Source organism: Bacillus sp. UNC41MFS5 (assembly GCF_000686805.1).
This window is the reverse complement of sequence record NZ_JMLP01000011.1, coordinates 1-57,671: the sequence shown is the minus strand read 5'-3', so window position 1 is coordinate 57,671 and position 57,671 is coordinate 1. Positions and strand designations below refer to the sequence as shown.

At 37.9% G+C, this 57,671-nt stretch carries 48 protein-coding genes, 1 rRNA gene, 1 pseudogene and 1 riboswitch (1 of these 51 running past the window's edge); of the genes and pseudogenes, 35 read left to right on the top strand and 15 right to left on the bottom strand.

Annotated elements, in window-relative coordinates:
• From BR30_RS32660 to BR30_RS0105145, 3 genes are all read right to left on the bottom strand, one after another.
• Window positions 1–507, bottom strand: partial view of a sensor domain-containing diguanylate cyclase gene (locus BR30_RS32660; RefSeq protein WP_051633462.1) — the start only. 987 nt of this gene lie to the left of the window's left edge; the window shows 507 of its 1,494 coding nt (coding positions 1–507); it begins with the start codon at window positions 505–507; the stop codon falls past the left edge of the window.
• A 193-nt stretch (window positions 508–700) separates the two neighbouring features.
• Window positions 701–1,915 (bottom strand): aminotransferase, encoded by a 1,215-nt coding sequence (locus BR30_RS0105150; protein WP_026564082.1) that lies wholly within the window; start codon window positions 1,913–1,915, stop codon window positions 701–703.
• Window positions 1,912–2,415, bottom strand: a complete 504-nt coding sequence (locus BR30_RS0105145) for an Lrp/AsnC family transcriptional regulator (RefSeq protein WP_026564081.1) — start codon at window positions 2,413–2,415, stop codon at window positions 1,912–1,914. Before BR30_RS0105145 ends, BR30_RS0105150 begins: the two co-directional genes overlap by 4 nt.
• A gap of 269 nt (window positions 2,416–2,684) precedes the next feature.
• On the opposite strand from BR30_RS0105145, the gene BR30_RS0105140 reads away from it, so the two are divergent.
• From BR30_RS0105140 to BR30_RS0105065, 16 genes are all read left to right on the top strand, one after another.
• Window positions 2,685–3,044 carry a P-II family nitrogen regulator gene (locus BR30_RS0105140; RefSeq protein WP_026564080.1) on the top strand — a complete coding sequence of 120 codons (360 nt, stop codon included), beginning with the start codon at window positions 2,685–2,687 and terminating at the stop codon, window positions 3,042–3,044.
• Window positions 3,045–3,047: 3 nt separating this feature from the next.
• On the top strand, window positions 3,048–4,355 hold the full coding sequence (locus tag BR30_RS0105135) for an ammonium transporter (RefSeq protein ID WP_026564079.1): 1,308 nt from the start codon (window positions 3,048–3,050) through the stop codon (window positions 4,353–4,355).
• A gap of 220 nt (window positions 4,356–4,575) precedes the next feature.
• A complete protein-coding gene (locus BR30_RS37265) occupies window positions 4,576–4,836 on the top strand; it encodes a hypothetical protein (RefSeq protein WP_035445078.1) in 261 nt (86 codons plus the stop codon).
• A gap of 245 nt (window positions 4,837–5,081) precedes the next feature.
• Window positions 5,082–6,011 carry a phosphate ABC transporter substrate-binding protein gene (locus tag BR30_RS0105125; protein ID WP_026564078.1) on the top strand — a complete coding sequence of 310 codons (930 nt, stop codon included), beginning with the start codon at window positions 5,082–5,084 and terminating at the stop codon, window positions 6,009–6,011.
• Window positions 6,012–6,285: 274 nt separating this feature from the next.
• Window positions 6,286–7,257 (top strand): efflux RND transporter periplasmic adaptor subunit, encoded by a 972-nt coding sequence (locus tag BR30_RS0105120; protein ID WP_231507640.1) that lies wholly within the window; start codon window positions 6,286–6,288, stop codon window positions 7,255–7,257.
• Complete coding sequence (locus BR30_RS0105115) at window positions 7,257–7,967, top strand: ABC transporter ATP-binding protein (protein ID WP_026564076.1); 711 nt, start codon at window positions 7,257–7,259, stop codon at window positions 7,965–7,967. The genes BR30_RS0105120 and BR30_RS0105115 overlap by 1 nt, the downstream gene beginning before the upstream one ends.
• Window positions 7,945–9,111: an ABC transporter permease gene (locus BR30_RS0105110; RefSeq protein ID WP_026564075.1), complete on the top strand. Its 1,167-nt coding sequence runs from the start codon at window positions 7,945–7,947 to the stop codon at window positions 9,109–9,111. Before BR30_RS0105115 ends, BR30_RS0105110 begins: the two co-directional genes overlap by 23 nt.
• A 194-nt stretch (window positions 9,112–9,305) precedes the next feature.
• Entirely contained in the window at window positions 9,306–9,869 is a 564-nt protein-coding gene (locus tag BR30_RS0105105) for a PepSY-associated TM helix domain-containing protein (protein ID WP_026564074.1), read from the top strand.
• Window positions 9,870–10,445: 576 nt separating this feature from the next.
• The gene (locus tag BR30_RS35110; protein WP_051633461.1) at window positions 10,446–12,596 is read left to right on the top strand and encodes a S8 family serine peptidase; all 2,151 of its coding nucleotides are present in this window, start codon (window positions 10,446–10,448) and stop codon (window positions 12,594–12,596) included.
• Between the two features lie 1,109 nt (window positions 12,597–13,705).
• Window positions 13,706–14,974, top strand: coding sequence for a glycosyltransferase family 4 protein (locus BR30_RS0105095; RefSeq protein ID WP_026564073.1), 1,269 nt, complete (start codon window positions 13,706–13,708; stop codon window positions 14,972–14,974).
• Complete coding sequence (locus tag BR30_RS0105090; protein WP_026564072.1) at window positions 14,928–16,220, top strand: glycosyltransferase; 1,293 nt, start codon at window positions 14,928–14,930, stop codon at window positions 16,218–16,220. Before BR30_RS0105095 ends, BR30_RS0105090 begins: the two co-directional genes overlap by 47 nt.
• A 103-nt stretch (window positions 16,221–16,323) precedes the next feature.
• Window positions 16,324–18,384, top strand: a complete 2,061-nt coding sequence (locus BR30_RS35105) for a methyltransferase domain-containing protein (RefSeq protein WP_026564071.1) — start codon at window positions 16,324–16,326, stop codon at window positions 18,382–18,384.
• A 4-nt stretch (window positions 18,385–18,388) separates the two neighbouring features.
• Window positions 18,389–20,602 carry a glycosyltransferase gene (locus BR30_RS0105080; RefSeq protein ID WP_026564070.1) on the top strand — a complete coding sequence of 738 codons (2,214 nt, stop codon included), beginning with the start codon at window positions 18,389–18,391 and terminating at the stop codon, window positions 20,600–20,602.
• Between the two features lie 43 nt (window positions 20,603–20,645).
• Window positions 20,646–21,923, top strand: a complete 1,278-nt coding sequence (locus tag BR30_RS0105075; RefSeq protein ID WP_026564069.1) for a nucleotide sugar dehydrogenase — start codon at window positions 20,646–20,648, stop codon at window positions 21,921–21,923.
• 17 nt (window positions 21,924–21,940) lie between these two features.
• Entirely contained in the window at window positions 21,941–22,723 is a 783-nt protein-coding gene (locus BR30_RS0105070) for an ABC transporter permease (RefSeq protein ID WP_231507627.1), read from the top strand.
• A gap of 16 nt (window positions 22,724–22,739) precedes the next feature.
• The gene (locus BR30_RS0105065) at window positions 22,740–24,389 is read left to right on the top strand and encodes an ATP-binding cassette domain-containing protein (protein ID WP_026564067.1); all 1,650 of its coding nucleotides are present in this window, start codon (window positions 22,740–22,742) and stop codon (window positions 24,387–24,389) included.
• A gap of 157 nt (window positions 24,390–24,546) precedes the next feature.
• Here the strand turns inward: BR30_RS0105065 and BR30_RS0105060 are convergent, their stop codons facing one another.
• Together BR30_RS0105060 and BR30_RS0105055 are read right to left on the bottom strand one after the other, a co-directional pair.
• A complete protein-coding gene (locus BR30_RS0105060) occupies window positions 24,547–25,938 on the bottom strand; it encodes a hypothetical protein (protein WP_026564066.1) in 1,392 nt (463 codons plus the stop codon).
• 147 nt (window positions 25,939–26,085) lie between these two features.
• Window positions 26,086–27,429: a right-handed parallel beta-helix repeat-containing protein gene (locus BR30_RS0105055; protein WP_026564065.1), complete on the bottom strand. Its 1,344-nt coding sequence runs from the start codon at window positions 27,427–27,429 to the stop codon at window positions 26,086–26,088.
• A gap of 188 nt (window positions 27,430–27,617) precedes the next feature.
• Between BR30_RS0105055 and wecB (BR30_RS0105050) the strand changes: the two genes are divergently transcribed.
• Together wecB (BR30_RS0105050) and BR30_RS0105045 are read left to right on the top strand one after the other, a co-directional pair.
• Window positions 27,618–28,769, top strand: a complete 1,152-nt coding sequence (wecB, locus tag BR30_RS0105050) for a non-hydrolyzing UDP-N-acetylglucosamine 2-epimerase (protein ID WP_026564064.1) — start codon at window positions 27,618–27,620, stop codon at window positions 28,767–28,769.
• A gap of 554 nt (window positions 28,770–29,323) precedes the next feature.
• Window positions 29,324–30,559 carry an accessory Sec system protein Asp2 gene (locus tag BR30_RS0105045; RefSeq protein WP_026564063.1) on the top strand — a complete coding sequence of 412 codons (1,236 nt, stop codon included), beginning with the start codon at window positions 29,324–29,326 and terminating at the stop codon, window positions 30,557–30,559.
• 137 nt (window positions 30,560–30,696) lie between these two features.
• Here the strand turns inward: BR30_RS0105045 and BR30_RS0105040 are convergent, their stop codons facing one another.
• Window positions 30,697–31,062: a triple tyrosine motif-containing protein gene (locus BR30_RS0105040; RefSeq protein WP_026564062.1), complete on the bottom strand. Its 366-nt coding sequence runs from the start codon at window positions 31,060–31,062 to the stop codon at window positions 30,697–30,699.
• A gap of 559 nt (window positions 31,063–31,621) precedes the next feature.
• On the opposite strand from BR30_RS0105040, the pseudogene BR30_RS38795 reads away from it, so the two are divergent.
• From BR30_RS38795 to BR30_RS0105030, 3 genes and pseudogenes are all read left to right on the top strand, one after another.
• Window positions 31,622–33,247, top strand: a pseudogene (locus BR30_RS38795) (M4 family metallopeptidase); the annotation flags it as partial.
• A gap of 402 nt (window positions 33,248–33,649) precedes the next feature.
• Window positions 33,650–35,443 carry a peptidase S8 gene (locus tag BR30_RS38790; RefSeq protein WP_442852958.1) on the top strand — a complete coding sequence of 598 codons (1,794 nt, stop codon included), beginning with the start codon at window positions 33,650–33,652 and terminating at the stop codon, window positions 35,441–35,443.
• A 108-nt stretch (window positions 35,444–35,551) separates the two neighbouring features.
• A complete protein-coding gene (locus tag BR30_RS0105030) occupies window positions 35,552–36,094 on the top strand; it encodes a BsuPI-related putative proteinase inhibitor (RefSeq protein ID WP_026564061.1) in 543 nt (180 codons plus the stop codon).
• Here the strand turns inward: BR30_RS0105030 and BR30_RS32635 are convergent.
• Window positions 36,081–36,455 (bottom strand): LCP family glycopolymer transferase, encoded by a 375-nt coding sequence (locus BR30_RS32635; RefSeq protein WP_051633460.1) that lies wholly within the window; start codon window positions 36,453–36,455, stop codon window positions 36,081–36,083. The genes BR30_RS0105030 and BR30_RS32635 overlap by 14 nt on opposite strands.
• Before the next feature lie 750 nt (window positions 36,456–37,205).
• On the opposite strand from BR30_RS32635, the gene galE reads away from it, so the two are divergent.
• The 3 genes from galE (at window position 37,206) to BR30_RS0105000 (ending at window position 39,653) form a co-directional block, all read left to right on the top strand.
• Window positions 37,206–38,177 (top strand): UDP-glucose 4-epimerase GalE, encoded by a 972-nt coding sequence (gene galE / locus BR30_RS0105015; protein WP_026564060.1) that lies wholly within the window; start codon window positions 37,206–37,208, stop codon window positions 38,175–38,177.
• A 149-nt stretch (window positions 38,178–38,326) separates the two neighbouring features.
• Window positions 38,327–38,590: a carboxypeptidase-like regulatory domain-containing protein gene (locus BR30_RS37675; RefSeq protein ID WP_231507626.1), complete on the top strand. Its 264-nt coding sequence runs from the start codon at window positions 38,327–38,329 to the stop codon at window positions 38,588–38,590.
• A 787-nt stretch (window positions 38,591–39,377) separates the two neighbouring features.
• On the top strand, window positions 39,378–39,653 hold the full coding sequence (locus tag BR30_RS0105000; protein WP_026564058.1) for a hypothetical protein: 276 nt from the start codon (window positions 39,378–39,380) through the stop codon (window positions 39,651–39,653).
• A gap of 97 nt (window positions 39,654–39,750) precedes the next feature.
• Here the strand turns inward: BR30_RS0105000 and BR30_RS0104995 are convergent, their stop codons facing one another.
• Entirely contained in the window at window positions 39,751–40,452 is a 702-nt protein-coding gene (locus tag BR30_RS0104995) for an SH3 domain-containing protein (RefSeq protein ID WP_026564057.1), read from the bottom strand.
• A 268-nt stretch (window positions 40,453–40,720) separates the two neighbouring features.
• Between BR30_RS0104995 and BR30_RS0104990 the strand changes: the two genes are divergently transcribed.
• Window positions 40,721–41,989 carry a dicarboxylate/amino acid:cation symporter gene (locus tag BR30_RS0104990; RefSeq protein ID WP_026564056.1) on the top strand — a complete coding sequence of 423 codons (1,269 nt, stop codon included), beginning with the start codon at window positions 40,721–40,723 and terminating at the stop codon, window positions 41,987–41,989.
• Between the two features lie 144 nt (window positions 41,990–42,133).
• Window positions 42,134–42,967, top strand: coding sequence for a YitT family protein (locus BR30_RS0104985; protein WP_026564055.1), 834 nt, complete (start codon window positions 42,134–42,136; stop codon window positions 42,965–42,967).
• A gap of 63 nt (window positions 42,968–43,030) precedes the next feature.
• Here BR30_RS0104985 and BR30_RS0104980 read toward each other — a convergent pair whose 3' ends face one another.
• Window positions 43,031–45,073: a molybdopterin-dependent oxidoreductase gene (locus BR30_RS0104980; protein ID WP_026564054.1), complete on the bottom strand. Its 2,043-nt coding sequence runs from the start codon at window positions 45,071–45,073 to the stop codon at window positions 43,031–43,033.
• Between the two features lie 385 nt (window positions 45,074–45,458).
• The gene (locus BR30_RS0104970; RefSeq protein ID WP_026564053.1) at window positions 45,459–45,905 is read right to left on the bottom strand and encodes a DUF6376 family protein; all 447 of its coding nucleotides are present in this window, start codon (window positions 45,903–45,905) and stop codon (window positions 45,459–45,461) included.
• Window positions 45,906–46,282: 377 nt separating this feature from the next.
• On the opposite strand from BR30_RS0104970, the gene BR30_RS0104965 reads away from it, so the two are divergent.
• A complete protein-coding gene (locus BR30_RS0104965; RefSeq protein ID WP_026564052.1) occupies window positions 46,283–46,726 on the top strand; it encodes a ferritin-like domain-containing protein in 444 nt (147 codons plus the stop codon).
• A gap of 79 nt (window positions 46,727–46,805) precedes the next feature.
• Here the strand turns inward: BR30_RS0104965 and BR30_RS0104960 are convergent, their stop codons facing one another.
• The gene (locus tag BR30_RS0104960; RefSeq protein ID WP_026564051.1) at window positions 46,806–47,099 is read right to left on the bottom strand and encodes a hypothetical protein; all 294 of its coding nucleotides are present in this window, start codon (window positions 47,097–47,099) and stop codon (window positions 46,806–46,808) included.
• A 385-nt stretch (window positions 47,100–47,484) separates the two neighbouring features.
• Entirely contained in the window at window positions 47,485–48,867 is a 1,383-nt protein-coding gene (locus BR30_RS32625) for a S1C family serine protease (RefSeq protein ID WP_035445074.1), read from the bottom strand.
• A gap of 211 nt (window positions 48,868–49,078) precedes the next feature.
• On the opposite strand from BR30_RS32625, the gene wecB (BR30_RS0104950) reads away from it, so the two are divergent.
• Complete coding sequence (wecB, locus tag BR30_RS0104950) at window positions 49,079–50,221, top strand: non-hydrolyzing UDP-N-acetylglucosamine 2-epimerase (RefSeq protein ID WP_026564050.1); 1,143 nt, start codon at window positions 49,079–49,081, stop codon at window positions 50,219–50,221.
• A gap of 37 nt (window positions 50,222–50,258) precedes the next feature.
• Window positions 50,259–50,645: an SMU1112c/YaeR family gloxylase I-like metalloprotein gene (gene gloA2 / locus BR30_RS0104945; protein ID WP_026564049.1), complete on the top strand. Its 387-nt coding sequence runs from the start codon at window positions 50,259–50,261 to the stop codon at window positions 50,643–50,645.
• 104 nt (window positions 50,646–50,749) lie between these two features.
• On the opposite strand, the gene BR30_RS35100 is transcribed toward gloA2, so the two are convergent.
• Window positions 50,750–51,337: a hypothetical protein gene (locus BR30_RS35100; RefSeq protein WP_051633459.1), complete on the bottom strand. Its 588-nt coding sequence runs from the start codon at window positions 51,335–51,337 to the stop codon at window positions 50,750–50,752.
• A 294-nt stretch (window positions 51,338–51,631) separates the two neighbouring features.
• Here BR30_RS35100 and BR30_RS0104935 point away from each other — a divergent pair, with 294 nt between their 5' ends.
• The gene (locus BR30_RS0104935) at window positions 51,632–52,288 is read left to right on the top strand and encodes a 5-bromo-4-chloroindolyl phosphate hydrolysis family protein (RefSeq protein ID WP_026564048.1); all 657 of its coding nucleotides are present in this window, start codon (window positions 51,632–51,634) and stop codon (window positions 52,286–52,288) included.
• Window positions 52,285–53,463 (top strand): toxic anion resistance protein, encoded by a 1,179-nt coding sequence (locus BR30_RS0104930; RefSeq protein WP_026564047.1) that lies wholly within the window; start codon window positions 52,285–52,287, stop codon window positions 53,461–53,463. Before BR30_RS0104935 ends, BR30_RS0104930 begins: the two co-directional genes overlap by 4 nt.
• A gap of 92 nt (window positions 53,464–53,555) precedes the next feature.
• On the opposite strand, the gene BR30_RS0104925 is transcribed toward BR30_RS0104930, so the two are convergent.
• Window positions 53,556–54,302: a M15 family metallopeptidase gene (locus BR30_RS0104925; protein WP_026564046.1), complete on the bottom strand. Its 747-nt coding sequence runs from the start codon at window positions 54,300–54,302 to the stop codon at window positions 53,556–53,558.
• 233 nt (window positions 54,303–54,535) lie between these two features.
• Window positions 54,536–54,621, top strand: a riboswitch (cyclic di-GMP riboswitch).
• A 49-nt stretch (window positions 54,622–54,670) separates the two neighbouring features.
• On the opposite strand from BR30_RS0104925, the gene BR30_RS36495 reads away from it, so the two are divergent.
• The 3 genes from BR30_RS36495 to BR30_RS37260 all read left to right on the top strand — a co-directional run bounded on the left by BR30_RS36495 (window position 54,671) and on the right by BR30_RS37260 (window position 55,927).
• Window positions 54,671–54,835, top strand: coding sequence for a hypothetical protein (locus BR30_RS36495; RefSeq protein WP_155928440.1), 165 nt, complete (start codon window positions 54,671–54,673; stop codon window positions 54,833–54,835).
• Window positions 54,836–54,964: 129 nt separating this feature from the next.
• A complete protein-coding gene (locus tag BR30_RS0104915) occupies window positions 54,965–55,396 on the top strand; it encodes an SRPBCC family protein (protein ID WP_026564045.1) in 432 nt (143 codons plus the stop codon).
• 393 nt (window positions 55,397–55,789) lie between these two features.
• Window positions 55,790–55,927 (top strand): hypothetical protein, encoded by a 138-nt coding sequence (locus BR30_RS37260; protein ID WP_197032292.1) that lies wholly within the window; start codon window positions 55,790–55,792, stop codon window positions 55,925–55,927.
• Window positions 55,928–56,386: 459 nt separating this feature from the next.
• On the opposite strand, the gene BR30_RS0104900 is transcribed toward BR30_RS37260, so the two are convergent.
• Window positions 56,387–57,004, bottom strand: a complete 618-nt coding sequence (locus BR30_RS0104900; RefSeq protein WP_026564044.1) for a LysE family translocator — start codon at window positions 57,002–57,004, stop codon at window positions 56,387–56,389.
• Between the two features lie 426 nt (window positions 57,005–57,430).
• Between BR30_RS0104900 and BR30_RS0104895 the strand changes: the two genes are divergently transcribed.
• A 16S ribosomal RNA gene (locus BR30_RS0104895) occupies window positions 57,431–57,671 on the top strand; the annotation flags it as partial.

Below are 57,671 nucleotides of genomic sequence, written 5' to 3'. Positions count from 1 at the left end.
AAATGCGAAGTGGTCTGGTTCAAAAAAATAAAGCCCTATGATAAAGAAAATATGTATAACCACAAATAAAATGAATAAGTTTCTTGGCTGAATTGGTAAAAATACGGCTACCCCTAATACGATAATGATATAGGCGTAGATATTCCCGGTAAATAATTGGCTATTAATAGAAGAAACTGCACCAATCAACAAATAAATAAGGATATAACTAGTGACGATGACTCCTTTAGGAGCATTTTTATTTATATGATAAATGAATAGAAATAGAAGGGAGACAACAAGCCCTGTGATGTGAATGGCAGAAAGATTGAATTTGAAAGTCGGGCTGCTCAATTTATTAAACAGGAAAAAGTCTACGATGAAAAAACAGGGATAGGTAAAGACTAACATATAAGAAATGAGTTTAATTCGCTCATATAATTCAACGTAGTTATGATGTATAAACTCTCGATTAGTAATAGAATTCATTATCCTTCTATTAAATAGATCGATTGCAAAGGCTCTCAATTTTGCCACCCCTTTTTTACCATTACCTCGAGTATTTTAGCATAATTTGGGATGACTGTCACAAAAAATGGGTGTCAGGCACTCTCAGAAGGTTGGTGTCAGGCACCAGTGAAAGACACCTCCAATGAAACATCGAAAGAGCCCATTTCTGGCTTATGGAACTGTCAGAATTGGGCTCTTTTTTGGCTAGTAACTAATGGTTTAATTTTACTTCTTCTGTTTGTTTTTCGCCGTAGATTCCTTTTGATTCAAGAAATTGCTGGATTCGTTTTAGGGCTTCTTGCAGCTGCGGCATCGAGGCTGCGTATGAGCAGCGGATGTAGCCTTCGCCGCTTTCACCAAACACATTGCCCGGCACGACGGCTACCCTTTCCTGCATTAGCAGGTCTTCGGCAAATTTTTCGGAGCTGAGGCCAGTTACCTTAATGGAAGGGAAGACATAGAATGCTCCTCCAGGTGTATGACAGTCCAACCCCATTTTATTTAAGGTTTGCACAACGTAGTTCCGTCTCATCCGGTAGCTTCGTTTCATTGCTTCCACTTCCTGGAAGGTATTTTTAAGTGCTTCGAGTGCACCGTATTGAAGCATGGTTGGTGCACACATGGTGGTGTATTGAAAAATTTTCAACATCACCTCGACAAATTCCTTCGGAGCAGCGAGCATCCCTAAGCGCCAGCCGGTCATCGCAAAGCCTTTTGAGAATCCATTGATTAAAATGGTTCGCTCGTACATGCCTTCAAGCGCTGCGAAACTGGTGTAGGTTTCTTCGTAGGTTAACTCTGCGTAAATCTCATCAGAGACGACGATTAAATCATGCTTTTCCACAATGGCGGCAATTTCCATTAGTTCTTCTCGATTTAAGGTGCTACCAGTTGGATTGTTTGGCGAACAAAATAAAATCGCCTTTGTTTTTTCCGTAATCGCCCCTTCGAGCTGTTCGGCTGTTAATTTAAACCCGTTGGCAGGTGAGGTGGAAATTGCGACAGGTGTCCCGCCGGCAATCGCTACCAATGGAGCGTAAGAAACGAACGCTGGTTCTACAATTAGCACTTCATCACCTTGGTTTAAAATGGCTCGAAAGGCGAGGTCAATCGCCTGGCTAGCTCCAACGGTGACGATGATTTGATTTTTGGGATCATAGTTGACAGCGAATCTTGTTCCAAGGTAATTAGAGATTTCCTGTCGTAATTCTAATAAACCTGGGTTTGCGGTATAGGCAGTATAGCCTTGTTCCATCGATAAAATGGCTGCCTCGCGAATGTTCCAAGGCGTTATAAAGTCTGGTTCACCCACGCCTAAGGAGATTACGTCTTTCATACTGGCTGCTAAATCGAAAAACTTCCTAATCCCAGATGGCTGTAATTCTTTAGCGGTGTTAGATATATAGTGGGAATAATCCTTTTTCATGGTGTAATCACCATTCTCCGGTCTTTATCATCACCACTGCCAAAAACCACTCCATCGTGTTTGTATTTCTTTAACATGAAATGCGTTGTGGTCGAGATGACATTTTCAATCGTCGAGAGTTTTTCCGAAACAAACGACGCGATTTGGTTCATCGTTTGGCCTTCAATGGTGATCGACAAATCGTACGCACCACTCATGAGGTAGAGTGAGGTTACTTCCGGAAAACGATAAATTCTTTCTGCGACCTCATCGAATCCTACGCCGCGCTTTGGTGTTACCTTTACATCGATCATCGCGACGATATTTTCCTGACCCTCAACTTTGCTCCAATCGATGAGCGCGGGATAACTGACGATCACTTTTTCTTCTTCTAATTTTTTAAGGGTTTTTCTGACGGATTCCTCGCTGCTCATCACCATTAAGGCAATTGTTTCTTCAGAGATTTTATGGTTTTCTTCGATGAGCTTTAATATTTCTAGTTCTTCATTCGTTAATTTCATAAGGTGCCTCCTGAATTAAATTTCATACTATTGATTTTATAGGAGGATGGCTTCTAACTCAAATGAAAGTGTTGGGATAATTCTCTCTTTTTTGACAGTTACAATAATTACACATGTAGATTCAAGGGTGTCAGGCACCACTTTAATGATTTGGATTATTACGAATTTACTGATTATAGGAAAAATATATTGACGGTGAATCAATTAATGTTATATAGTGTAACAATACAATGTTAGGTTATATAACATGATACGAGGAGCCGATTCTCTTGAAAAAAATAGAAGCAATTATTCGACCGGAACGACTCACAGAGACGATTAAAGGTTTAAAAAATATGGGAATATTAGGTTTTACGGTTTCTCAAGTGGTTGGCAGAGGAAAACAAAAGGATACACAGGGAGTTTATCGTGGTAAAAATTATCAGGTAACCCTGCACCCTAAAGTGAAGCTGGAGATTGTCCTCTCGGATTATTTGGTAGAATCCACGATTCGGACGATTATGGGTGCGGCCCAAACAGGTGAAGATGGGGACGGTAAAATATATGTTTACCCGATTTTGGAGGCCTATAACATTCGGACAGGGACAATAGATTATGATATCGAAGATTTAGCTAATAAGGGGGGATGACTTGTGGAATTAATGTATATAAATACCGTGTGGGTCGTCCTTGCCGCTGCGATGGTATTGTTCATGGAAGGTGGATTTAGTTTACTAGAGGCCGGGTTGGTACGAACGAAAAATGCCGTCAATGTGACAATGAAGATTTTTGTCGACTTGACGGTTGGTGCTTTAGCGTTTTGGCTCATCGGCTTTGGGATTATGTTTGGAAACGATGCGTTTGGATTCGTTGGGACCAATCTATTTGGAAGCCCTGAGAAAATTGCTCTTTCAATTGAACTGCCTAGTGTGGCTTTTGTGCTTTTTCAAATGGGATTTGCAGTGGCATCTGTCTCGATTATTTCAGGCGCTGTCGCAGAACGAATGAACTTTAAAGCCTATGTGGTTACAGCGGCACTCATTTGTATTATTATTTACCCCCTATCTGGTCATTGGATATGGAATAGCGATGGGTGGTTAGCCAAATTAGGAATGAAGGACTTTGCTGGATCTGCCGCGATTCATGCCGTCGGTGGATTCGCTGCTTTTGCAATGGCAAAACTATTGGGTCCGAGAAAAGGAAGATTTAATTCTGATGGAAGCTCCAATGTGTTTGCACCTAGTAACATTCCGTTAGCTTCTGCCGGTGCCTTTATCTTATGGTTCGGGTGGTTTGCGTTTAATGCGGGGAGTACATTGGATGCTTCCAGTTCCGCGTTAGCTCCGATTGCCATCAACACAATGCTGGCGGGAGCAAGCGGGGGAGCGGCGTCACTATTCATAACGATGAAAAAGTTTGGAAAAGCCGATCCAAGTATGACGATAAACGGGGTGTTGGCCGGATTAGTTGCAATCACAGCAGGCTGTGCCTTTGTTTCGGAGTGGAGCGCCGTTCTCATAGGCGCAATAAGCGGTACGCTTGTAATTTATACAACCCTTTTTGTCGATTATTTGAAAGTGGATGATCCGGTCGGTGCCGTTGCAGTTCATGGTTTCAGTGGGGTTTTCGGAACGATTGCGGTTGGATTATTTGATTCATCGCAAGGTTTATTGACCACGGGTCATGTCTCACTATTAGAAGTGCAGCTCTTAGGCGCTATTGTCGTGATCGTATGGGGGCTGATTGGCGGCACTTTTATGGCAAAAGTATGCGAAAAAACAGTCGGTTTCAGAGCATCAGAGCGGGAAGAAGAAGAAGGCTTGGATATGTCCTACCACGGCATTCCGGCTTACAATGAATTAGAGCGGTTTACCGACTTGCCGACTAGTTTGTTTAATTTTGAAGAAACCACAGGAATTACGGTTGCTTCTCCGCCAAGTCGTCAAGAAAAGGTAGTTTGAAGTAACTAGATATGAAGGGATTCTAACTTCATAATACAATAGTCGAAAATAGATTAGTTCTAATTTAGAACCTATCTATTTTCGGCTTTTTATTTTGGTTTCTTATCTAAATCAATGCACCCAAACGGCAAAAAAAGAAAGGACGAAATGGACTATTCAGTTTAAATGTTTCGCTAATAAATTGTGAAAATTGTAAATAATTAGTTAATGGTTGTAAAGAATGAGTGATTCTTCTTCTTTTTCTCGCGAATTTTTATATCATGGGATTGTACCAAATTTTGAAACAATCAAGGAGGAGAAAAAAATGAAGGATTTAAAAAAATGGATGTTAGTGTTAATGGCGTCTTTCATGTTGTTAGGAGTTGCCTCAGGTTGTAGCAATACAAAAACAGATGCGGATACAGAGCAAAATCAAGATAGTGGCAATACAGATTCCCCAGACAGCGGATCTGATCAGGGTACAGACGACTCTGGGGAATAATATAAAAATGTAATCAATTAGAATTGTTATTTAGCTTTATTACTAGAAAGCAAATATCACCGGCCAAAGAGGCTGGTGATATTTCAATAAATGGAGAAACATGATTGTTATAAAAGAATCAACAAAAATTTACAAACATTATCAAATCTTTACAAAACTATACATACGATTAACACGCAGTTAACAAATAAGGATTATTCTTATACCTGTAAAGAACATCAAAATGACTAGGGGGATTTAAAGAAATGAAAAGATTGAAAAACTTAAGCCTACTTACATTGCTAGCTGCGTTAATGGTTTTCATGGCTGCTTGTGGAGGCGCAGCATCTACTGAGAAGACAGAAGGAACTGCGAAGAAAGAAACGCCAAAGACTGAAGAAAAGAAAGAACTTTCCGGCTCATTAACTATTTCTGGCTCTTCTGCGATGCAGCCTCTTGTGGCAGCTGCAGCTGAAGAATTTATGGCTACTAACCCTAAAGTTGATATACAAGTAAACGCGGGTGGATCTGGTACAGGCTTATCACAAGTTGCTGAAGGATCTGTTCAAATTGGTAACTCTGATGTTTTTGCTGAAGAAAAAGAAGGAATTCCAGCTGATCAGATTGTTGACCATAAAGTTGCTGTAGTAGGGATGACTGCTGCCGTTAACCCTAAAGTAGGGATTAAAGATATTAAAAAAGCGGATTTAATTAAAGTTTTCACTGGAAAAATCACAAACTGGAAAGAACTTGGTGGAGCAGACCAAAAAATCGTTCTTGTAAACCGTCCTGATTCTTCTGGAACTCGTGCAATTTTTAATAAATTTGCCCTTGATGGAGCAACACCTGCTGAAGGAATCACAGAAGATTCTTCAAACACAGTTAAAAAGATTATTAATGAAACTGATGGTGCGATTGGTTACCTTGCTTTCTCTTATTTCACGGATGAAACAGTAACTCCTCTTGCCATTGATGGTGTTGAACCAACTGCAGAAAATGTACAATCAGGTAAATTCCCAGTTTGGGCTTACCAACACTCTTATACTAAGGGTGAGGCAACAGATCTTGCAAAAGCATTCCTTGATTATTTAATGTCAGATGATATCCAAAATACGTTATTACAAGAGCAAGGCTACCTTCCTGTAACAAAAATGCAAGTTGAACGTGATGCACAAGGCAATCAAAAAAATCTTTAAGATTAATAGTTAATTAACATGAAAAAGCCTTCATTCCTTAAGTACAGAGGAATGAAGGCTTTTTTGTGATTCTAAGATGTTTTCAATAGTTTCTTCTTGAAAAAATGCTCTATTTCAGAAGCAGGGAGTGGTTTACTGAATAAATATCCTTGCCTATTTTCTTAAGGATAACTTAAGGAACAGACAAGATAATAGGCTCATCAAATAAATCATTTCCCTGCTGGCTGAGGCGTAATGGCAGTGGGGAGTAAAGGAGTCGAGATTGTTGAAGAAAGTGATATGGATACTTGTAAGTGTTGTGGTCATCGGGTTTGTCGGGTTTCAATATTATAAATCGAAAACGGTGAGTACGGAGGCGGCAGCTCAAACTCGAACAGCTGTGGTTCAACAAGGAAAGCTCGAAGTGAAGATAAGCGGTTCAGGTACGGTTGCACCGGTCACTAGTGAGGATATTAAAGCAACAGATGATAATGATGAAATCGATGAAGTGCTAGTTTCAGCTGGTGACAAAGTAAGTGAGGGGGATGAATTAATTACCTTCACGGATGATAGTGATCCGATTACCGCTCTTGCTGACGGGACGATTACATCTGTTTCTGTGCTAGAAGGAGAACGGGTAACGAATGGTCTGGTGGTCGCCCATCTAACCGACTACAAGGATCTACAAACCGTTGTCGCAGTGGATGAGCTAGATATTACAAAAATTAAAAAGAAGCAGACGGTCAGCTTAACTGTAAGTGCGTATCCTGACACTACTTATACTGGAAAGGTAACGGCGATTGCTGCTGAGGGAACTTCTGCGAACGGAACTTCGACTTTTGATGTCACCATTCACATTGATAAACCTACAAATTTAAAAGTCGGGATGAGTACGGAAGCTAGTATTTTAACCCAAAGTAAGGAAAATGCCCTTTATGTTCCTGTCGATGGGGTTTATACAAATAATAATGAGAAATATGTGATTGTGACTGGGGCCACTACGGACACGAGTTCTAATGCATCAGCAGGCACAAGCCAGCAAAAGACGGTAAAAACAGGAATTTCAACGGATGAGTATGTTGAACTAACAGAAGGAGTATCCGCAGGTGAAACGATTCAATTGCCTGAACTTGCAACAAGCACCTCGTCTAACAGCCAGGGCGGTATGATGAGAGGCAACATGGGCGGCATGGGCGCAATGACTGGCGGAGGCATGCCACCGGGTGGAAATGGACAAGGAGCGCAAAGCGGAAAGGGTGGCAATTAATGAGTACACCAATTATTCAAATTAAAAATATGATGAAAACCTATAGGCTTGGCGGTGAAATGGTCCATGCCCTCAATGACGTGTCATTAGAAATCCAAAAGGGTGAATTTTTAGCCATCATTGGTCCATCAGGGTCTGGGAAATCCACCTTAATGAACATGCTAGGCTGCCTTGATCGGCCTAATAAAGGGACTTATCACCTTGATGGCAGAGATATTGGGAAAATGGATGACAACAGTTTAGCGACGATTCGTAATCGGAAGATTGGGTTTATTTTTCAAAACTTTAACTTATTAGGTAAGCTCACTGCACTCGAAAATGTGGAATTGCCCTTGTTATATGCCGGCGTACCAACTCGTGAAAGACGTGAGCGGGCATTAGACGGATTGGATAAGGTCGGCTTGAAGGATCGTGCCGGCCACCTGCCCACCCAGCTTTCCGGAGGGCAGCAGCAACGGGTGGCGATTGCGAGAGCCCTGGTTGGCCAGCCATCGATTCTCCTCGCCGATGAACCAACCGGTGCCCTTGATAGTAAAACAAGCAAAGAGATCCTCCTTTTAATGAAGGAATTGAATGAATTAGGACATACGATTATTTTAATCACACATGATTTGGAAATCGCAAAACAAGCAAAAAGAATGGTCAGTATTCAAGATGGCCAACTCTTTGAGAATGGAGGTGTCCTGCTTGGGAATGTTGCAATCCATTAAAATGGCGCTACGGAGTATCAGAAGCAATAAAATGAGGGCGGTTTTGACGATGCTCGGAATCATCATTGGGGTCTCGTCAGTCATCGTCTTAGTTTCGATTGCCCAAGGGTCAGCGAAAAACGTTACGAGTCAAATCAATCAATTGGGAACCAACCTTTTGACGGTAAATACCTATAGTACCGATATTGAACTAACGGAGGATAAAATTAGTGAGTTAAGTGAGATTGATGGTGTAAAAGCTGTTGCACCGGTTGTTTCGGGCCGGGTCTATGTGAAGAAGGAGCGGACGTCTTCTCAGATAACCCTAACAGGGACAAATGCCGCCTACTCAAGTGTACGTGATACAAAGGTCAGTCAAGGGCGCTTTATTACCGACTTAGATGTCGAGTACCGCCAAAAGATTGCCGTACTCGGATCAGAAACAGCTAGCACCTTTTTCGGCACAGAGAATCCGGTCGGTCAATACATTCAGGTGTCAGGCACCTCATTCAAAGTAGTCGGTGTTTTAGCATCAAAAGGGAGCTCACTCGGGCAGAGCGGGGATAATGTGGTCATTGTCCCGTTGAGCACGGGTCAGCGGTTAGTAGGCAGTACGACGATTAGTACCGTTTATTTGCAGGGCAAAAGTGAGGATCAGATGGATTTCGTGATGAATGAGGTTAAATTGGCACTCGCTAGTATGTATCCTGGGAAAAGCGATAATTATGGTGTAACAAACCAGCAGGATGTTATGGACACGATGAGTTCGGTGTCTGACACCATGACCATGATGCTAGGCGGAATTGCGAGTATCTCCTTACTAGTCGGCGGGATTGGCATCATGAATATCATGCTTGTGTCGGTCTCAGAACGAACGAAGGAAATCGGGATTAGAAAAGCAATTGGTGCCAAACGGCGTGATGTCCTCCTACAGTTTTTAATTGAGGCTGTGGTACTAAGCTCGATGGGTGGCTTGATTGGAATTCTGTTTGGATTAGGGTTAGGAAAAATGGTTTCCTCTCTGATGAGTTTAAGCATTGCCTTCTCACCGACTGTGATTCTATCATCGTTCCTATTCTCGCTCGCCGTCGGTGTGGTCTTCGGAGTATTCCCAGCCAGCAAGGCTTCCAAATTGAACCCGATTCAAGCTCTTCGGTATCAATAGGATTTTGCTTGCCGTTAAGACCGCGAAATTTTGATACGCCAATAAAATTGTTCAATGAGCAAATAAAATAGGAAAATTCGCAAATAAAAGCCAATTTTTTGAAAATAAACTTAATTTATTAATAAAAAAATGAACCATCGCGGCACTTTAACTGTGTTGATCTACCTAAATAAATGAAAATGAGGAGAATCTATATGAAAAAAACGAGAAAAGCCCACTTATGGATCGGTTTAATCTGTTCCATCTTTATCTTAATAGAGTCGGTGACGGGATTATTAATGAATGAGCCATGGTTAATCGGCCAAACACAAATGGAAGGAAATCGTGGAAATTTCCAGCCTGGTCAGTTTAATCCAGGAACAATGCAACAAGGAGCAACAACTGATTCAAACCAAGCGGCAGGGCAAACTCAAGGTCAGGCAGCATCTGGTGTTCAACCGCAAACCCAGACGAACGGTCAAACTCAAGGCCAAAGTGGAGCAAACGCAAACGGTCAAACTGGATCCAATGCAACTAGTCAATTCCCAGGTCGACCTGGAACTAGCGGCCCCGGCGGAGAAGGGGGAACTGGTTCAGTTACAAGTATCATCAGGGGACTTCACGAAGGTAAGATCGGTACAACGAATGTGAAATGGCTCGTTGACCTAGTTGCACTAGCAATGATCTTCTTAACTGGTTCAGGTATTTACTTATCCTTAAAAGTCCTCCGGGCTGATATGATGAGGAAAAAACGAAAAGAAGACGGGAAAGTGGCATAAATTTTTTGTCTAAAAAGAGCTGTTCACCATAAAGAAGATTGTGAATTCTGCCTAATTAGTGAAGATGGGGACGGTAAAATATATATTTACACGAAAAACAATCATAGTATGACAATTAATGGTATATTATCTGGCTTAGTTGCACCATGGTACAAAGGATAGGTGAGGGTTACCGAATGCTTACTATTTTAATTGGAAGAATTATCGGGAATTACAGTTGAAAATACTCCTCAAGAAAAAGCTATTAAGGTTGTTTGATAGAAAAATTTAAGCTGCTTATATACAAGTAACTATTTGATACTTGTATATAAGCAGCTAATTTATTGTGCGAAAATAATCAATTAACAAGTAAAGAAATATCAAAATTTGTTTAAGATATCTCTAAAACTATGGTGTTTTAATTTTGATGTAAGACTAATTAAACCTGCTTTGATTATAGTTTTTTAATAAATCTTATCTTGGTTTAGAGGACTTCCAAAAAATAATCCCTACGATATAGGCATAAGGGTCTAAGTCGCTAAATATATTTGACTCGTATGGTTGCTTAACTAGTTTTATAGTCGAAGGGAGAATGGTATGAGGAAGAAGATGACTGCTTTAATGGTGAGCGTGGGGTTGTTATTCGCTAGCATTCCTGCGCTTGCTACATCCAATGAATCTGGGAACGGTGGCACACAGAATTTCAAAAAGGCCACACAAAAGGTCAATCCCGTCATTCAGATTCAAGAACGGAAGTTACAGAGCGATAAAGCCATGGCTACATTTAAAAGCAGCAATGGTAAAAAATATAAAGAAGGGGAAGTAATCGTAAAGTATAAAAATACTTATAAAACTGAAAGTTTAGGAGTTTTACAGACGAAGTTCAGCTTGAAGACGAAAAAGAATTTAAATAATTCTAATACAAAACTCATCAGCTTCAATGCTAAAATTCCAATGCAGGAAGTACTGAAATCTCTTAATGCCTCTCCGCAAGTAGAGTACGCGGAGCCTAACTATATACTTAAGCCGGATGCTGTATCAGACCCTAAGTTTGGACAGTTATGGGGACTGAAAAATACGGGTCAGCCCATTTTCGGGATTCCTGGAAAAGCTGGAATCGATATTGGTGCGGAAGCCGCATGGGCGGTAACAAAGGGAAGTACGAGCGTTGTCATAGCGGTCATTGATACAGGGGTAGATATCAATCATCCCGATTTGAAGGCCCAGATTTGGAAAAACCCTGGAGAGGTTGCGGGAGACGGCATCGACAATGACAAAAACGGATATGTTGATGATGTAAACGGCTGGGATTTCTATAATATCGACAATACAGTTTTTGACGCGGCAGATGGGGATGAACACGGTACACACGTTTCTGGGACAATTGCAGGAACAGCCAATACATTAGGGGTTATTGGGGTAGCGCCAAATGTAAAGATTATGCCGCTGAAATTCCTCGGTCCTGATGGTGGCTACACGTCTGATGCTATTTTAGCAGTAAATTATGCGAAGGCAAAAGGGGTCAAGGTTACCAACAACTCGTGGGGTGGAGGAGGCTTCAGCCAAGCCTTGTACGATGCGATTCAAAATTCTAACTCCCTTTTTATAGCGGCAGCTGGAAATGATGGAACAGACAATGATGCTTCACCGCATTATCCATCTAACTATAATTTACCGAATGTTTTGTCGGTAGCTGCCATCGATAATACAGGAAACCTAGCATGGTTTTCCAATTTTGGAGCCACAACTGTTGATATCGCAGCGCCTGGCCAGGATATTTTAAGTACAGTACCGGCAACAACTCCTGGAAATTACACCAATGCTTACGATTATTTCAGCGGAACATCAATGGCTACTCCGCACGTCACTGGGACAGCAGCTTTGTTCTTGAGCAGGAATCCAGCCGCTGCTCCTTTAACAATGAAGGATGCTATTTTGAAAAATTCAACAGCTCTATCCTCCTTGAAAGGGGCTGTATTAACGGGAAGTATGTTAAGTGCAAACAAGACAGTCAATTTCCAACCGGATAACGATATTCCGGGCTTACCATTCCCAGGCACAAGTGTAACAAATACTGTAAGTTCAACAAGCGATCTAGATGATGTTTACGCCATCAATATGCTGAAAGGAGAAAAAGTCACGATTACCTTGTCCGGTGCAACTGGTACGGATTTTGACATATATCTATATAACAGTGGCGCTACAACTGTAAAAAGTAGCGCAGGTATTGTGGCTTATTCTGAAAAAACTGGGACATCGAGTGAGACATTTACGTACATTGCTCCAGCAGATGGCAAGTATTACTTAGATGTATACGCTTACAAAGGAACAGGAACCTATACAGCGACCGTGAAGGCTGGCGTAACAGTTGGAACGTATGAGAATACGGCTAAAGAAATTGGATATATCGGTAATTGGAGTACTTTCTCCAATGTTAATACATCCGGTGGATCGTTTGCTGGAACAAATACCATGGGATCAAAGGCACAGTTTGTTTTTAATGGTACAGGAGTTACTGTATCAGGGGTCAAATATGCAACGCAGGGAATTGTGAAGGTAACGGTGGACGGCGTAAGTACTTTTGTAACACTGTATTCCGCTACTTCGCTTTATAAGCAGTTGTATTATTCTAAAACAGGACTCACTGCTGGGCGGCACGTCCTAACCATTGAATGGACAGGAAAAGCTGCGACAGGTGTGAAAAAGAGCGCAACCGGGGTAAATCTCGATACGATTATTGTAAAGTAATTTAGCTATAAAATACGATTGAAGGGGCTGCCCATTTGGGCAGCCCCTTCAATCGTATATCGAAAGTAAGTTTCCTATAATGCTGATGATGATATACCTGGTGTAGCTTTAACAGGTTCGAATATATCTGAAAGCTTGGATCAAGTTAACGACCTTGATGACGTGTACGCAGTTATCTCTTACTACTAAAACCTATTCTAGTGTTAACAGAAGAAACTCGTAGTGTGGACTTAATTTTTAATGGTACAATAATTCAGTATAATGCACTCAAAAATAACCAATAAGAAATTGTTCATATAACTATAGATTTTGTATCTATTGGAGTTAAACTACTGGGACAGTTATTTCCAATTAATCATCATCTTGCTCAGGTTAAGGAAGGAAAAATAACCCTAACAGAAGTGGAAAGAATAGGAACTATTCTCTATCCACTTCTGTTATTTTTCTTTACAATCGTTTCTTCGATTTACATTATTCGACAAAATACTCCCTTTACCGTCATAAAAATTAGTGGTAAACTAATTTAGGCAGTTATTTTCACATTTTTGAATTAGATTTGCTGCTTTAAACATCATGATTACTCATAGTGTGTTATTCTATTTTGACAGTATTTTCAACGAGAATTCTAGTAGTTTAAACAGATAATTATATTTATATCGGAAAAGGATCTGTCCGTCTTCAAGGAAGTATTCAACATGGCTGTTAGAGAAAAACATTAATCCTTAGCCATATGTCGACATAACTATGTTGTGAGGAGGGAACGCCAATAATAAATTATTAATAAATATCTAATGAAAGGATAGGGAGAACAGACTCTTATTTTTCCATTAGATATTTATTTTTTATATATTACTTATTTGTAATAAAATCTTGAGATTTTAAAAAGAAAGTTAAGTCCATATTTTGATTTAAAGAGAGAGTTAGTATCGAACAACTAACGAATAAGTTTTTTGGCTTGGAATTTGAAAAAGTAAATTAATCATTAGTTGGTAATGAAATGTAAATTATATAGGACTGTTTTAACGCGAGTTTATAAGTGTAAAATTATATTGGAAATTAATTGACCCATTGATATAAGTAATGACGAGAAAGATAAAAGGGGAAATGGGATGAAGAGAGTTTTAATTATCACACAGCATTTTTATCCGGAAATCGGAAGTCATGCCAATCGTATCAAAAATCTATATATGTTGTTGCGTAATCATAATTTTGATACATCGGTTCTAACGACAGAACCCTCATATCCGAATAAGAATATGTATAATAATGATGCATTTTGGGATGAGGATTCCTTGAACCAGAATAATGATCACATTATTAGAATAGGAATTAAAAGCAGAAAATATTCCAAAAATATTTTAAATCGCTTGTTTTATTATTTAGAAATAGCTTTTAAGTTTATTTTGCTTATTCTTAAAGATAAACAAAGGTATGACTACATTTTTGTTACTTCACCGCCCATCTTTACTGGATTCGTTGGACTTTTTGCAAAATATAGATATAAAACAAAATTTATTTTAGATATAAGGGACCTATGGCCGGAATCTTTAAAAGGTGTAGGCGTATTTGATAATCCCTTTATCTTGAAATTGTTTGGAGAGTTAGAAAAGATATTGTATAAAAAGTCCGACAAGATTGTTATAAATAGTCTAGGCTTTAAAGAATACATTCAAACGAAAGCTGGCATACTAGACTCAAAAATTATTTTCATCCCAAACAGTGTTGTTAAGGAAGAATTGGCTTTAATTGACAACAAAATAAACAAGGATAAAAAAATTATTTATGCAGGAAACCTCGGACTTGCTCAAGATACAGAAATTATTTATAAACTGGTACCTCTTTTAGCAAAGCAGAACATAAAGCTAACTATCTTAGGATACGGAGTAAATAAACATAAGTTAATAGAATCAATTAAAAATTACCAGAATGTAACTATAATGAATCCAGTGACAAAAAAACAATGCTTTGATATTATTGCGAAGCATGATTTAGGTTTGGTTACATTGAAAGACAAAGAAGTCTTTAAAACAGTTCTTCCGGGTAAGATTATCGATTACCTGACTTGTGGAGTTCCAATTGTTGGTGTGATTGATGGGTATGCAAAAGATTTAATAAATAATGAAGGGGTAGGAATCGCCTTACATGATAATGACCCTGAGCAAATATTGTCACATATCTTAAAACTGTTAGATGACGATTTTGTTAGGGTTGAAATGTCTCAAAAGGGACAGAAGTTGATTCTTAATCAATTTGATTGGGAAACCAATATTACGACTTTAATAGATTATTTGAATGAATCGAATCTACTCCAACAAAGGAAGGATACTAAAGATGTCAAAGAAGGTTTGCATGTTCGTATGGAATCACTTCACAAATGATGCAAGGGTATTGCGTGAGTGCACTGCATTATCTGAAGCAGGTTATGAAGTAGATTTATTATGTATCCATGATCCAAAGGATGCATCATTACCAAAATACGAAGAAAGAAATGAGCATTTTAAAGTATACAGGCTTAAACGATATCCTGTTTTATTAGAATTAATGCAGAAAATTTACAGGTACTCCTTGCAAAATAAATTGTTTGGAGTTTTTTTCTTGCTTATATGGGCATTGTTAATTTATACGGCACCGAGTGTTTTTTCGATACTAACAGTATTAGCAATACTTTTATTGAAAACAAAGTTAAAGGTGGTATGGGTGAGAGGAAGTCTCGTTCTTGGAATGATCATTAAGGGATTTAAAAAGGATTACGATATCTATCATTCCAATGATCTAAATACTCTCCCGCAAGGTTATATTTGTTCAAAATGGCGATTAAAACGCAAAAAGTTAATATATGATTCACATGAGGTCCAAACGAGCCGTACAGGTTATCAAAGTCCTATTTATGGAAAGATGGAAGGATTCTTGATTAAGAGAATTGACGAAATGATGGTAGAGAATCATACACGTGCTGCTTATAACGAAGATTTGTATGGTTTTTATCCTTATGTTGTTCATAACTATCCTTTCAAACAAACCAGTAATAATGATGAAAAAATTGATTTACATGGAATTTTAGGCATTTCAAATGATGAAAAAATCCTGCTTTATCAAGGTGGGATACAAACCGGACGCGGGTTAGATAAATTAATTCAAGCCGCTCCGCTATTCACTGAAGGGGTATTAGTACTTATTGGTGATGGAAGAATTAAAAAGGAATTACAAGAAAAGGTTCAAAAGATGCAACTAGAAGATAAAGTTAGATTTCTTCCAAAGGTGCCTCTTGCTGAACTGCCGAAATATACAAAAAATGCTTATTTAGGATTCCAGGTGTTAAATAATGTGTGCTTCAATCATTACTCGGCTTCCTCAAATAAGTTATTCGAATACATGATGAGCGGAGTGCCTGTGATTGCATGTGATTTTCCTGAAATAAAAAAAGTAGTAGAAGAGGAAAAAACAGGGATTACAGTTGACTCCCATAACTATGAAGAAATAGCTAATGCAGTTAATAATCTACTAGAAAATCCTGCTTTAAGAGAAACCTACAGTCAAAATAGCATAGCTGCTAGGTTTAAATATAACTGGGAAGAAGAGAAACAAGAGTTCCTGACTGTTTATAATAATGTAAAGTATTCTTAATGTGTATTTTACCACCATTTAATAAGTACTTATATAATAAGTTGCTGAGGAATTTTAATAATCAACAATAAATTTTTCACAACAATTAGAGAGGAAATCGTACATGACGAAAAAGCCTTTAGATAGAATCTCAGAAGCTTATAAAGGGGATATGGGAGAGGACTTCAGTAAAAAGACTCGAAATCGGATAAATTGGATTGTTAACCATGTTAAAGGAGATAGGATTTTAGATATAGGCTGTTCGCAGGGAGTAGTACCCATTATTTTAGGTCGTGAAGGAAAAAATGTTGATGCAATTGATATTGCACAGGAATCCATAGACTATGCAAACATGGATTTAAAGAATGAGCACCCTACGGTTCAACAAAAGGTTAGTTTTAGAGTTTCTAACTTTATGACTGAAGAAGAACTAGCAGCATCCTATGAAACGATTTTATTAACAGAGGTTTTAGAACATATATCTGATCCATATAATTTCCTAAAAAAATTATTTGATCACTTAGAACTAAATGGACGATTAGTAGTAACTGTTCCTTTTGGAATCAATGATTACTTTGACCATAAACGCACTTATTACTTTTTAGATTTGTATGACCATTTATCAAAGTATTTTTCTATTGAGACAATTGAATATCTTGGTAGCTGGGTTGGTGTGGTGTGTAAGAAAAGTAATACTAAGGAAAATAATTCACAAGAGACTGTTTTTAACAGAGAAATTATTGAAAAGTTAGAAAAGGCTTTTTACACTGTTGAACGAGAATTAGTTACTAGAATTGAGAACTTCCAACTTACTTTAAGACAAAAGAATGACTACATTAAAAATTTGCAGTCTCAGCATAGTCAATATATTGATGATTTTAAACGACAAGTGGCACAACGTGATAATCAAATTAAAATACTAAATGAGCAGATTATTGAATTGAAAAAATTTGAAAATAAAATGACTAGTGAAACGCAAGAAGAAAAGGAAACAAATCGAAAACTCTTACAACAAATTAAAGAACAGAATATTGAATTTAATTCTTTAATAAATAATGTTGATAATCAACATCGTCGTTATATTGAAAAATTTGAAGAACTGATGTTACAAAAAGAAAGAGAAATTGGCATTCTTCGACAGAAGGAATTACAATACCAAGTTCAACAGAATAATGCCATAGCAGAGTTAAAAGGAGAAAAAGATACAAATAGAAGACTTTTGCAGCAAGTCAAAGACCAAAACTTTGAAATTTGCTCATTAATTGAAAAAGTCGAAAATCAACAACGCAGCTATATTCAACAATTTGATGCACAGATGAAGCAAAAAGAAAGAGAAGTTTCGCTCTTAGAGGAAAATATAGCACAGCTTGATTCTCAATTAAAAAATAGTATTGAAGAAGTAATTCAGCGAAATGCTCAAATTAAAGAATTGAAGGAAAAAATAGAAGAAATCACGTTAACCGGATCCAATAGAATTGAGGAGTTAGAAGAAGAGTTAGAAAATAATAAATTCCTTTTGAATCAAGAGATTGAAAAACAAAAGGACACACAAGAGGAATTAAAAAGAGAATTAGAAAATAATAAACTCCTTTTAAATCAAGAGATTGAAAAACAAAAAGATACACAAGAGGAATTAGAAAATAATAGATTCATATTGAATCAAGAAATAGAAAAACACGCAGTTACCCAACAGGAATTAAAAAGAGAATTACAACAAAAAAGAAAACTCTTAAATCAAGAAAAAGAGAACCATAAGATAATCCAAAATGAGTTAAGAGGTCAAATCCAAGAAAAAGATATGCAGCGAATTAGTGAGATTGCTCAGTTAAACGTGGTTATAAAACAATTAGAAGAGAAGGGTCAGTCCAACTCCAATAATGATAGTGTACACATGTTAGAGGAAATGAAGAAAAAAGATGACTTAATCTCAGAGTTAAACAAACAAGTAGTAATGCTGAAATCTGAACTCCTCAATAGCTTAAATAACGAAGAGAAGGTACTTCAACATAGTTTAAAAGAGAAAGAGCAAATCGACCAAAATCACAACTTAATTACAACATTTGAGAAAAAATTAAATATTTTAGAAAAAAAATATTTAGCTTTAAAAAACTCAAAACTCGGTTCCTTTACTTTAAAGTATTGGCAGTTTAGACGTAATTCATCTAAGAAGCTTTCAAGGGGGTAATGTTTTGAACAAACAAGAAATACTAACAAGATTGGAAGAAATACAGCAGCTTAAGAAAAAAGTAAAATTAATGATTACTCCCACAATAGCTCCAAAGACTAACGGTATGTTACTAAATCGCAAAAAATTTAAAAATGGGATTAGTGTTATTATTCCAACTTATAAAGGTGAGAAAGTAATTATGAAGGTCTTGAATTCCCTTTGTAATCAAACCTTAAAGAAGGAACTTTTCGATGTTATCATAATCATTAATGGAGAGAAGGATTCTACTGAATCTCGGGTTAATGATTTTATTAAGAAAAATCAAATGCAAAATATAATATTACTATATTCTTCAAAAGCTAGTGCTTCTTCATCTAGGAACTTAGGAATCCAACATGCAGAACGAGAGTACACTGTGTTTTTAGATGATGATGATTATGTATCTAATAATTTCTTAGAAGAGATGTTTAATCTTGCGCAAATTGATACAACAGTTGTTACACAAATAGTAAATATTGACGAACAGGGAAATGCTGATCATTCTAACGCCATTAATAAACAAATTATCAATGCCGAGAAAAATCCAGAAAACACCCTTGCTACTTTAAATATGGTGGCTACTATCAATGCATGTAAGCTTGTACCAACAAGATGCTTAAAAGAGATACAATATGATGTAAACCTGCGTAGTGGGGAAGATGTGGTATTTTTCACGGAGCTATTTGTGAAACATGAATTAAAATTTAAAGTGATTCCTATTAACAAACAAGCTATATACTTTAGAGTTTTGCGAAATAATTCGGTGTCGCGTCAAGAAATGACTTTTGATTTCTTTGTATCTCAAAGATTAGCGGTTATTAAATGTTTGGATCAATTATTAGGCCAAACATCGGATGTTAACAAAAAGACATTTATTAAACAAAAAATTAATGCTCAGTCATCCTTTATCAACAGATATCTTAAAGAAAATTACAATGATAGAGAAAAGGCTGTTACGGAAATCAAAAAGCAAAATTTATCTTATATGCCTTACCCAATTGTCAATCGTGGATTGGCCAATAAATTAATCATTGCTTATTGTTTCCCACCTTATGTAGATACGAGCGGAAATGTAATGGCAAAGAGAATCCGCAATATGAATCAAGTGGTGGACGTAGTTTACAATAAAATGGATAAAGTGCGAGAAAAGGATCATAAATTAAATTATTTAATTGATGATTTGATTGAAGAACGGGTAGAAATTCCATCTTATCCAAGCTTCGCAAACTGGAAAGCCATTAACGATTTTTGTACGCTAGGAATGGAGAAAATTAATAAAGACAAAAAATATAAAGAGGTTTATAGCCGAGCAATGTGGCCTGGATCGCATTTTCTTGCTTATCAATATAAGATGGAGAATCCAAAGGTAAAATGGGTTGCCGAATTTTCTGATCCAATCTTACTTGATATACATGGTAAAAAAAGAGAATCCAAGATAGAGGATGCTAGTTTTATTAAAAAGGCTAATAGAATAATAGGAAGAAAACACAAATTGCAGCCTGTGAATGATACTAACTTATTCTTTTGGTGTGAGTATTTACCCTATCTTTTTGCAGATGAGTTAATATTTACAAATGAACATCAGCTAAAATATATGCTTGATAGTTTCCCTATTAAAAGCTTAAGGAAGATTATTAATAGGAAAGCCAAAATTTCGCCTCAGCCAACATTGCCAAAAGAGTTCTATTATTTAAAGGAAAGTAATTATTCTTTAAATCAAGATAAAGCAAATATCGCTTATTTTGGTACTTTTTATCAAACAAGAAATCTTGATGATTTGTTTGCTGGATTAGAGAATGTCAATGATGAGCTAAGAAAACACATTAACCTTCATATTTTTACAGCGAATCCAGCTCCACTTTTAGAAGAATTAAAAGGAAGCAAACTCGAGGAAAATGTAAAGGTAAATCCGTATGCTAGTTACTATGAGTTCCTTAATTTAACTACTTCTTTTGATTGCTTGGTAGTTAATGATGCCAAGACAAAAGATAGTAAACCGATTAATCCTTATTTACCATCAAAATTAAGTGATTACATCGGAAGTGAAACTAGCATTTGGGGAATTTATGAGGAAAATAGTATCCTTAGTCACTACGAGCTTCCATATAAATCGGAGTTAGGAAATATCGCAGAAGCTACTCTTGTCTTTGAACAAATAGTTCATAATAAAAAGAATTTAAAAGTTCTATTTTATTAAATAAATATTAGAATAGAACTTACATTCTAGGAGGAAATATAAAATGAAAATTTGTACAATTGGTTTAGGATATATTGGTTTACCAACATCTATCATGTTCGCAAAACACAACGTTGAAGTTGTGGGAGTTGACGTTAAACAATCGGTTATTGATTCACTAAATAACGGAAGAATTCATATCGAAGAACCAGGTTTACAGGAAGCATTGGAGGAAGTAATTGAAAAGGGGACTTTTAAAGCATCTATTAAGCCGGAAAAAGCGAATGCTTTTATCATTTCGGTTCCAACTCCTAATCATGATGATGAATATAAGTCTTGTGATTTAACTTATGTAGTTAGTGCAGTAAATTCTGTTTTACCATATGTTGAAAAAGGAAATGCTATTATCGTGGAATCAACGATCGGACCTCGTAGTATGGATGATGTAGTGAAGCCGTTAGTTGAAGCAGCAGGCTTTGTGGTTGGTAAGGATATCTTCCTTGTTCACTGTCCGGAAAGAGTATTACCAGGACAAATACTACATGAACTAATTTATAATAATCGTATTGTTGGTGGGATTACTCCTGAATGTACTGAAGCTGGTGCAATGGTTTACAGTACTTTTGTAAAAGGCGAAATTATTAAGACTAATGCGAAAACGGCAGAAATGTCTAAGCTAATGGAAAATACATTTAGAGATGTTAATATCGCTTTAGCCAATGAATTGGCGAAGGTTTGTAATGAACTAGAAATCAACGCATTAGATGTTATTCAAATGGCAAACAAGCACCCACGTGTTAATTTGCATACACCGGGTCCTGGAGTTGGAGGTCATTGTTTAGCTGTTGATCCATATTTTATCGTAGCTAAGGCACCGGAAACAGCTCAATTAATCAATTTATCACGCTCTATTAACACTTCTATGCCTCACTATGTAGTGGAAAATGTTAATAAATTAATGAAAAACGTAGATGGTAAAGTTGTAACAGTTTTTGGTTTAACTTATAAGGGAAATGTCGATGATATTCGTGAGAGCCCAGCAATCGAAATTTATGAAATGCTTAAAGATCAAAACGATTTTGAGGTTAGAGCGTATGATCCTCACGTAGAACTTGACTGGGTAATCTCTGATCTAGAAGAAGCTGTTAAAGGATCTGATTTAATTCTTGTTCTATCTGACCATAGTGAATTTAAAGTACTAGATGGACTAGAGTTTGCAACAATGAATAATAAGCGAATTTTTGATACGAAGAATATCGTGAAGACTGTCTCAACAGATCTTGACTACATGAACTATGGCAACTTATATAAATTTCTTAAAAAGGAAGCAAGCCTTGTATGAACCTAATTTGGCAAGTGGTGAAGGAACAACTTCTTCATTTGAACTTGATTTTTAGATTGAGCTTTTTTGAGGAAAAAAGTAAATACACTATGCATTATCTTGGGGCTCTATGGCAATTGCTGAACCCATTGACTCAAATCGGGATCTATTGGTTTGTCTTTGGTTTTGGGATAAGAGGCGGATCTTCTGTTGGAGAGACCCCATTTTTCCTTTGGCTTATTGCAGGCATAGTGCCATGGCTTTATATTAATCCAGCTTTAAGTCAGGCCTCGAATAGTATCTATTCAAATATAAGCTTAGTTTCAAAAATGAAGTTTCCTGTTAGTGTTTTGCCATCTATTAAGATTATTGGTAATTCCTTTGCTTTCTTTACCATGATAGTAATAGCACTGGGAATTATAAGCATAAAAGGATTTTTTCCAGGGCTTTATTTATTGCAATTACCGTATTACCTACTCTGTCTTTATCTATTACTATTTGGATTAACGCTATTACTCTCAACACTGACAACGATAATTCGTGATATACAGCAAATGGTCCAGTCAGGTATGAGGATTATGATGTATATTCTGCCTATAGTATGGAATGTGCATAGTTTACCTGCTCCCATTTTGAAAACAATGCAGCTTAATCCCTTCTTTTATATTATCGAGGGGTTTAGATATTCACTATTGGGTGGAAAATGGTTTTTTCAAGATCCTGCATATAGCTTTTACTTTTGGTTCGTTACTTTACTCATTTTATTTATGGGTTCGATTGTTCATATGAAATTCCGTCATAAGTTTGTTGACTATATATAATTGGAGGCTTTAAATAATGAGGCCGAAAATCGCTTTTTCAAATGTATCAAAAAGTTTTAATTTATATAAAAAACAATCAGATAAAATAAAGGAGATTATATCCTTTAAGAATAATAAGGGTAATTTTTATGCGCTAAAAAATTTATCGTTTGAAATTTACGAAGGGGAGGCAATAGGAATTGTCGGATTGAATGGATCAGGTAAGTCGACCATATCTAATTTATTGGCCCAAATTATTCCTCCTACTTCTGGAAATATTAAAATTAACGGGGAAACTTCATTAATTGCTATTTCTGCTGGATTAAATAACCAATTAACTGGTTTAGAAAATATAGAACTAAAGTGTTTAATGCACGGTCTAAAAAAGGAAGAAATTAGGAAGTTTAAAGACGAAATTATTGATTTTGCTGATATAGGTAATTTTATTAACCAGCCAGTGAAAAATTATTCAAGTGGAATGAAATCACGCTTAGGATTTGCGATCTCCATTCATACAAATCCGGATATTTTAATAGTTGATGAAGCCCTTTCCGTTGGTGATCAAACATTTTATAAAAAGTGCCTAAACAAAATGAATGAGTTTAAAAGTGAAGGCAAAACGATTATTTTCATCAGTCATTCCATCTCACAAATTAGAGAATTTTGTGATCGGGTTATGTGGATTCACTTTGGAAGATTGGAAAAGTTAGATGAAGCAGACGTCGTGGTTAAAGAGTACAATGAGTTTATTAAGTGGTTCAATGCGTTAACAGAAGTTGAAAAAAAAGAGTATAAGACTAAAATGTTAGATCGGCAATATAACGAAGATAATTTTGAAACTATTCAATCAAAACGGTCAGAACAAAAGAGTAATAAAAAGGTAAAGAAACATACTAATTACCGTTATACAATACACTTCTTCCTGATTTTCTTTGCAATCCTAATTAGTGCTACTATAATGTTCGGATTTAATCCTGTCAAAGGTATTGGGAATTATATCAACACTAATACCAAAGAAAAATCTCCAGCAGATGAACAGCTTAATGTAAAATCTCAGGAGAAAGAAGCTATGAAACAGGAGCTTAATTCGAAGGAATTGAATAAAAATGGATTTGTAGTGGCAGGACAATCCAAAGTCTATAGTGACAATAAATTAAAGGCACCAAGTGGAGAAATCGTTTTTCTCGAAAAGGTTAATGTATTAAAGCAACAAGGTAACGCTTTTAAAATTAAAACCAGTGATAACATCACTGGTTATACCAGTGTGGATAATATAAAATTAGAGGAAAAAGACTTACCAGTCCTTCAAGGGGAGATAGAGGATTTTCTCCCTTTATTCCCACAAAGGTTCGTAAATGCTAATGAGTATTTTCTAACCTTTCTAAATTCAAAGTATGAAGAAGTGAAAACTGCGCTGCGTGGATTATCAGAAGAAAAAACATTAAATAATGGGGAGAAAACCCTAATATATGGATTCTACAATACGCAATACAATATAAATCGTGAGAATATTTCAGAGTCCATTACCCTAAGCAATATCGATATAGATAATGCTCTTTGGGATGAATTAAAGAAACAAGCTACACTTGTTTCAAACGATTCAAATTATTACTATTTTAATACAGGTAAGTATGATATCGTATTCGATTTAATTAATCAGGAAGCGACTATTAAACCTAAAATGTAATCTAAATAAAATAACATACAAAAATTTGGTGGCCATTACATAAAATTTTAGGCAAGTCATTCAGTTTAATATTATTAATAAATGAAGCGGATTAGAAAGAATCTAATCCGCTTCATTTATTTTGTAGAATGTAGTTACATGTACGATTAATGAATTCTTACTTTACTTGAATATTATCAGAAATCAGTTTATAAATGGAATTGTTTAACTTTACAAAAACGATTACAGAATAAGTTCCCGTTATTCCTGTGGTTATGATTGAGGAGTGAGCCTTCCCTTTAATATAAAACTGCTTATCAATACACTCCTTATCTCTATACCAGTAGTAAGCAAATTCTATGATATCAGCTTTATCACAATGAACTTGACAAACTAAATTGCTGTCTGCATCCAGGATTACTTCTATAGATCTAACGTACATAAAAGGATCTCTTTGTAATACTAAAAAGTTAGCTTTTTGTGTCATATAATTTTGAAATAGGGCCAAAGCGTCATGTCCATATCCTTCAATAACCTCATATTTATACTCCACTTTCATCTGTTTTAGTTTGCTGATAAATGGGATCAAATGATTTTGTAGGTGAGTATCCTTACTGCCCACCAATAAATGAATATCTGGATAGGTTCGTTTGCCCTCAAGTAAACGAAACAACGTTTGATTTAAGTATGAGATATCCGCCTTCTCACTATAGTTGGTAATATCTTCGATCATATCAAGAGTGAAACTTTGTAGGAAATTCCCTAAAAATGTTTGGGGAGCGGCAGCAACGACTTTACCAAATGAATACTTAATCCCATAATATAGTGCTGCATAACCACCTTTTGATGAACCCATTGATAGAATGTTTTTTAATGGAATGTTATTAGTACTAGCATAGTTAAGTATCAGGCTAATAACCGAAGTTTCTACAAGCGAGTCACCATTATTTCCAAGATAGTAGCTACCTCGATCCCCATAATCGTCAATGATAAAGAGTTTATGACATTGAATATCGGATAGAGATTTAGAATAGTTATAACGATATTCAAAAACTTTCCCCATTCCTGCAAAAACAACGATTAATTGATTGTTAAGGGAGTGATCCTTTGCCGGCACATAGTGATATCGAATATCACGATGGGAATTCCAAGTTTTTTCAAAGGACCCTGGATAGGTTAGTGTCTTTAAGCGGAACTTATCTTCTTCCGTTTCTCTTTTAACTATAAAGTTTACTTTATTTCCAATTAAATTAATTAAGACATTGGTCGCACTTTCTCCTAAAAGATGTATGCTTTCAAGATCTTTTGAATGAACTTGAAATTCTGCTATTTTTTTTTCATTCAGAAAGTATTCAATCACATCTTTCCTACAGAAAAATCGGCAGTTCTCCTCTGCTTGTAAAAATATTTGTACATAGGAGCGAAATGCTGTTTCTAATTCAAAATCTCCACCAATTTCATTATCTAGTAATTTAAAAACATTATCACGTTCAATATATGAAAAAGAAACACTTTTAAGTTCTTCTTCGTTTATTTTAATTTTTTGTATCAACTTTGAAAATACAGTCATTAGTGCATCTCCTGTCTTACATAATGGTTGATGAAATAAATATTGTCTATTTGATACTTCATTTTAACTAAAGGGCTTATCATGGGCAAGATAGGAAAATGATTTACAAATATTCTTCCATTAATATTTAAATGTTGGCTTACCTAGTTAATTGTGAGTGTAATCTTTAATTAGATTAAAACGCTTACCTGACATTTGCTTATTATTGGACATATATATGTTAGAGTTTGAAGCAACTAGGTAAATTGCAGGATTCAATTGGTCGCCTCCCCAAAAACGATTATTAGTAATAATAAGATTAGTACCATTTGATCCCGAGATTGGAATCACAGTGGCGGAAATAGAATTAGATACAATCTGACTATCCGTGATATTGTTCCAATAAATACCGTTTGTGGTTGCTCTGGTTCCGTTAGAAAGAGATAATCCTCCGCGAATGACATTACTTTTTACCACAATATGGGAGGATTTATCGTTTGAATCTCCGCTCAAACTAATTCCTTGAAAGCTTCTAGCATCCAATGTATTTCCTTCGACCACTATATTATTTGAGTGGATAATGTCAATCAGATTCGAAGCGTTTGGTAACATATTTATGGACAAGGTATTTGAATGAGTGTTGTTTAATACTTTCACATTGGACGCTTGAATTTTTATAGCTCGTCTGCTGCAGTTTTTTATAGTGTTTCCTTGGATAATTCCTTTTGCATCTAGAAATGCTCCCGTTCCACCCTTAAAAAGGAACTGTATGGCATCACCCTCTTCACCTGTGACTCCAATGATTGAGTTGTTTTTGACTATATTCATTGAAGAAGCAGCTTGAGTAGATGATATAAATACGGCGCGGGATGCGCCTATACTATCCCCGAATTTACCATTTGCGGTACTTTGTATATTAAGAATAATATTGTTTTCGATTCGCACTCCACTTGATGTTTCAGACCGGATTCCATATGCGACGTGATTTATTCCATATATATTTTCTATTTTGCTATTTGTGACTTCGCTTCCTGCTCCCTGAATCAAGACGCCTCCTGCTGCCTTGTAATTTCCATTTAATTTGACGGATATTCGATTTTTATTACCCGTTACAGTCAACATAATGATTTCTGTGTTATCTGCCACAATCACAGCTGCATCTGTCTTAATGGTTCGTCCATCCACTGATGAAGTAAGTCCTTCTGTAATCTTAAAAGTTCCATTCTTCAAGACCTTATTCTTCCCAGGAGCATCTAGCCATTTCTGGAGAGCGGCAGTATCATCCGCTATACCATCTCCAACTGCCCCAAAATCCTTAGGATCTATTTTTTCAATTTTTTTCTTCGATTGTGAACCTATGTCGCCATTATGGATCCCTGTTTTTTGAATATATCCAATAGAAGCAGTAATAAAAATTATTATTAAGAAAAACATTATAGTAAGAGAAGTCTTTTTATGAAGGTTAAGTTTAAACATTGAAACTCCTTTCACTTCTGTATTACATTTATTCATTATAACAGTTTCATCCTACTTTTTACTATTGCATCGATCCTGAATGGTTCTAATAAGTAGTTTCTTCATTCTGTTTTATAAAGAGTAGTTGATTGTTCTCGTCACTATGTACTATCATTAGGTGAATATTTCTGAAGAAACATGTAACTTTAAGGCGTATAACTTGTCTTGAAATGGAGGAACCATCAATGAGCCAAAAAATTAAGGTTATGACCGTTTTCGGTACAAGACCAGAAGCCATTAAAATGGCACCACTAGTGAAAGAGCTAGAAAAAAACAATGACACCATTGAATCAATCGTGACTGTGACGGCACAGCATCGTCAAATGTTAGATCAAGTATTGGAGATATTTGATATTACTCCTGACTACGACTTAAACATCATGAAAGATAGACAGACATTAGTGGATGTGACAATCCGAGGATTAGATGGTTTAAATAAGGTACTTCAAGAAGTGAAACCAGATATAGTATTGGTTCATGGAGATACCACAACTACCTTTGTGGCAAGTTTAGCAGCGTTTTACAATTCTATTCCTATTGGTCATGTGGAAGCTGGACTTCGAACATGGAATAAATTTTCTCCATATCCTGAAGAGATGAACCGTCAATTAACTGGAGTAATGGCCGATTTACATTTTGCTCCGACAAGTCAATCAAAAAGGAACCTTGTTCAAGAAAACAAGCTGGAAGAAAGTATATTTATCACGGGTAACACCGCGATTGATGCCTTGAAAACGACAGTTAAATCAGACTATTCCCATCCTGTTTTGGATATGATGGGGAATGATCGGTTAGTACTTATGACCGCGCATAGAAGAGAGAATTTAGGAAAGCCTATGGAAAACATGTTTAGTGCCATTAGAAGGCTAGTGGAAAAACATGAGGATATCCAAGTGGTCTACCCAGTACATATGAATCCGGTTGTAAGACAAACGGCTGACAAAATTCTTGGTGACAATAATCGGATCCATTTAATTGAGCCATTGGATGTTATTGACTTCCACAATTTTGCCTCTAAAGCGTACCTAATACTGACTGACTCTGGCGGCGTTCAGGAAGAGGCTCCATCACTTGGAGTTCCTGTGTTGGTTCTTAGGGATACGACAGAACGTCCAGAAGGGGTGGAAGCGGGGACTTTGAAGTTGGCCGGAACGGAGGAAGAAGTTATTTTTAATTTAGCTGATGAGTTGTTAAACAATAAAGAAGTTCATGATTCGATGTCGAAAGCATCTAATCCATATGGTGATGGTAATGCTTCAAAGAGAATCGTCGATGCTATCTTATATTTTAAAAATATGATTGAGAATAGACCAAGGAACTTGGGAGAGGCCAAGTAATAAGATATTTTTAAATCACTTTTTCCTTAGTAATAAGTATAAGGAAAAGAATAAATGAATTGTCCTTCTGTCCAAAAGCACTATTCCAAAGGCGTAGAAAATTGAAGCCCTTTGACCGACTACTAAATCCATTAAGAAAACAGTTCGGTATATTAACCAAGATATAAAATCTATTGGAGCGTTAGAGGAAATAGAAAAAACAATTAATCACTATATAAAAAAGCGAAAGATTGAATTGGAAAAGGACTAATGGTACTCATTGATGGCGGTAATACAAAAGCTGACGGGTTATTCCTTTCAGTTTTTTGTGCCTTGGTAGTGTTCTTACTTAGGGTGAAAGTCACTAACAGACCGTAGTGTGAAGAAGTGTATAGTTAACATGCACTGCGTGACCGTGAGGTATCGAGCGGAGAGAATGAAAGGAAAACTTGGGACATGCGACTGAAATTATGTTGGCTTTGACTTTAGCTTTTCCTATAAATAGCTCTTGTCCTATCTATTTTAATGACATAAAATGCTATTATATGACGAATTTCTGATAGGATGGATATTTTTTGATAAACGAAAAGATATATAACTCTAACGTACCAATTAAGTATGTATTTAATGAAGGTAATGTTAACAAGGATCATTTAGTAATAATGTTTTCAGGGTTCAGTGAAAACACCGCTAAAGTTAAACATGTTTATAATTATATGAGAACATTAAATGATTTTGACTGTAACAAATTATTCATATTAGACAATTATGGTCCTACTGGTTCCTATTACATTGGAGAAAATATGAGCTATGAAGTAGAAAGCTCCGTATTGTCACTAATTACCTTTATCACGCGGAAATATAGGATTGCTCCTCATAATGTCATTTTAACAGGTTCTTCAAAAGGGGGGACCGCAGCTTTATATTTTGGACTAAAGTATAACTTTGGTCATGTTATAGCAGGAGCTTTCCAAACGAGGATAACTACCTATATAAAAGAACATCGTCCAGAAGCGTATGCTTTTATGGTGGGTGGAGACGCACAAAAAGAAGAACAATTGAATGAAATTGTTTATAAGCAACTAGAGAAAGAAGTACTAACAAATCTATTTCTGATGTCGAGCGAGAATGATTGGCAATACGCAGAACACATTGAACCATTTTTGAATAAGTTGGATGAATTAGAAATTCCTTATAAATATTATGAATGCAAAAATATGAAAGACCACTCAGATGTAGGCAATCATTTCCCTGAGTTTCTTATGAAATATTTACTCTTAATAATTTACTATGTACAGCTTAAAAAAATTGATTGCAAGCTAATAGACAATAAAAAGTTTACAGGGAAAGTTGAAATCTCCGTTCCGTTAAAAGATGTTCAAGTTGGTTTTGTTGTGCAAGAACAAAACCAAATGGTTTATGAATGCGAAAATGAGTTTGAGTACACACCTACTTTACCTGGTTTCTACTCGGTGTTTCTTCAAGTTAAGAAAGATGGACAAAGGTTTTACCAAAAAGAGTTATTGAATGAGTTTGTGGGAGCTGAACGGTATAATTTTTATGGAGCTAATTTCAGGGGTGAGGAATCATTATTAAAATTAGATATTGAAACGGATTCTAGTGAGTTATTATATGCATACTACATTCATAAAAATGGTTCACTCATTGACAAAATCATGTATCAGCCAAACAATTGCATGGAATTTTCACTTGATAATGAAGGCAATGGCATTTATCAAGTTCAGTTTTATATTAAAGATAAGTTTGGAAAAGTTGCCGTCAGTAAAACAAAACCATTAAAAGTAAATTGAATCATGAACGTGAGGGCTTTTGTAGCCCTCTTTATTTTGGCCACTTGTCCTTTTTTAAGGAAAGATGGGGTTATATGAATTGAAAAAAATAAAAAACAAGGGTGTTATTTGTTAAACACCCTTGGGTTGATGATTTTTTACATTGAAATTTTTTCTGTGTCTTTCGTAACTATTTTACCATTAGCATCTTTTAGAAATACACGTACCTTATAAGAACCCGGTGTTGTTATATTATAAGTAAAGAAGGCATCCTGCTTATATAATTGTTTTTCTATAACCTTCTTATCCTTATAGACGTAATACGCATAAGTTAAGTTATTTCCACTTGCCGCAGTTGCTACAACATAGAAATTTTGTGCATCTCCTTTCTTGATCATAACCTTTGCAATTTTTACTTCACTTTCTTTCGATTCTTGCTTTTTATCCGAATTAGTAGCATCTTTGCTACAGCCTGTAATTAGTAGTAATGCGACTAAAAACAGTATAGACAATTTGATTTTCATTTCTTGTTCCTCCTTTTAATAAAAAACTCAAATTATATTATACTCAACAAAAGCTAAAATATAAAAGTTAAAAAGGACATATTTTGACTAAAATCATAAACCAGATGGTAAACATAAGAAAGAAATACCAAAGACGACACAAAATAAAAGAAAAACTTAATTATGCCATGATAAAAAAATAAGTTATGGTAGTGGAATATGTAGCAGAAGATATAAACTTGTCGCTCCAATACATTATAGGAGGCGTCTTTTCCTTTCTCCGGATTTATACGTGGACAATATACTCGTCTACTCCCGAACAGGCTTTATGGGTGTTAAAAACAAAAGGGGCCTCAGGTAAAATAAAAAAGGAGGAGAAATGTAGTATTTTGTCGGTTATTTTTTGTTGTGAAATACTAGTTTACAACTTATTATAGTTTAATATAGGACAAAGGGAGTGGTTTTTTGGAGATTGCTGTAAAAAATGAATTAATGGGATAAAAGGGTGTTTTTTTTTGGGATTAATCATTAAAAGTTACTTTGATTATAGTAAATAAGGAGGGTTTTTTTGAAAAAGAGAATTTTTAGCATAGCTGTAACTTGTATTCTTACGCTTTCACTGGTGATTCCATCAAATGCTTCATATTCTCAAACATTGCCATTAGAAGCGGCACCGAAAATTGAGGGTAGTAAGATTGAATCTATTAATTATAGCGAGACTTTGGGGAACTCAAATTTCATCTCCGGTATTCTAGCAAAAGATGCATCCGCTACACCCGAAAGGCTTGTCTTATCCTTTTTTAACAAAGCAAAAGATACATATGGGTTAAAGAGTGATGCGAAAACGTTATTTGTGAATAAGGGCAATATTAAAGACCCAATCGGTCATCACGTCATTCGCCTTCAGCAAGTTTATAAAGGGATTCCTGTGTTTGGGTATCAGCAAATCGCACACGTTAATAAAAAAGGTGAGCTTCTCACTGTTTCAGGTGACGTACTTCCTGAGAATAACTTTCAACAAATAGCAACAAAATTAAAGAAAGTTAGTCCTAATCAGGCTATCAGTCTTGCGCAAAAAGAACTAAAGTTTACACCAAAATATACAGAAGCCCCTAAGGCAGATGTAGAATATTATTATCATAACAATAAACTTAATTTAGTATATGTTGTTAATTTGCAATTTTTAGACCCCAAACCAGGGAATTGGTTGTTTTTCGTGGATGTTGAATCCGGAAAAATCATTCATCAGTTCAATTCGCTTGATGAATTAGGCACAACGGTTAAGGGGAAAGGTGTTTTAGGAGATTATAAGTTCCTTCAAGCTTCAAAGACCAATAATATGTATTATTTACAGGATTTTACCCACGGTTTAGGAATTAACACTTATAATGCAAAAGCATCTCAAAGTCTGCCAGGAACCCTTTGGAGAGACGCAGACGGCGTTTTAAATGATACCTACGATGCTCCGGCAGTAGATGCTCATTATTATGCGGGCACTACATTTGATTTTTATAAAAAGACGTTTAACCGGGACAGCTACGATGATGCAAATGGACCGATCAAATCAACCGTTCATTATAGTACGAACTACAATAATGCCTTCTGGGATGGTAAGCAAATGGTATACGGAGATGGTGATGGAACAACTTTCCGCTCACTTTCAGGCGGGATTGATGTTGTAGCCCATGAACTAACCCACGCCGTGACTCAGTATTCTGCGGGATTGGTTTATGAAAATGAATCTGGTGCACTAAATGAAGCCATGTCAGATGTTTTTGGTACATTAGTAGAATTTTATAATAATAAATATCCAGATTGGAATATCGGTGAAGATGTTTACACGCCTGCTACTGCTGGGGATGCACTTCGTTCCATGTCAAATCCAACCCTTTATGGCGACCCTGATCACTATTCTAAACGTTATATTGGTGATGAAGACAATGGTGGTGTCCACACAAACAGCGGTATCATTAATAAAGCTGCTTACCTAATCAGCCAAGGTGGTACACAAAATGGTGTAGAGGTCACTGGAATAAGCCGTGATAAACTAGGGAAAATTTTCTACCGTGCCCTAACCCTTTACTTAACACCTTTATCGAACTTCCAACATATGAGATATGCAAGTATCCAAGCGGCGACTGATCTTTACGGCGCAACCAGTCAGGAAGTAAAATCGGTTCAGGCTGCGTTTTCTGCGGTAGGAATCAATGGAGTGCCTTCAACTGTCATCACTTTAAATGTGGGGGCGGCCTACAATGGAACATTTAATCAAGCGGGAGAAATCAAATGGTTTAAAATTGATCCTGCTAAAGCTTTAACAGAATCTTCCCACATTACGTTTGCAACAGGTGATTTTCCTTCCTTAATCACGGTTTATCAGGATTTAACTAGTGCGAACAAAGGAAATGCTTATTTAGAAAATGCGGATAGTACTGTTGATTTCCCACTTTCTTGGACTGGTCCATATTATGTAAAAGTAGAAGCATTGCAAGCAGGTACTTTCTCTCTTACGAATACACCTATATACAAGGAACCATTTGTAGATACAGGCTGTGCAATAGAAGGAGTTGCGCAAGATTCTACTACTGTGTTTGAAAACCTCAATAGCATGAGAAAGATTCGTGATCAACTTTTAAACAAATCAGTTAACGGGGAAAAAATTACTTCTTTATACTATGAATTATCAAAGTCGATCGTAGTGGATATGATCAAAGACAAAAAGCTTCGCTCTAGTCTAAGCAGCGATTTATCGCAACTATCTACAGCTATTAAAGAAACAGAAAAGCTTTCAATGAGTGGAAATTCCTCGTATAAAGTGACAACTAAAGACGTGAATGCTTTAGCACATTTATATGGAACGGTTAGAAATGATGTTCCAAAACAATTGAAAGATCAATTAGACGCAACTTGGAAACAATTTAATGTCAATCAGATGGCTGGTAAAAACTTAGCAACTGTTTTAACTCAAGCAAATCTTTTGAAGGCAGGCAAAGCTTCAAATGAGATTCTCATTAAAGTGAAGAAAAACGTTAATACCGCCGATGTTTCAAAACTGGTTAGCCGTACATTGTCCTCAAAAGGATTAAACGTTGACGTTAAGGTAAATACTTTATCAAATGCACAAGTATCTCTTGATAAAACGTTTAAAGTACAGGTTAATCAAAAAGTTAATGAAGTATTAAAAGAGCTTAAGAAATCAGACCTAATTGAATATGCAGAACCAAATGGATCCGTGAAGGCCTTTACTGCAGATGTTCACTATCAGTATCAATGGTCTCTTGACAATACTGGGCAAAATGACGGTCTAGCTGGAGCCGATATTAATTATGTGGATATGGTAAAACAGCTCTCAGGAAAGTCTCTGCCATCCATGACGGTTGCTGTTGTTGACAGTGGTGTCAATTATAGCTACGCCGATTTCTACGGAAAAGTTCTTACTAGTATGGACTATGATTTTGTGAACAATGATAGCGATGCCCTGGATGACAAATCCCATGGTTCACACGTAGCAGGAATTATTGCTGCAAGAGCTAATAATAAGAATTCGATTGCTGGAATTAACCAGAATACAAACATTTTGCCTGTAAAGGTTCTTGATTCTAAAGGGTCTGGAACATGGGAAAATCTAGCTTTAGGTATTCGATATGCAGTTGATAAAGGAGTGAAAGTAATCAATCTAAGCTTAGGCGGAGACGAATCTAGTAATGTGGTTGAAGATGCATTGAAGTATGCAGCCAAAAAAGGTGTAACCGTAGTTGCTGCAGCTGGTAATGATGGTGACAGTACATTGAGTTATCCAGGTCGTTCAGAATATGTCATCTCAGTTGGATCGACTGATAATATAGATCAGCTTTCCGACTTCTCCAACTATGGTGAAGGCTTAGATGTAGTGGCACCTGGAGATAGAGTGGCTAGCTTCATTGCTAATGGGGAAGTAGAATATATGTCAGGTACATCCATGGCAACTCCTCATGTTGCAGCTGTAGCAGGATTACTATACTCGCTTAAACCAAATATAACTCCTGCACAAGTATCACAAGCTTTACAAGAAACAAGTGAAGATCTTGGGGATATGGGCTATGATGACTATTATGGATGGGGACGTTTAGACGCTAGTGCGGCTATAAAATATATTATCGCAGCTGATAAAGTGGCTCCTAGTAAACCAACTGTTAATGCGGTTGGTGACACTGACAAGGTTGTAACAGGGAAAACCGAACCATATGCTACCGTTTATGTAAAAGTGGGCACAACTACTTTAGGCTATGCTATGGCTTCTTCTACCGGAACTTTTTCAGTAAATATTACACCACAAAAGGTTAAATCAACATTATCAGTAAATGCAAAAGATACTGTTGGAAACATAGGTGCAGCCACTCCTGTAATAGTATACGATAAATAAAATAAGCCCTTGTACTAAACTAATGGTAAAATAAAACAATGGGAAACATGGAAAGGAGTGACGTGTTCACTCCTTTTCCATATTTTATAAGTGAAGGAGGGGCTTTGCTTGAATAGCAAGCAGCTTTTCTGTATATTTCTTTTCATTTTTGTTTTTTCTCTTTTAACCGCATGCGTATTACAAAAAAGTGATACCAATCAAACAAACGATAGTAGTAATTCAAATCCAAGTGGCAATAACAACAAAACAAATGATAGTGAGAATAATAATGGGAATTCTCCTTCCACCGGGATTGCTAATTTTGGGATTGAAGGTTCACTTGAATTAAAAGAGGATCTGTCAGGATTGATATTTGTTTTTACTCTGAAAAACCAAAGTGAGCAGGAAAAAGAACTTGTATTCCCTACGTCACTTAAATATGATTACATTATTCGTGATGAAAATCATGCTATAGTTAAACAACGTTCAAAAGAAATGGTAGGGGCGGATCAAATTATAGTGACCAAGTTAAAACAAGGGGAAGAGCTTGTCTATAAAGAGAATTTTAATAAAGTTACAAAAGACCTGAAAAAAGGAAATTATACGATTGAGTTTATTTCTACTGCCAAGAAACAGGACATAATAGCTAGCCTTTCATTTAAGATTGAATGATGGTGTAGTCTGTCTTATCGAAGATTGCGCAGAAGCCGAAAAGTCCCAAGTGAATCATCTTCACTTGGGACTTTTTTGGTAGTTGTGATTTGGTTATTGAAACTCCACCAAAAGCATATGCGTGATTAACCTTATCTTCTTTCCCTTTTCCAACAATTTCAGTGCGGGTGTCTCGTGGGATGCTGAGCATTTTCAATGAATTATTGGTTGGGTTTACTGTCAATACAATTAATGAGTCAGAGCTTCCTCTGTCACCTTTTCGTTCATCTACACCTAGCAATACCACTGAAAATGGATCCTTTTCTTTGAAAGCCTCTGGTTCTTCACGCTTTTCAGATTTGCGGTCGATTGGCTGATTCATCGTTTCCACGGAGTTCTTAAAAGAGTTATAAACGGTGAAAACATATGCTCCACAAGAAAACAGCAATACTAATAGTATAATTCCTGTGACTTTTAACTACTTGTTTTTCTTTTTCTTAGTGTTCAATCGACATATCCCCCAGGTATTTTAAACTTTTATATCTAGTAATTACTAATTTTTCTTATTTTTTTAACTAATATTCTATTTCATTTAGAGGGCTTTTTGATTTTAGAAAGGAATTATTAATAAACGACATATTTATGGGATAAACGAGAATTTTTGACAAATAAAATATATAACCTGTTTGTAGAAAGTGTAAAAGCTGTATATTTGTCCAATATGTAAAGAAAAGCAAGTTTATGCTTCATGATTCAAATGGAAGAATATTCGGGCAGGATATAAAAGCAGATAGTTATATAAATATAAATAATGAAACAGCCTTTTTTTGAAAAATATTAACCCTAGTATTTCAAAAGAAGCAAAGATTGTTTTTGAACTACCACCTGATGCCACAAGATTGAAATTAGAGGTAACATCAGGGTTTGGCTCTAGCGGCCAGAAATTTCAATTTATTATTATTGGGAGCTTATAATTTACTGTCTACAGAATCATCGAATAAGTATCTAACGGTAGTTTCCACTTCTGAATAAATGGAAACTTAGTAAGTCACCATCCCTTTGATAAGTTGTTTTTTCTCCATTATGATATAATGGTACAAGTAAATGAAATTCTTCCTAAGGGGAAATGAATATGATTCTCGTCGTTGGCGGAGCAGGCTACATTGGTAGCCATCTAGTAAAGGAATTAGTTGAAAAAGAAGAGGTTGTCGTTCTCGATAACTTGTCGACTGGTCATCGTGAAGCAGTTGACAGTCGGGCCGTCTTTGTTGAAGGTGACCTTGGCAATGAAGAAGATTTAGAAATGATCTTCAAAAGTTATCCCATCAAGGCCGTTATGCACTTTGCTGCCTTTAGTTTGGTAGGAGAGTCTGTTGTGGATCCTTTGAAATATTACCAGAATAACGTAGCGTCAACACTTACCCTGCTAAAAGTAATGATGAAATACAATGTAAAAAACTTTATTTTCTCTTCCACGGCAGCTACCTATGGAATCCCTGATGTGGAACTCATCGATGAATCCACACCAACCAGACCGATTAATCCATATGGACATTCCAAACTGATGATCGAACAAATCTTGTCTGATTTCTCAAAATCCTATGGATTGCAATATGTGATTTTACGTTACTTTAATGCTGCCGGTGCCCATGAATCCGCTGTAATTGGCGAAAGTCACGACCCAGAAACACATTTAATCCCGATTGTCCTTCAACAACTGTTAGGACAGCGGGAAAAAGTATCTGTTTTCGGATCTGATTATGATACAGCCGATGGTACGTGTATTCGTGATTATATCCATGTCACCGATTTAGCCAGTGCCCATATCCTCGCACTCGAGGCATTATTAACAGGAAAGAAATCTACTGAGATTTATAATCTTGGCAATGGCCTTGGCTATTCTGTGAAGGAAGTCATAGAGACATGTGAAAAAGTAACCGGCATAGAAGCGAACGTAGAAATGGCGGATCGTCGTGCTGGTGACCCAGCGATGCTCGTAGCTTCCTCCCAAAAGATTCATTCCGAACTTGGCTGGAAGGCGGAACGGAATTTGGAACGAATTATTGCTGATGCTTGGAAATGGCACCGACGGCAACAATATTGATAGTGTCGTACAAACTACAAAAATGGTAACTTTGGTGTTAACCTTCCAAACGGTTCTTATAAAATAGAGGTATTGGTCAGCATTTGAAGGGAAATGGTATGTTTTACAAAAAGAATTTACTGTTTCAGGCACGTACACACTAAATATTGATGTTCATGATGGACCTGCAGTGTAATTACCAAAGGTTACAGGTCGCTAACAAAAGGAAATACCACTTTATAAAATGTGTATTCAGTTTTCACACCACGACTGGTGAAGAAAAATGGTACGATACGGTAACAGATGCAAATGGAAACTTCTGCATTGCAGAATTATCGAACGGAACATACAAGGTAGAAGGTATTTGGCTGGGTACAGAAGGAAAATGGTATGCTTACAAAAGGAATTTACTGTTACTAACAACACTCAATTAAACATTGATGTATTAGCACAATAACTTCTGTTGGTTGTACTTCTAGACTGGGTAGAAATCATTGATTTTCTACCCAGTCTTTTTTATTAGAGTTGAAACTGTTCTTAAGTTGTGTCGGATTTTGTGATATTTCATGTAACGTGCCGTATAATATTCGACATTAAAGGATATTTAAAAAGTTGGTCACCAGTAAGTGAAAAAGGTTTTAATCATTTCTCAACATTTTTATCCTGAAATAGGAACTCATGCAAATCGGATTAAGAATTTATATATATTACTGAAACGGGAAAATTTTGATGTAACAATCTTTACATCTGAACCTTCTTACCCAAATAAAAATATTTATCAAAACGGTGATTTTTGGGGATGAGGAATCCCTAAATTGTGAAAACTATAACATACAGAGGATTAGTATAAAGAATCGAAAGTACTCCAACAGCATCTTGAATCGTTTGTTTTATTATTTGGAAATAGCATTGAAATTAATCTTCCTTATTATAAATGATAAGAACAAGTATGATTATGTTTTTGCCACTTTACCCCCCATATTCACAGGATTTGTTGGTCTGTTTTGCTAAATATAAATATAAAACCGAATTCATTGTAGATATAAGGGATTTGTGGCATGAGTCTTCTAGTGAAAAAGGTCTGTTTTTTAAACAGACCTTTTTTTACTATAAATGATTGTCTTTGACAAAAAAAATTACCCTGCTACTAACAAATTTCATCAAAATATGGACAGATGGTGTGAAATAATTAAGATGTAAATTTGGAAGGGGTTGAATAATTTGGTTTATTTAAAAGATCCTGTATGCATAAAAGAAGCACTTTCTATTGCTTTAGAGTTACTGCCGGATAATAAATATTGCCAATTAAAAGAGTCTGTTGCATTAATCCCTAGCATCGTTGGCTGTACTAATTGGGAGATTCCCGAGGAATTGAAAGAGGATCTAATCCGTTGTATTAAGGAGTTTAAACCGTCTAAAACCTATTTATGGCTAAGGGAAGACTTTAAAAATGAATTATACGATATGGAAATACAACTGAATCGAAAGATTTCATAATAGTATAGATGGAAGTGTAGTGCAGCCATCTAGTAAAAAAAGCATTCACAAGTTGTTGTGAGTGCTTTTTTTCTTGTTTTGATGGCTGGCTTAACGATTATTTTTTCTTCAAACTAACTAACTCTGTGACATTTTTTTCGGTTCCCACCGTTTTAATAAGCCCAATATTTTTCGCATAGTAGTAGATAAACCCGGAATCTTCCTTCACCTCGATACAGTTTTTAAACGTACCAGCAGGGGTTTTCACCGTCTTTTTTAGGGAAGTAATCCGTGCCTGCCCTTCTCCTTCATAGCCAATATCCCATTTTAGGCCGACCTTCGCAGGATATTTGATATCAATATAATATTCGGAGTCAATATATCCGGTATAGAGTCCTTTCCTGTCTTCGCCGACAATGAATTTTTGCTTATCAGAAGGGGTGGCGTAGTACCAAATATCCCATGAATCATATTTTTTTCCTGTCGGGATTAATTGGTAGCTTCCTTCCGTTCCTTTATATGTATAGATCTTGGTTTTGTCGAGCAGGAAGCTATCCCTTTTGGAAATGAACTTCAAATACTTTGTGGAAACATACGCTTTTTTTGATTGGTATTTAATTTGTGACCAGCCTGATTTGGTTTTCGAATAAACCGTTACTGTGGTGCCTTTTTTAAGGACGCCTTTTTTCTTTGAATGCGCAGTAGGCTTTTCACGTACATTTAGAGCTTTCGTATTTACGGTTGCAGAAGATGTAGAGGCTGCGTAGGAAACCGTTTGAAAAGGTATGAGGATCGTTAGGAACAGGGTTAGTGTGATCAATACTTTTGTGAATATTTTCAGAATAATCCCTCCGTTTCTATCTTAATTGTATGGAAAGGGAATCTATTAATAAATGAATATAAATACAAAAAAATAGACAATATCCGTGCTTTTCCGTGTTCGGAATTTGTAGAATTATAGGGGATGTGCCATTTTTGTTGAAATATATTTCGTAAATAAGTTTCAAGGTTTAGACTTATTTGCTCATTTACCTGTACGTCGAACTTGGGTATGCTTTTGATAGGTACATAGAAGGGCTGTGGAAGATTTGAAATTATTCTATAAAAACTATCGATTTACACTTATCCTGCTAACTGCCATTATCGTAGGCGGGGCGGCAGGTTTGATATTTGGACCAAAGGCAGCAATTGTTAAGCCATTTGGGGATTTATTTTTAAATTTAATGTTTATGATGATTGTCCCATTGGTGTTTTTCAGCATCGCGTCGGCGATTGCAAATATGAACGGAATGAAACGTCTTGGAAAAATCATGGGCAGCATTGTGATTGTGTTCTTGGTTACCGCTTCCGTGGCTGCAATCTTGGGCTTAACCGGTGCCTCAATTATCCATCCGATTGAACATGCCGATATCGCCTCGATTAAAGCGGTAATGAGTAATACATCTTTTGAGACTGATACTGAGAAATTGTCGTTTCTTGACCATCTCGTTGCCACATTTACGGTAGGAGATTTCAATTTATTGTTATCAAGAAGTAATATGCTGCAATTGATTGTCTTCTCGCTGCTATTTGGGATTTCAACTGCGATGGTTGGGGAAAAAGCGAAACCTGTAACTAACTTTTTATCGGCTGCCACCGCAGTCATGATGAAGATGGTCAGTATTATTATGTACTATGCACCGATTGGACTTAGCTGTTATTTTGCTACGGTGATTGGTGAACTTGGCCCGCAAATTCTAGAGGGGTATGCCCGCTCCTTTGTGTTATATCTGATTCTTGCCGTGATTTATTATTTCGGATTTTTCACCCTGTATGCCTTTATTTCCGGGGGCAAGGACGGTGTGAAGGTTTTTTGGAAACATGCGATTACACCATCGGTTACAGCGATTGCTACTTGCTCAAGTGCCGCTTGTATTCCGGTCAACTTGGCCACAGTTCGAAAGATGGGGGTGCCTAGGGATATCGCCGAAACGATTATTCCGCTTGGTGCTAATACCCATAAGGATGGATCCGTGTTTGGCGGTGTGCTGAAAATCGTCTTCTTATTTGCGTTGTTCGGGAAGGATTTAACGAGTATCTCTAGTATTTTAAGCATCTTAGCGGTCGCCTTTTTAGTCGGTGCGGTGATGGGGGCGATTCCAGGCGGCGGGATGATTGGTGAGATGTTAATTATCAGCGTGTACGGCTTCCCGCCAGAAACCTTGCCCATTATTGCTGTAATCAGCACGATTATTGATGCGCCAGCGACATTGCTCAACTCCAGTGGAAACACCGTGTGTGCGATGCTAGTCACACGCTTAGTCGAAGGGAAGAACTGGTTGAACAAAGCATTTAAAAGCGAAGAACTTGGTGCCTGACACCATCTAGTTAATTAAAATGCTGTGAGAATGTTTGTATTCTTGCAGTATTTTTTTGTTTTTGGGGGCGCAAATGTTAATTGATGGCTATCAATTCTTAGGGTAAGATTAGGTGATATACGGAGCAACAAAAGGATGGTTTTTATGAAGAGGACGTTAAAGGATATTTTTTATATTTTACTAGGAGCGCTTATTTTTGCGTTAGGGGTCAATTATTTCACGATTCCTAATCATCTTTCAGAAGGCGGCATTTTAGGAATTACGATTATTGCCCACTATTTGTTTGACTGGTCACCAGGTGTCGTAAATTTTGTGTTGAATGTGGCGCTGTTAGCGGTTGGGTATAAATTTTTTGAAAAAAGGACCTTTGTGTATACGCTGATTTCGATTGCTGCCTGCTCGTTGTGCTTGTATTTAACTGAGGATGCTGGACATCGGCTGACCGAGGATACATTTTTGGCATCAATCTTTGCGGGTTTGCTGGTCGGTGTAGGGTTGGGGTTGATTTTCCGGACGGGAGGAACATCGGGTGGATCAACGATTTTAGCAAGACTGACCAATCAATTGTTAGGCTGGAGCATTGGCAAGGGTATGCTGATTATTGATATTTTAGTCGTAGTTGGGTCGATTTTTATCATTGGCTTAGAAAAAGGGATGTACACACTGTTGATTGTGTTTATTGGGGCGAAAGCGATCGATTTCATTGTTGAGGGATTGGATGAAAAGGTAGCAGTGCTGATTATTTCGAATACGCCTGAGCAGGTGTTGACCAATATTACAAGTCAGATGTCGCGTGGGCTGACAGTGCTAGACGGCCGCGGCGGCTACACAGGACAGAACAGAGAAGTTCTTTACATCGTCATCAATAAGCAGGAAATCGTTCAGCTGAAAACTATTATAAAAGCAACAGACCAACACGCCTACGTCACCGTCCACAATGTCCACGAGATGATTGGGCATGGTTATAAGGCGAGTTAAGTTTAAGTTTAAGTTTAAGTTTAAGTTGGTGCCTGACACCTAAGTTGGTGTCAGGCACCTTTTTTATCTTTTTGATACACTTACGCGCCCTGAGAAGAAGGTGGCGCCGCCGCCCATATCGGCGATTCGGTCGGGAGCAAGTGCGTTTACTAGCTGTTTCGAGTCGGCTGAATCGGCCCAAAGACCTTGCGTGACCACGACTCCTGGCAGGACTTGCTCACCCACAGAAACCTTCAGTTCGCATTCACCGCGCTGGTTCCAGATTCGAACCGTATCGCCATCTCCAATTCCCTCTGTTAAAGCATCAAGATGATTCATATAGACTTTCTGCTCTTTTTCCAATGTCATATGTTTTTGATTGTTTGAAAAGGTAGAGTTTAAGAAATTATGATTTGGGCCCGGAACAAATTGGTATCGGTGGTCCCCATCGTCCTCTAAAGGTACGTAAGTTGGCATTGGGGGATACCCATCCTCTTTCATCTTCTCAGAAAATAATTCGATTTTTCCACTAGAGGTTGGCAGGGTGCCAGGAAATATCGGTTTTACCTCGGCTTTCATGAATGTCTGTTCCACTAAAGATTCATAGCTAATCCCGTTTAAATAAGGATTGCGCGGATTATCCAAGGCTTGTGTAATCATCACCGCTTCCGTTTCCTGAAAAAGTGGTTCCGTGAAATCCATCCCCTTGGCAAGCAATCGGAACACCTCAACATTGGATTTTGACTCAGCAAATGGTTCAATGATCGGCTGCTGCAACTGAATGTAATGATGCCAATACGATGTGTACATGTCAGTGTTTTCAAAGGAGGATGTCGCTGGTAACACGATATCCGCATATTTGGCTGTTTCTGTTAAAAATAAATCATGAACCACCGTAAATAAATCTTCGCGCGCTAGACCTCTTCTGACCTTATTTGAATTAGGTGCTACCACGGCAGGATTTGAACCGTACACATAGAGTGACTTTACTGGCGGTTCTAGAGCGAGTAGGGTGTCACCGAGGAGGTTCATATTGATCACACGGGTCTGTTTATTTTCCAATAAATCCGGTCGTTGCAAGTGAGTTGTATTTGGAGCAAGGTAGGCCGAATTTCCTTTGATTGCCCCGCCGCCTTTGACAAGCCATTGGCCTGTAAGGGCGGGAAGGCAGGAAATCGTCCGGACGAACATTCCGCCATTGTCATGATGCTGCGGTCCATTGCCGATTCGGATAAATGCTGGTGATGTTTCACCGTACATTCGGGCCAGTTTGTATATATCATCTACTGGGACACCTGTGATTGCTGAAACGGTGATTGGGTCGTATTGGATGACATGCTCACGCAATTCCTCGTGACCGATCGTATACTTTTCTAAAAAATCTTGGTTGACCAGGTTTTCTGCAAATAGGATGTGCATCATCCCCAAAGCGAGGGCACTGTCCGTGCCAGGTAAAATCGGAATAAACCAATCTGCTAATCTACCAGTTTGATTTTTGAGAACATCAATAACGATGATTTTGGCACCGTTTTGTTTACGGGCTTTTTGAGCAAGGGCGACTTGATGCATGTTGGTGCTGGCCGCATTAATTCCCCAAAAAATGAATAGCTTAGAATCAATTGTGTCTTCCGGGTCGATGCCGATGCTGCCGCCCATGGTATACTTATAGCCTACAGATCCGGCTGCGGAACAGATCGTTTGATCCAAGCGGGAAGCCCCGAGGCGATGGAAGAAGCGGCGGTCCATACCCTCAGCATTAAGCCGGCCCATATTTCCGTAAAAGCTGTAGGGAAGGATGCTTTCCGGTCCGCTAGATTCTATTAAATTGGTCCACCGGGAGGTAATGGTCTCAATCGCTTCCGCCCAGCTAATTCGTTCGAACTTGCCTTCGCCTTTAAGGCCTGTGCGTTTTAGCGGGTATTTCAAGCGGTCTTTATCATAGATTCGTTCCGTCATATTCCGGACTTTGTTGCAAATATGCCCTTTGGTGACCGGGTGCTCTGGGTCTCCTTCCACTTTAATAATCTTCCCATTTTCCTTATGTAGAAGTAAACCACACTGATCCGGGCAATCCAGCGGGCAAACCCCATGAAAAACACCATCTCGTTCCTGAATATAAGAACTCATAGCCCTATCAATCTCCTTTAATGTTTTGTATAGTTTTGTGTATTTTATTTTGGTGTCAATTTAGGTGTCAGGCACCATCCGTGGACAACTGTCCTTGTCAGGCGGACGGTTACAACCTTAAAAGTTTAATGATAATTTCTAATATTGTTACTATCATAACATCAAATTCTTTGGTATGAACAAATATGGTAAGCAATTTTTAGCAGCAATGGAGAGGAGGGAATTTACTAATGAAGAAATGGAGAATGCTAGGAGTGGCGATTTTGTTTTTATCTCTATTAAGCCTATTTAGGAGAATACAAAAAAGGAAGGTGGCCACATCGAGAAATTCCATTCAATGTGACCACCTTCATATATTACTTGAACTGGGGTTTCGAATTAACTGTTACTGACCGAGTTGTTTTATTTGGTCTAGGATACTGCTGATTTCTTGGACGCTTTGAAAAATTTCTGTGTTTTCAAGGATAGATGGGTCGAGTAATCCATTCTGGATATTTTTTAAATACAGATCAATGCCAGCTGTTAATTTGTTGTTTTGGTCAACAAGTTGCTGATGTAAGTCGGCTGCTATTTCTGGTGCTTGGAGTTTATTGAATGTATTGATTTCTTGTTTCATGTCTTGAAGCATCGTTTTCAGTTCTGCTGTGGCCTTTTGGTCGCTTACGGCTTGTTGCGCAATAGATGGAGCATCATTTGCAAAAGCTGTCGCTTTATTTAGATAGTCTGTTGCATCATTCACATACGAGAGAGTATCTTTCGCCTCATTTAGCAAGGAGCAACCACTCAGGAGAAATACAATCGCCGCGGCTAAAACTAATACCTTCTTTGTCATGTAGAAACCTCCGTTTTATCAGATTTTGTGGGGGAGAATCTGCTGATTAAAGACCCGAACGTGATGTTAATTGAATCTAAGTCCATGAAAAATCCTATCATTATCATATGGTTAGAAATTTAATTCGTTGCTGATGCATAAGCAGTTCAGGAAGCTAATATCAATAAAAATAGTAGGAACTTTGTTTAGTTAGAAATTTCACTTACTTCTTGAAGCATCCACTAACCCATTCTTTCTAAAAGTGTAAAATCCTAAACGGTGTCAGGCACCATTGTTGATATTTTCTTATTGTTTTTAGTGAAAAGTACAGAATAGTAAGCACCCGAGAGTCTCGTCTCACGTAGGATATTTTTGAGAGAAAACGGGGAGGTTTTACTATGTATCCGTACACGAATTATTACGATGCTTTATATAGACAAAATAATAAATTGATTAGAGAAGTTGAAAAAGCGATTAATGGTGAGTACAATGCCATCCATTGTTATAGCAAATTAGCAGAATTGGCTTCCAATGAGAAGGAAAAAAGTCGAATCCTTGAAATTCGCCAAGATGAAATAAAGCACCATAAACAGTTTGAACAGATTTATACTCAGCTAACTGGGCGAAAGCCACAACAACCAAAACTCAGCGAGGAATGTCCTGATGTTTACCTAGAGGGATTAGAGTTTGCCTTACAAGATGAGCAAATGACGGTGGATTTTTACCTGGAAGTCGCTGATGGCGCTTCGGATCCTTTCATAAAAGAAGCATTTCGAAGAGCGGCGGCCGATGAGCAAAATCATGCAGTCTGGTTCTTGTACTATTATTCTAAAAATAAGTAAAACTTGTATGGTTAACAGTCAAAAATTCACCCTTGTCTCTAAAGGCAAGGGTGTTTTTACCAATGTTTATCAGAGGTCATTAATCTCTGCCGCTATCTCCACCAGTATCCCCGCCGGAATCCCCGCCGGTATCGGTATCGGTAGTGGTATCGCGATTATCATTCGAGTAGTCTGTACCATTCTGACAATCATTTACATAATCATTGCTATCAGATCCTTTTGTCCCTTTTCCAATACTCGGAAAGATAAAAAAGGCCGCGATTATAGCTAAGGTTCCAAAGAACTCCTGCACTCCAAAAATAAGATAAATCCCATAGACGAAAAGTAATCCACCCAACAGCCATTGAATTATTCTTACCGCTATCAGAGACAACCACCCCCAAATAAAAAGTAAGAAAAATAAAGCCATACAAAATAAATATTACATTCTAGGTCTTTTTATACATCTTTTTGAGAGTCCTAACAGTTAAAGTACTGTTGGAGGAGCTTTTGTTGATATTTATGGTTATGATATCAGGTTGCTATCGGTTTAAGCAAAGTCCCACCGTATAAACCAAAGGAGGCGTATGATGCCCGTTCTGGCAAAAAACAGAGTGAAGGTGAACATTGTGGACCAGTTATATGCGAATCCTTTTCAGTCACTGTGATAACTCCCTCATGAACTGAATCCCGTATTATAGAAAAGGGACGTAGTTTCCACTACATCCCTTGTTCTATAGTTTTTATCTCAGTATATTGTATTGGTGTCAGGCACCAGATTATTCCTCGTCTTTTTTCTGCTTTTTCTGGGCTTCTTGGAGGGCGAGGAGGATGTCTTGAACGTCGATTTTTCCATCGTTATTTAGGTCGGTCAGTGTATTTTCCGGCCCAGCTTTCGGTGGTGTTCCCTGTGTCGGGGTTGGAGCAGTCGGTGCCTGAGCAACAGCTTGATGCTTTGGTCTAAAAGCAAACGTAAACAACAGAAGAATTATAATGAGAACACCAGAAACACCATCCACGATATAGAAGGTTGTAGTGTAATCCGACCAGAGTGTCTTACTGCTGCCCACCTTTTTCTCAGCGTTCGCGATATATTGTTTGATTTCGGAATGATTTGGGTAAATCCGCTGGACCGCCTCGAATTTTTCTAACGCATGCTTATAGTAGCCGCCCCAGTACAGATTAAGTCCTTCTTGGTAAAGCTTATCCGTTTCGCTCTTCGCATTTTTCGCCCCAGCTTGGTTTACAAATTCTTTGACCGTATTAACAGGAACGGCAAAGTTAAAGCCTTGAACTTCCTGGCCATTGACTGTGTCACCCCTAAAGGTGAGCAAGCCAATAATTTCTCCTTTTTCATTGATGACTGGTCCACCGCTATTCCCATGCGTGGCAGCCGCATTAATTTGAATGACCGGGCTTCCTTGGTCTGTCTTTTTGGAAGTAGCTGAAATTTGCCCCGCATTCATTGAAGAAACTAACGATGAATCAGGAGATAATAGATCCGAATCGGCAGCAGCAGGATATCCGCTGACCCAAATATTATCTTGGTTTTGGATATTATCTGAATCTCCAAGCGGTAAAGTCGGTAAGTTTTTGCCTTCAATTTTTAGAACGGCCACGTCTTTTCCTTCATTAATAGGGGCCCCATAGCTTTTCACTTCGCCATCAAGGACATCCCCGCCTGGTAAAATTACTTTTAGAACCTTTTGAATTCCCGAGTATTGTGTGTATTGGACCATGTACCTATAGGCAGTTTCATAGTCTACCTTAAAATAGTCTGCGATGATCGTTACTAGTTGTTCAAAGGCGGCATTAGCAATTTCCTCATCTTCCTGTTGAGTCGCTTCCACCACATGTGCATTAGTAACGATATAGCCGTTCGAGCTGATAATGGCCCCTGAACCCGAGCCCCCCACAACAGATTGGTTATTTAACTGCTCCAATATGGCGATAACCTCAGGGTCATACGGATTATTAAACTGCCATTGTACAACAGCATAATCTACGATACGAACCACTGCCGGCTTCGAGTATTCCGCAAGTTTTTGGGCTTGAGCAATTTTCCCCGCTGCTGGTTTGAGATTTATTAGGAAAATGGAAGCCACCATGACCGCAATAAGCAGCAGGCAGATAGGTAAGGTAAAAAGGGCCCTTTTTTTCAAAATATTTTTCACTCCTAGGTTGGATATTTTTCAGAATTTTCTCTGCAATATATTCGTCCTGACGAGAAAAGTAATATTGTACAAAGAAATTTTTAGAAAATATCAAGGTGACATTGGAAGTGAAAGAATATGATTTTTTCATAAATGAGCAATCTTTGGTATCATGTTAGTGAATGAAATTATATGGATTGAAGGATACTTGGAGGCCGCTATGGAGAATCAATTGAAGGTAATGACTGTATTTGGAACGAGACCGGAAGCGATAAAAATGGCTCCCTTGGTAAAAGAATTAGGGAAATACCCTGATTATATTAAACCGATTGTTACGGTTACCGCGCAGCACCGGGAGATGCTTGATCAGGTATTGCAAATTTTTGAAATTACTCCCGATTATGACTTAAATATAATGAAGGAACGACAAACTTTACTAGAAGTAACAACCCGGAGTTTAGAAGGGCTCAATCAAGTTCTTGCCGACGTCAAGCCAGATATTGTCCTGGTCCATGGTGATACGACAACCACCTTTGTCGCGAGCTTAGCTGCTTTTTATCATTCGATTCCGATCGGACACGTCGAGGCTGGACTCCGGACTCATAATAAATATTCCCCGTACCCGGAGGAAGTGAACCGTCAGTTGACGGGAGTATTGGCAGATCTTCACTTCTCGCCAACATCCCAATCAAAGCAAAACCTTTTGTTGGAAAATAAACGGGAAGACGGGATTTATATTACTGGAAATACGGCCATCGATGCGTTAAAAACCACAGTGAGAGACAATTATACTCACCCTGTTTTAGACAAACTCGGGAATGACCGGTTAATTCTCATGACGGCTCATCGCAGGGAAAACACAGGGAAGCCAATGGAAGACATGTTCCGTGCGATTCGACGATTGGTTGAAAAGCATGTGGATGTTCAGGTGGTGTATCCTGTCCATATGAATCCTGTGGTTCGCGAAATTGCAAATAGTGTGCTGGGTGAACACGAAAGGATTCACCTTATCGAGCCCCTAGATGTGATCGATTTCCACAACTTTGCCTCAAGAGCCTATTTGATTTTAACGGACTCTGGCGGTGTCCAGGAAGAGGCGCCATCTTTGGGTGTACCCGTACTAGTATTGCGTGATACCACTGAACGGCCAGAAGGAATTGAAGCGGGCACGCTAAAACTTGCAGGAACAGACGAGGAAACCATCTTTGATCTTGCAGATGAGCTGCTGTCAGACCCAGCCGCCCATGACAAGATGGCTCACGCCTCCAACCCTTACGGTGATGGGTACGCTTCTGAACGCATCGTCAAAGCTATCCTCCACCACTTTGGAAAAGAAGAACGGCCATCGGACCTAGGAGAGTAGAGTGTTTGAGAATGATTGATTAAGGAGATATGGTTAGATGAAGTTGAATAAGATTCATCATGTGGCGGTAATTTGTTCGGATTATGAAAAATCAAAGGATTTTTATGTACGAATTCTTGGGCTCACTCCGATAAATGAGGTATATCGGGAGGAACGAGATTCCTATAAGCTTGATTTAGCAGTGAATGATCAATATCAAATTGAATTGTTTTCATTCCCGGCCCCAGCTGTACGGCCAAGCTATCCTGAAGCAACTGGATTGAGGCATCTTGCTTTTGAAGTAGATGATATTGAAGAAGCGGTTCAATTTATGTCCAATCATCAAGTGAATGTTGAAGACGTCCGTGTAGACCCAGTAACAAACAAGAAATTTACCTTCTTCGCAGACCCGGATGGGCTGCCGATTGAACTGTATGAGCGGTAGTCTTACCTAATTACGTTTGTTACAACCCAATGAATTGGCAAAAAGAGCAGGACCCGTGGACTTGCTCTTTTTTAGATTTAATGGGGTAGTGCTTGTAGCCAAAACTAAAATCTCCCCATTTCATACCTTGGACTAGGCAGGCCATATTCGCTTGGAGACCATGTGCCATAGCCGCTTAAACTGGGAGTTGGTTGGAACGGCTGTCCGAACATGTTCATATTAGGTCCAACCCCTGGGTAACCCGTGCCGCCGCCAGTCGGATAGCCTAAGCCAATACCCCCGTCATAGCCTCCGCCAGGTCCGGGGCCATACGGATTGAAACCTTGACTAGGTCCTCCAGGGTATCCTCCGAATCCACCATATCCAGGGAGGCTGCCATAACCTCCGCCAAATCCATACCCGCCTGGATTAGATGCATTTGCCAGCCCGGCACCTCCTAAATAGCCTAATCCAAGCCCAAGCAGGCTAGAGCCTAATGATCCAAGATTAAATCCTGAATGTCCCCCATGTCCGCCATGGTTATGGTGCCCGTCATGATTGTGATGCTGTCCACTGTGATGGTGTTGCCCACCGTAATGATGTTGCTTGTCAAAATTGTGATGCATCCCGCCTCCATGATATTGTCTTTGCAGATTCAGCTGATTTTCTACACTATTTTGATACTCTATCGGCATATAATAAGGATTATACATATTTCTTCTCCTCTCTCCTCACAACTTGTATCTATCCTATGCATCTTACGAACTTACTCTTGGGCATAAGCCCATAGAGTGGGATTCGACATCCGCCACTAACTAAAAATACGTCTCAAGTCCTAGAATTCTTTCCGTTTGAGGTCTATGGCAAGGAGGAGTTTTTTCGTGTATTGTGGAAGTAGTAAATGGAAATAATTTTCTTTTTGGCAAATATTTTTGGGGGAAATGAAACATTCCATTGCTTTCATTCGTAGGAATATAAAGATGTCCTAAGTCAGGAGTTGATCAAATATGAACCCGATTTTGTCGTTTCTTATCCGCTCATCTGCAGCTGTCCCAATAACTTTCTTAACGTGGCTAATCAGCTATTTTCCTTTAAACCAAACCTTTTGGGCAGCAACGGGAATCGCTGTAACCGCAGGGATGCTTACCCATTTCATTCTTGGCATTGTGATGAACACTCGTTTTTTAAAAAAGCATCAGATATCAAGAAAAGAATACCGGTACATAAGGAAGAACCTTATGGAAGCCAAACAGAAAATCAACCGCTTGAATAAAAACCTTTTCTCGATTCGCGATATTTCATCTGTCAAACAAAGAATTGATCTCCTTAGAGTTACAAAAAAAATACACAAGATGACAACCAAAGAACCGAAGCGATTTTACCAGGCGGAGCAGTTTTATTTTTCCCATTTGGACTCCATTGTTGAACTTACCGAGAAATACAGTTTCTTATCTTCCCAGCCGAAAAAGAACATGGAGATGGGCCAATCCCTCATCGAAACCCGCCATACTCTTGATGAACTAACAAGGGTAGTGGAAGAGGATTTATACAAAGTGATTTCAGATGATATCGATCACTTGAATTTTGAAATTGACGTCGCAAAGCATGCTCTTAATAAGGAAAAGGACGCTAAATTTCCGGAAGAAAATAGGTGGCTAAAATGAACGAAAACAACCCAATTCAACCAAGTAAAACTGGTAATTTATTAGATGATATCCTTGCTGACCCTTTTGGGGGTCAACTGGAGACGGCTAAAAGTCCAATCCAGCAAACAAGCGAGGCGAAACCTGTCAAATTAATTGATGTGATTCCGGAAGAACATCGGGCGAAGGCCTACCAGATTGCCGAGCAAATCGATCCGACAAACCATCAGTCGATGATTCAATATGGTACCCAAGCCCAAGGAAAGCTGCTGTCATTCTCACATACCATGCTTGAACATGTGCAGAAACAGGATGTGGGTGAAATCGGGCAGATCATTAGTGATTTAATGAAGCGACTGGATGAAGTGAATCCTGATGACTTGAAGGATGGGAAGCCATCCTTATTTGCTCGTATGTTTGGAAAAATTTCAAGCTCCGTTCAAGAAGTACTCTCCAAATATCAAAAAACTGGGGCACAAATTGACCGAATCAGTGTAAAACTGGACCGCAGCAAAAATGTCCTGATGTCCGATATAAAATTGCTCGAACAGCTGTATGAGACGAATAAGGAATACTTCCATGCCCTGAATGTCTATATTGCTGCTGGGGAGATTAAGCTGGAGGAAATGCAGGAAAAGACGATTCCGCAGTTGAAAAAAGCAGCGGAACAGACCAATGATCAAATGAAGTTTCAAGAAGTTAACGATATGATTCAATTTGCCGATCGGTTGGATAAACGTCTGCATGATTTGAAATTAAGCCGAGAAATTACGATTCAAAGCGCACCCCAGATTCGTTTAATTCAAAATACCAATCAGGCGCTTGTGGAAAAAATTCAATCTTCGATCATGACGGCGATTCCATTATGGAAGAATCAAGTGGCAATCGCGTTGACCTTAATTCGCCAGCGTCATGCGGTTGAGGCGCAAAAGCAGGTTTCGAAAACAACCAATGAGCTGCTGTTGAAAAATGCAGAAATGCTAAAAACCAATACCATCGAGACGGCGAAAGAAAACGAGCGTGGAATCGTTGATATTGAAACCTTAAAGAAAACACAGGAAAGTCTGATCACAACACTCGAAGAAACGATGAGGATCCAAGAGGAAGGCCGCCATAAGCGTCGCCAAGCCGAACAGGAACTGGCGTCGATGGAAAACGACCTTCGACTAAAACTATTAGAGATAAAAGGGAAATAAAAAATAGGCCCTCGCTGCAACCAAACAAGTGCAGCGAGGGCCTTTTTCTATAAAAATTCTTTTGGTGTCAGGCACCGTAATCATTCTGTTATTTAGTTATTCACAACTGTTGCGTCCACATATTCCTCAAGAGTGATACTGCGGTCCATGATTTCTTTGGCGATTTGTTTGCCGACGTAGCGCAGATGCCATGGTTCGTATTGATAGCCGGTGATGTCGTCTTTGCCTTTCGGGTAGCGGATGATAAAGCCGTAATCCGCGGCATGATCCTCGAGCCAAACCGCCTCCTCAGTTCCTGCGAAGCAGTCCTCGGCGGCACATTTGCCATCCCCGCCCGTTACATCTATCGCAAGGCCGGTTTCATGTTCGCTCGTTCCTGGAACGGCACTATATTTTCTTGCTGCCTCATATCCATCTTGGTTCACGTAGTAGTTGAACAAAGCTGCTTGGGAAGCATGGGACCTGTAGGCAGACACCCCTAAAAGATTCACACCCTGATGTTTAGCGCCGACAAATAATCTTTCAATCGCTTCACCTGCATCGGCTCTCATTTGCCGCTTTTCTGATTTTTGTTTAAACGTGAAGGGGATATCAGGATAAATTAAATCGCTTGGCTGATATTGATCGGGCAATTTATTGCTTTTATTCACAAGAACAGGTATAACTTCTTGGGAGGAAACCGCTTGGCTGCCAGTATCCTGTTGATGATCTTCAGCACGAGGAGAACTTTTCTTCGTTAAGTTCCCTTCATCCTGCAAAAAATGAAATTTCCCTGTGCAGCCTGCTAATGAGAGTGTAAATACAAGTAGAAATAAACAAACGAATCGTATCTTAAACATATTTAAAATTCACCCCAGTAACATCATGGACAGGAACATGGACTTTAAAACGTCTTTTTCAACTCTGTTCCATAGGGATTGTAAATGGAGTGAATTTTTAGATGCATCAACCAGCCAATCTAGCATTTAGCTGCAAAAAAGAAGGATAAGTTACCAACTATTGATAGATAGTGGGTCCAAAGGCACTTTTATTTTATAAATTAGTTGCTTATATTCTAAATAAACACATAAATCGTACGAAACGGCAAAGCCATTGAAAAGTGGTGACGCAAAACTACAGGGGCTAAGGTTTTAAGAACGATGCTTGCCAGTTACCGAACACGATCACTCCTGCGATTTATGTTAATCACTAGTGAGGGGGATTTTTTGTGTTGAAAATGTTTATAAAGGGCAGATATTACTATCATTTACTTCAGCACCGCCACAATGAACTATTAAAGCAAGACTGTCTTGATGAGGAATTAAGAGCAAAGCTAAAAGTTAGAGCCAGTTATCATAATAGTAAAGCGGTTGAATTTTCGTTAAAAATGTAAGCGGGGCCATATATGTAAGGAAAGCCAGTATTGTGATACCGGCTTTTTTTTACGTTTTAAGGTATAAAATACTTCCATAGGACAACCATTACATGTAGAAACGTTAATGGCTGAGAGGGGATTTTCTAAATGTACAATCTGACAAAATTTAAAATCATGAAACCAGCGAATGAGGTGTTTGAAGCTTTCGTGGACCCTGAGAAAATCAAGAATTTCTGGTTCTCATCAGCTGCAAAATGGGAACAGGGCCAGACCGTTTCACTTAGATATGAGGAATACAATGCCGAAGTAGATATTGAAGTCATCGAGGTCTTGCTCAACAAGAAAATTGTGTACCGCTGGGGCACAGATGGAGAAGGAAATATTGTAACGATATCACTCGAAGAATTGGATTCTTCAAGCACCATCATTGAAATTACTGAAGAAGGATTTAGAGAAGATGATGATGAGTTAATGAGTAATCTGCTCGATAATAAAGAAGGCTGGGTTTTTATGCTGACTTGTTTAAAGGGTTATTTGGAGTTTGGTATTTACCAATTAAGAGGAGCCATCGTTAAATGATGAAGGGAGCATGGAGAAATCCAAGCTCTATTTAGTTAGAGCCAGTCCGTTGATACGCGCATCTTTTACTCAAATCTTTGAACAAAATTACAATGAGAGCAGGCTCGTCCAATCAGTTGCTTAGCAGTTGGACTTTCATAATAGATTTCCTCGAAACCACAAATAGAGCAATCGATAATATGGAAAATTTGTCGTTCCCCCAATATGGCATCTAACAAACATTCAAATACATGAGAACTGCCCTCCAATTGATGATTTTTTTAGAAGATAGCAAATAACCCCACGGAAAAAAGAAGAATCCTGTCAGCCCGGCTAAGATTGTTTTCAACATAATTCTGCCAGAAATAGTTTCCATCAACATCGGACATCCTATTAAAAAAAGGGGGTGCCGCGATGAAACAGAATGAAGATAAAACTAGTGAAGGCTTAAATGAAATTTTTGAAATTATTAATGCAAAAGGCGACACGGGCGAGTTAAAGGAAATTGTGGATCGATATGACCGTGACAATCCGGAAGAAGAATCAAATTGATAATTACAAAAGGCCTAGCTATTCCGCTAGGCCTTTTGTAATGAGGAATGTGGATAATATTCATTGATAATGTGGATATATCAAAGTGAATTGTGGGTAAACTTGTTAATTTTGTGGATAAAACTGTGGGTTTTGTGGGTAATTTCATCCGTTGGCAGATTTTTTAGAATAAACCAAATTTTATACACATAATCTGTGTATAAAGTTTTAATAATTGTGGATATCTCTGTCAGTCATGTGGATATAACTGCTATTAATGTTGATAACGTTGTTATTATCTGCAAACTCCACAGGCTGAATCTAATCTAATGAGGATGAAAAATGGTGTCAGGCACTACAAATGGACAAATCATCTGTTTTATCCGTTTCTAGAGGACACTTAGAGAATTGGAAATTACTCTCGAGTATAAGAAAAGCGATACCGGGGGGTATCGCTTTTCTGGTTTAGTAGTACAGAGTTTATTTTTGACTCTGAAACACCAGCTGCAGTCCTAGACCAATATAGATTGAGCCGACAACTTTCCCCTGCCACCGTGAAAGTTTGCCATTCTTGTTTGCGAAAAGTCTTTCTCCTAACGAACTTGTTAGAAATGCAAGAAGGGTGGTGTACAAGATGCTCATTAACACAAAAGTGAGCCCCAGAGTAAGTAACTGAATGACAACGGGGGTCCCATTGTTGTGAACGAACTGCGGTAAGAAGGCTAAGAAGAAAAGAGCTGTTTTCGGATTGAGTAATTCAATTAATAAGGCCTGACGAAACGAAGTGACAGAAGAGCTCTTTTTCACGACCGGCTGCGCTTGTTTTTTTGACTTTTCAAGGATCGACTTAATCCCTAAAAAAATCAAATAAGCCGCACCTAAATATTTTACGATTTCAAAGGCGAGTGCCGAAGTCATTAAAATGGCTGAAAGTCCGAGCACGGCAGCAACCGTATGAATTAAGTCACCTACAGCAATCCCGATGCCTGTGATGATACCGGTTTTTCTCCCGCCTTGAGCGGTTTGAGAAATGGTAAGTAAAACAGCTGGACCTGGAATGAGAAATAATACGATAACTACTAATATAAAAGAAAGCAATTTTCTGCACCCCTTTAAATGCTTAAAGTTTATCTCATTCTATCATAATATATAAAAGATAATTCACCCCTATAGAAGTAAGTTTAAAATTTGGGAAAAATTTTTGTTGCCTAATTATCTGGCAGGTGATAAGATATGAAAGTTGTCATCGAGACATTGAATAATTCAAGAAAAAAGATGTTGACAACATTGTTTGGAAAATGTTAAAGTATAAAAGTTGTCAGCGAAACTATTAATCTTTTGAAATAAGGCATTAAAAAGTTGTTGACATCACTATTGAAAAATGATAGTATATAAAAGTTGTCTTATCGAAATTGTTCTTTGAAAACTAAACAAACAAAATCGTGCAAACAAACAATAACAATCGTGTTTCTTCTATTATTCTAGTAAGAACACGAGCCAACGTAACAAATGAGCTAATCAACTTTATTGGAGAGTTTGATCCTGGCTCAGGACGAACGCTGGCGGCGTGCCTAATACATGCAAGTCGAGCGAGATTCTTCGGAGTCTAGCGGCGGACGGGTGAGTAACACGTGGGCAACCTGCCTGTAAGACTGGGATAACACCGGGAAACCGGTGCTAATACCGGATAATCCTTTTCCTCTCATGAGGAAAAGCTGAAAGTCGGTTTCGGCTGACACTTACAGATGGGCCCGCGGCGCATTAG

Excerpts from the sequence above, each read along its gene's own strand:
- BR30_RS0105150 (WP_026564082.1), bottom strand. The coding sequence starts at position 1,915 with ATGAAAAAGGATTATTCCCACTATATATCTAACACCGCTAAAGAATTA.
- BR30_RS0105145 (WP_026564081.1), bottom strand. The coding sequence starts at position 2,415 with ATGAAATTAACGAATGAAGAACTAGAAATATTAAAGCTCATCGAAGAA.
- BR30_RS37265 (WP_035445078.1), top strand. The coding sequence starts at position 4,576 with ATGAGTGATTCTTCTTCTTTTTCTCGCGAATTTTTATATCATGGGATT.
- BR30_RS0105125 (WP_026564078.1), top strand. The coding sequence starts at position 5,082 with ATGAAAAGATTGAAAAACTTAAGCCTACTTACATTGCTAGCTGCGTTA.
- BR30_RS0105115 (WP_026564076.1), top strand. The coding sequence starts at position 7,257 with ATGAGTACACCAATTATTCAAATTAAAAATATGATGAAAACCTATAGG.
- BR30_RS0105105 (WP_026564074.1), top strand. The coding sequence starts at position 9,306 with ATGAAAAAAACGAGAAAAGCCCACTTATGGATCGGTTTAATCTGTTCC.
- BR30_RS35110 (WP_051633461.1), top strand. The coding sequence starts at position 10,446 with ATGAGGAAGAAGATGACTGCTTTAATGGTGAGCGTGGGGTTGTTATTC.
- BR30_RS0105095 (WP_026564073.1), top strand. The coding sequence starts at position 13,706 with ATGAAGAGAGTTTTAATTATCACACAGCATTTTTATCCGGAAATCGGA.
- BR30_RS0105090 (WP_026564072.1), top strand. The coding sequence starts at position 14,928 with ATGTCAAAGAAGGTTTGCATGTTCGTATGGAATCACTTCACAAATGAT.
- BR30_RS35105 (WP_026564071.1), top strand. The coding sequence starts at position 16,324 with ATGACGAAAAAGCCTTTAGATAGAATCTCAGAAGCTTATAAAGGGGAT.
- BR30_RS0105075 (WP_026564069.1), top strand. The coding sequence starts at position 20,646 with ATGAAAATTTGTACAATTGGTTTAGGATATATTGGTTTACCAACATCT.
- BR30_RS0105065 (WP_026564067.1), top strand. The coding sequence starts at position 22,740 with ATGAGGCCGAAAATCGCTTTTTCAAATGTATCAAAAAGTTTTAATTTA.
- BR30_RS0105060 (WP_026564066.1), bottom strand. The coding sequence starts at position 25,938 with ATGACTGTATTTTCAAAGTTGATACAAAAAATTAAAATAAACGAAGAA.
- BR30_RS0105055 (WP_026564065.1), bottom strand. The coding sequence starts at position 27,429 with ATGAATAAATGTAATACAGAAGTGAAAGGAGTTTCAATGTTTAAACTT.
- wecB (WP_026564064.1), top strand. The coding sequence starts at position 27,618 with ATGAGCCAAAAAATTAAGGTTATGACCGTTTTCGGTACAAGACCAGAA.
- BR30_RS0105040 (WP_026564062.1), bottom strand. The coding sequence starts at position 31,062 with ATGAAAATCAAATTGTCTATACTGTTTTTAGTCGCATTACTACTAATT.
- BR30_RS38790 (WP_442852958.1), top strand. The coding sequence starts at position 33,650 with ATGAGAAAGATTCGTGATCAACTTTTAAACAAATCAGTTAACGGGGAA.
- BR30_RS32635 (WP_051633460.1), bottom strand. The coding sequence starts at position 36,455 with ATGAATCAGCCAATCGACCGCAAATCTGAAAAGCGTGAAGAACCAGAG.
- galE (WP_026564060.1), top strand. The coding sequence starts at position 37,206 with ATGATTCTCGTCGTTGGCGGAGCAGGCTACATTGGTAGCCATCTAGTA.
- BR30_RS37675 (WP_231507626.1), top strand. The coding sequence starts at position 38,327 with ATGTTCATGATGGACCTGCAGTGTAATTACCAAAGGTTACAGGTCGCT.
- BR30_RS0104985 (WP_026564055.1), top strand. The coding sequence starts at position 42,134 with ATGAAGAGGACGTTAAAGGATATTTTTTATATTTTACTAGGAGCGCTT.
- BR30_RS0104980 (WP_026564054.1), bottom strand. The coding sequence starts at position 45,073 with ATGAGTTCTTATATTCAGGAACGAGATGGTGTTTTTCATGGGGTTTGC.
- BR30_RS0104970 (WP_026564053.1), bottom strand. The coding sequence starts at position 45,905 with ATGACAAAGAAGGTATTAGTTTTAGCCGCGGCGATTGTATTTCTCCTG.
- BR30_RS0104965 (WP_026564052.1), top strand. The coding sequence starts at position 46,283 with ATGTATCCGTACACGAATTATTACGATGCTTTATATAGACAAAATAAT.
- wecB (WP_026564050.1), top strand. The coding sequence starts at position 49,079 with ATGGAGAATCAATTGAAGGTAATGACTGTATTTGGAACGAGACCGGAA.
- gloA2 (WP_026564049.1), top strand. The coding sequence starts at position 50,259 with ATGAAGTTGAATAAGATTCATCATGTGGCGGTAATTTGTTCGGATTAT.
- BR30_RS35100 (WP_051633459.1), bottom strand. The coding sequence starts at position 51,337 with ATGTATAATCCTTATTATATGCCGATAGAGTATCAAAATAGTGTAGAA.
- BR30_RS0104935 (WP_026564048.1), top strand. The coding sequence starts at position 51,632 with ATGAACCCGATTTTGTCGTTTCTTATCCGCTCATCTGCAGCTGTCCCA.
- BR30_RS0104930 (WP_026564047.1), top strand. The coding sequence starts at position 52,285 with ATGAACGAAAACAACCCAATTCAACCAAGTAAAACTGGTAATTTATTA.
- BR30_RS0104925 (WP_026564046.1), bottom strand. The coding sequence starts at position 54,302 with ATGTTTAAGATACGATTCGTTTGTTTATTTCTACTTGTATTTACACTC.
- BR30_RS0104915 (WP_026564045.1), top strand. The coding sequence starts at position 54,965 with ATGTACAATCTGACAAAATTTAAAATCATGAAACCAGCGAATGAGGTG.
- BR30_RS37260 (WP_197032292.1), top strand. The coding sequence starts at position 55,790 with ATGAAACAGAATGAAGATAAAACTAGTGAAGGCTTAAATGAAATTTTT.